The sequence below is a fragment of the Deinococcus arcticus genome, from assembly GCF_003028415.1.
Classification (GTDB): Bacteria; Deinococcota; Deinococci; order Deinococcales; family Deinococcaceae; genus Deinococcus; species Deinococcus arcticus.
Genome location: NZ_PYSV01000003.1, coordinates 1 through 55,360, shown reverse-complemented (window position 1 = coordinate 55,360; position 55,360 = coordinate 1). Strand labels below are relative to the sequence as shown.

Sequence of the window (55,360 nt, the reverse complement as noted above, 5' to 3'; positions counted from 1 at the left end):
ACTGCCACGCCATACAGGCCCAGCAGCAGGCCTGCCCCCTGGCCCCAGGTCAGGCGTTCGCGCAGCCAGAGTGCGGCGACCAGTGCCCCGAACAGCGGCGTGGTGGCATTGAAGTAACTCGCTGCCAAGCCCCCGATCAACCGAGCGGAGCGAGTGGCGAGAAAAGTGCCTCGCACCGGGAATGGAAACGTTTCTGCGCCCTTCTGAAACGTTGGAATGGGAGGTGCGAGGCACTTGGCGTGGCGGCCAGCGACGCAGGCAGATGCACGGTGGCGCTAGCGATGAGCAGGAAGGGCAGCGCCGAGTTCAGTGCCCCAATGGCCAGGAAATGCCGCCACTGGGCGCGGAATGTGGGCACCCGGCGCGTCAGCAGGGCAAAGGCGAGCAGTGCGAGCCCCGCCAGCAGCACCCGCAATTCAATCAGCAGAACAGGGCCAAGCACCGGGGCTGCCACCCGCATCAACAGAAATGAACCGCCCCACAGGGCCGACAGCAGCAGCAGGGCGCTCAGGTCACGAACAGACACAGGGACACCTCCGCACCGGGGAAGGGCGTGTAGAGAGAGTAGGGTGGCTCAGGGGTTGGCTGCCCGCTGGCCAATGAATCGGCCGCACCAGCGATTCATTCCGGGCAGGCTTGGAGGGCGGCGCAGCAGCGCTGAGGGGCAAGATTTCCGGGAGGTCCAGCGCTTTCCAGCCCCAGGCGTCTCAGGCCACGGGGCCAGCCGCTTCCCGGTCCAGCAGGGCGCGTTTGCGGTCGGTGCCCCAGCGGTAGCCGCCCAGCGCGCCGCTGCTGCGCAGAACGCGGTGGCACGGCACCACCAGCCCCACTGGGTTGGCCGCGCACGCCTGCGCCACGGCCCGCACCGCCTGGGGCTGCCCGATTATCTGGGCCACCTGGGCATACGAGCGGGTCTGACCGTAGGGAATGGTCTTCAGCGCCGCCCAGACCCGCTGCTGAAAGGCCGTGCCTGCTGGTTCCAGGGGCAACGCCAGTTCGGGCCTGGCCCCCACAAGGTGGGTCGCCAAGGCGTCTACGTAGGGGGCCAGCGCCGCCTCATCCTGCTTGAGCGTGGCCTTCGGGTATTCGGTGCGCAATTCGGCTTCTAGAGTGCTCACCTCGCCAAACCGCACCGCCACCAGGCCCCGCTGGGTGGCCGCCACCAGCAGCGGCCCCAACACGCTCTGGGTGACGGCAAACGTGATGGTCTGCCCTTCACCTCCGGCGCGGTACTGGCCCGGTGACATGCCCAGCTGGTCGGTGGCGGGGTCATACAGGGTGCGTGGTGAGGCGTGGCCGCCGTCATACAGCGCCGCCGTCACGCTGGCCCCCGCCTGCAGGTGCGCCTTGGTGCGCGCCGCGCGCTGGGCGATGGCGTACTGCTTGAGACTGACGCCGGTGGCGGCTTTAAACACCCGTTGCAGGTGAAACGGGCTGAGGCCCACGGCGGCGGCCAACCCTACCAGCGAGGGGGTGGGTTCAGCCGTGTCCAGCAGATGTTGCGCGTGGGCCACCGCCTGCTGCGCCGCGCTGATGTGCGCCGGGGTGCACCGGCGACAGGCCCGGAATCCAGCGGCGGCCGCATCCTCCAGTGAGGGGAAGATGGCGACGTTCTCGCGTTTGGGTCGTCGTGACGGGCACGATGGCCGGCAGAAAATACCTGTCGAGCGCACGCCGTAATAAAACTGGCCGTCGTGCGCGGCGCTGCGGCTCTGCACCGCCTGCCACTGCAGATCGGTTGGGGCGTTGGTATGGGTCATGGGGGCTCCTTCCTTTGGCCGCAGCGTAGCGGGAGCGGCCCAGCGCGGGCTATCCGTTTCTTGCGTTCAAAGTGGCTGCGCCCAGGGCACGCGGGCCCTATACTTGAACCGAGTTCAAAAACCCGTACTCCCCCCAGGAGGTTTTCCCATGACCCAAGCTGCCACCCTGCCCGCCTTTGCCGCTGCCGCCGTGAAAAAAGCCCTGCACGACATTCCCATGAACGCCACTGTGGGCGTGCAGATTACCGAGGTCGGCGTGGGCTGGGCCACCGGCCAGGCGCCCGACACGGCGCCCTTTCGCAACCACCTGGGCACCATTCATGCGGGCGCGCAGTTTCTGCTGGCCGAGGCGGTCAGTGGCGCGGCCTTCGCGGGCGCCTTTGCCGCGCAGCTGATGTCGGCGGTGCCCCTCATCGAGAAGCTGGAAACCCATTACGTGAACCGCGCGCAGGGCGATGTGCGTGCCCGCGCCGAGGCCGCTGACGCGGGCGCCATTGCCCAGGCCCACGCCGACTTTGCCCGTGACGGCAAGGCCCGGCTGGTGCTGAATGTCAGCGTGCAGGACGGTGAGGACAAGGAAGTCATGCGCGCCGTGGCCCACTGGTACATTCGCGCCCGGCCGCAGTAAGGGGAGTGGGCGTGGGGAAAGGGTCTGCGCCCTCTTCTGCCCGCCTCAAGCATGCTCGCCTGGGCGCCCCGCCGCCAATTCGTATTAGCCTGCGCGCATGTCTGTGCTGCTGCTGGATCATGTTGCCATTGCCACTCCCGATCTGGACACCGGCGCCGCGCCGTATGTGGCGCTGGGCATAAAGGTTGAAGGACCGGATGAAGAGGTGCCGGGCCAGGGCGTGCGCGTGCGGGCCTATGTGGTGGGGGACACCCTGATTGAGCTGCTCTCGCCCACCCGGCCCGACAGCCCTATTGCCACTTTCCTGGAGAAAAGGGGCCCGGGCCTGCATCACACCGCCTACCGCGTGGCTGACCTGGACGCCGAGATGGCGCGCCTGACTGCCGAGGGCGCACGCTTTCTGCAAGCGGCCCCGGTGCCAGGCCGCGCCGGGTCGCGCGTGGCGTTCCTGCACCCCAGATGGGGCCAGGGCACCCTGATTGAGCTGGTGGAACATCCGCAGGGCGGGAGGCACGATTGAGCCGCCCCCGGCCCCTGTGGTGGGTGCCCGCGCTGGGCCTGATGGCGGCCATCTGGTATTTCAGCGGGCAGCCGCAGACGCCGGGGCCCCGGCTGGTGCATCCCCTGGACTGGGGCGCGCATTTTCTGACCTACCTGGCGCTGGGCTTCTGCCTGACGCGGGCCACCGGGCGCCGGGGGGTCGCCCTGGTGCTGGCCGCCTGGTTTGGCGCGCTGGACGAGGTGCATCAGGCGTTTGTGCCGCCCCGGGAGGCCGGGGTCACCGACTGGCTGTTTGATGTGGCCGGGGCGTGGCTGGGGGGCCGGGTGGCGGCGCCGGCAAGTAGGGGCGAGGAAGAGAACGCGGGGGCCCCGGCGACTCCGCGTGGTTAGGAGCGGCGCTCAGGGTCTGCTGGGAAGCCGCAGCGCTTCCTGGACCCGCCTCCTGAGCTGTTCTGCATTGAACTGGGCCACGCGGGCTTGCCAGTCCTGGGGGCGCCTCAGCAACCCTCTTTCCATCTGCAGCAGATCAAGGCGCTGCTGCGCTCCACGCTGAACGTCCGCCAGGGCCTGGGCCTGGGTGTGAAGGGCAGGCAGATGGCCCGCGTCCCGCAGCTGCCGCGCGGTTTCCAGCAGTTTTTCCTGCGCCGCCGCCCACTCGTCCAGCTGGCGGCGGGTGAGGTTCAGTCCGCCGTGTTCATCGGCCATCTCGTCGTCAGAGGCGAGGAAAGGTTCAAGGAGCGGCAGGTCCAGCGGTGTGCCGGTGTGCTCCCAGACGTCGTGCAGGGCGCGCAGCTGGTTGTAGACCTCTAAGTCCTCCTCGCCTGTGATGCTGTCAAGCTGCGCCAGCGTCCACTTCAGCCGCACCACCTGCCACTCCCTGAGGGCAAAAAATTCAGGCCAGTCTTCCCGGTCGGCCAGGCGCTGTAAGGTGGCCTGCAGGTCTGCCCTGGGGGTCTGTGGGTGGCCGGAGATCAGCTCGGACACCAGCATCAACTCCTCGCCAGTCGCCAGGAGCAGGCGCTCCTGTGCAAAGGCTTGCAGCTCTGGCGTGCTCAGCCAGTGGTCGGGCCAGCCCCTGAGCAGGGCGGACCAGCTCAGGGTGTGCGGCAGCAGCTTCATCGCCCCAGCATAGGGCCCGTGGCCAGCCGCCCCGGCTCCCTACAGTCCACACCCTGCACCCCCTTTCACCTCTCCTGAAGCCTGAGCGCAGGGTTGCAGTTTTGTCAGACCCTGCCCGCTACGCTGCGGGCCTATGACCACCCTGCCTCTGGCCCCGCCCGCGCCTGCCCGCCACGCGGCGGCGCTGCAGGCCGCCCTGACCCAGCTTGAAGGCGTGATTCTGGGCAAGGGCCCCCAGATTCGCCTGGCCCTGAGCTGCCTGCTGGCGCGCGGCCACCTGCTGATCGAGGACCAGCCCGGGGTGGGCAAGACCACGCTGGCCCAGGCGCTGGCGCGCACCTGCGGCCTGCACTTTCGCCGGGTGCAGTTCACGGCTGACCTGCTGCCCGCCGACCTGACCGGCGTGTCGGTGTGGGACGCGCCCAGTGCGTCGTTCCGCTTTATCGAGGGGCCGGTGTTCAGCGAACTGCTGCTGGCCGACGAGATCAACCGCGCCACCCCCCGCACCCAGGGAGCGCTGCTGGAAGCCATGGAGGAACGTCAGGTCTCGGAAGGCGGCGTGACCCGGCCCCTGCCGCAGCCCTTTTTCGTGATTGCCACCCAGAACCCGGCCGCCTTTGTGGGCACCAGTCCGCTGCCCGAAGCACAACTGGACCGCTTTCTGATGACCGTGACCCTGGGCTACCCGGACGTGCGCGCCGAGCGGCTGCTGCTGGAAACCGGCGGGCGCAGCCTCGCCGTGCGCGATCTGCCGGCCGTGCTCAGCGCGCCCGTGCTGCTGGCCATGCAGGCCGAGGTGGACCGGGTTCACGCGGCGGGCCCGCTGCTGGATTACCTGCAGGTGCTGGCCCGCGCCACCCGCGAGCACCCGGCGCTGGCCGGCGGCCTGAGCCCGCGCGGCCTGCTGGCGCTGCTGGCGGCGGCCAGAGGGTGGGCGTATCTGGCCGGGCGCAGCATGGTGCTGCCCGAGGACGTGCAGGCAGTCTTTGTGCCGCTGGCCGCCCACCGCCTGACCCTGCGCGATCCGGCCACGCCGCTGCCCCGCGTGCTGGAGCGGCTGCTGGCCGACACGCCCATTCCTTGAAGGGCCCCGCCGTGGCTGCCCCGCCCCTGACCCTGCGGCCCACCGGCTTTGGCGTGGCCTTTTTGCTGGTCATTCTGCTCACCCTGATCGGCTGCGTGAACTATGGCCTGAGCCTGGGCTACGGCCTGACCTTTCTGCTGGGCGGCGTGTGGGTCATGAGCGCCACCCAGGCCCTGCGCGCCGCGCGTGGCGTGGCCCTCACCCTGCACCCGCCGCCCAGCGCCACCGCCGGGGGCGAGGTTGCCGTGCAGGTGACGGTCAGTGGCGGCGGCGACGGCGCCCTGGGCCTGAGCCTGCGCGGCGGGCAGCAGCGTGCGGCAGGCACCTGGGCCCTGGTGGGGGAGGCGGGGCCCCTCACGCTGGCCCTGCCCACCCCGCGCCGGGGCCCACTGACCGTGAGCGCCGCCGCGCAGGTGTATGACCGCCTGGGGCTCTGGCGCGTGCCGCTGCCGGCTCCCGCGCCCCTGACCCTGCTGGTCCACCCGGCCCCCGAGGTGGGGGCCCCGCCCGCCCCGGCGCGCACCCTGCCCGGGGCAGGCGAGGGCGGAGGCCGCACGAAGGGCGACGAGGAGTTTGCGGGGCTGCGGCCCTACGCCCCGGGCGACTCGCCCCGGCAGGTGTCGTGGCGGCACGTGGCGCGCACCGGCGCCCTGCTGACCCGTGAAACCGACGCCGCGCAGGGCCGCGCCCGCCTGCTGGACTGGGCCGACACGGCCGGCCCCCCCGAAGCCCGGCTGTCGCGCCTGAGCGCCTGGGTGGCGGAACTGGGGCGCCAGGGCGTGCCGTTTGCCCTGCAACTGCCGGGGGCCCAGCTGCCTGCGGGCCAGGGCGAGGCCCACGCCCTGGCGGCCGGGCGCACCCTGGCCCTGCACGCCCCGCTGCCCGCCGAAGAGCCGGCCAAGGCGGCCCCCACCCCCGGGGCCCCCAGCCCGGCCGCCCTGCGCGGCACCCTGCTGGCCCTGGCCCTGACCCTGGCCCCCACCGCCCTGCGCGCGCCCGTGTGGCTGAGCGCGGTGGTCGCGGCCCTGCTGCTGCACGCCGCATGGCGCACCCGCCCGGCCGCGCCCCGGCCGCCCCTGCCCACCTGGGTGCTGGGGCTGCTGGCCGTGGGCGGCGGCGCGGCCCTGAACGCCGTGTACGGCACCCTGCTGGGGCGCGACGCGGGCACCGCCTTTCTGGCCTTGTTGCTGGCCCTGAAAGTGGCCGAGAGCCGCACCCGCCGCGACGGCCAGCTGCTGGTGCTGCTGGGGCTGTTTACCACCAGCACGCACTATTTCTTCAGCCAGGGGCCGCTGACAGCCGCGCACACCGTGCTGTCGGCGGCGCTGCTGCTGGCCGCGGTGCCCGCGTGGCGCGTGCCCGGCGCGGGGCGGGGCCGCCTGGGGCTGGACCGCGCCGCCCTGGGCCGGGCCACCACCCTGCTGGGGCTGGCCGCGCCGCTGGCCCTGGCCCTGTTCGTGCTGTTTCCGCGCCCCGAAGCGCCGCTGTGGCAGTTGCCGGTGCAGGGACAGGCGGTGTCCGGCCTGTCCAGCGAGATCCGCGCCGGCGAGTTCAGCAACCTGGCCCAGAGTGACGCTGTGGCCTTTCGCGCCGACTTTGACGGGGCCCCGCCCCCGCAGCAGGCCCTGTACTGGCGCGGCCCCGTTTACGAAGCCTATGACGGCCAGACGTGGCGGCAGGTGCGCGGCGGCCGGATCAGCCCCAGCGTGGAGCCCACCGGCCCGGCGCAGCGCTACACCCTGACCCTGGAACCCAGCGGCACGCCGTGGCTGCTGGCGCTGGATGTGCCCACCCGCGTGCCGGACGGGGCCTTTTTATCCACTGCCTTTCAGGCCGTAACTTTTCGCCCGGTCACCGCCCGGCGGCGCCTGGACCTGGAAAGCCGACCGGCCCGTCTGGGCCGCCAGGAAGACGCCGAGCGGCTGAACTTCAACCTCTTTCTGCCCCAGGCCCAGAGCCCGCGCGCGGCGGCGCTGGGCCGCTCCTGGCAGGGGCTGGCCCCCGGGGCGCGGGTGCAGGCAGGCCTGAAGTACCTGCGTGAGGGGGGCTTTACCTATACCCTCTCGCCGCCCACACTGCCCGCCCAGGACCGCATAGACGCCTTTTTGTTCAGTGCCCGCACCGGCTTTTGCGAGCACTACGCCAGCGCCTTTGCCTTTCTCATGCGCGCCGCTGGCCTGAGTGCCCGCGTGGTGGGCGGCTACCAGGGCGGCGAACTGAACCCCCAGGGCGACTACCTGATCGTGCGCCAGCGCGACGCCCACGCCTGGACCGAGGTGTGGCTGCCCGCTCAGGGCTGGGTGCGCGTGGACCCCACGGCGGCCATTGCCCCGGCGCGGGTGCAGGCCGGGCTGCAGACAGCCCTGACCCGCCCGGACGCCACCACGCCGCTGGCCCCCAGCGCCCTGTCGCGGCTGCGGCTGCGCCTGGACGCCCTGCAGAACCGCTGGAACGAACTCGTGGTGGACTACGACGGCGAGCGGCAGGCTGGCCTGCTGGCCCGCGCCGGCCTGGGGGGGGTGGGCCAGCCTGCCTACCTGCTGCTGCTGCCGGTGGTGGTGGCCCTGACCCTGCTGCCGGCCCTGGCCCTGCTGCGCCGCCGCGCCGCGCCGGCGGACCCGGCCGCCCGCCTGCTGCACGACCTGACCGGCCGCGCCGGCCTGCCCCGGGCGCCGGGCGAGACGGCCGCCGCCTACGTGGCCCGCTTAAGTGCCCTGGCCCCCGAACAGGCGCCCGCCCTGCAGGCCGTGTTGCGGGCCTACCACGCCGCGCGCTACGCCCCGGGCGACCCCGCAGGCCCCCTGGCCGAGTTGCGCGCAGCCGTGCGCCGGGTGCGTCGCCTGGGCCAGGGGCGCCGGTAGGGCCTGGGCACTCTTCAGGGTGTTCACCCCTGACTTTGCGCCGGGCCTCCCGCTTGTAGGCCCACCACTGCCGAAAGGGCGCCGGGCCCTGTTGGGTGGGCCGCGCCTCCCGTAGCATGGAGCCGTGAACGTGCAGCGACTTGCCCTGACCTTCATTGCCGGGTGCTCGGCCGCCCTGATCGCCTACGGCGCCGTCTTTGTGCGCGGCGACCTGGGGGGCGTGTTCGCCTACCTGCGGGCGCGCGGGGCTCTGCGGCGCCTGCGCGAGAGCGGCACCCAGGCACAGACCGAAGAGGCCCAGCGCCAGTTGCAGGCCCTGGGGCGGCAGGTGGGTGACCCGGCCCTGGCCGAGAGCCTGATTCCCCTGGCGCTGCTCATCGGGCTGGTCGTGGGGGTCCTGGTGTGGCGCAGCTTTGGCCGCCGCCTCAGCGCCACCCCGCGCCTGGACGTGCAGGAGCGCATGGTGTACCGGCTGGCCCACCGCCGGGGCGGGCGTTTTACCCTGGACGACCTGCGCGCCGGCAGCCCCCTGAACGAGGCCCAGGCCCAGGCCGTGACCGCGCGCATGCTGGACCTGGGGCGACTGGTGCGCGACGGCGACGCCTTTCGCCTCGCCTGAGGCCCGCCCATGACCCCGGACCTGCTGGCCACCCTGCTGGACGCCGCCAACCACGCCCCCACCCACAGCGTGCGCGCGGCGCTGGTGCGGGTGGACGGCCAGCCGCATCCCCGGGTGGCTGCGCTGAGCGCCCACCTGCGCGCCGTGAAATACGACGGCTGGGCGCGTGTGGCCGCCGTGGGTGGCCCGGTCCCCCCGGAAGACGCGGGCCTCACGCGCCTGATGGCCTGGGAGGTGGCTGCCGCCCGCGCCCTGCCCCCCGAACTTCTTCTGCGCGCGCTGGTGCCCGCTGGCCCCACCGTGCAGGACGCCCTCATGGCCCTGGCCCGCCACACGGTGTGGCACGCCGGGCAGATCGCCGCCCTGGCCCGCCGCCCCCTCGTGGTCTGAGATGCCCCCAGATCGCCCCTTTCTGACCGACCCCAGTCCGGACGGCGTGGCCCCGGCCGGCGCAGCGCCGCCCGCGCTGTTCGATCTGGCAGTCAACCGCGCCTGGGCGGCGCTGCGGGGCCTGCGTCCGGCCCAGCCTGGCGCCGCGCTGGGGGCGTGGCACGCCCGCACCCGTTTTGCCCGCCGCGTGCCCCTGGCCGCCGTGGAAGCGGCGCTGGCCGCCCGCCCCCCGGGGGGCGAGTGGCACTGGACCGGCGGCGAACAGGGCGCCTGGGTGCCGGGCCGCGCGCCGTTTCCCTGAGGGGGCTCAGGTCCCCTCACCCAGGGCAAGGGCTTCGGCCGCCACCCGCACAGCCCGCACAATCTCGGCGTCGGGCAGGTAGGGCAGGGGCGGGCGGTCCTCCGGCCACGCCAGGGCCACGGCCGGGTTGGCCGGCACATGCACAAACGCGCACGGAATCCCTCCGCGCCCGCCTGTCGCCAGATGGTGCAGCGCGCGGTACAGCACAAAGTTGCACACGTACAGGCCCGCCGTGTTGGAGATGTGGCCCGGAATGCCGGCTGCGCGCCACGCGGCCAGGGTGGCGCGCAGCGGCCATGTGCTCAGATAGGCGGCGGGCGCCCCGGCGGGCCCGGCCGGCTGGTCACGGTAGGTGTGCCCGGCGTTGTCGGGAATGGCGAAATCCATGACGTTCACCGCCACCCGTTCCAGGGTCACCTGGGGCCGCCCGGCCGCCAGCCCGGTCAGCAGCACGGCCTGGGGGCGCACGCGGTCCAGCAGGCCGGCCACCTGCGCGCCGGCCGCGTGTGGCTCGACCGGCAACAGCGCCGATTCAATGCGATAGCTGCCCACCTGAAGGCCATGCAGCTCACGCGCCGCGCGGGCACTGGGGTTGTCCGGGTGGGTGTGAAAGGGCTCAAAGCCCGTCAGCAAAAGGGTGGGCACAGCCGGAGGATAGCGGGCTGTCCGGGGTGCAGGGTACGCTCGGGGCATGAACCATCTGCTGGCCCTCGCCCTGGCCGTCCTGGCGCCGTCTGCCCTGGCCGCGCCAGTCACGCAGTATGCCCTGCTCAAGGCCGCGAAGGTGCAGGGGGGCCTGATGACCATGACCCTGGACTACATCGAGGTGTTCTCCGGTGCCCCAGAGGACGCCGCCCGCGCCGTGAGGCTGGGGTACTACCCGGATACCCGCGCCTTTCAGGCCGCCCTGCCGCCCAGCGGCCTGCTGACCCGCAACGTGAACCCGCAGCTGCGCACCCTGAAGACCGATGCCCGCACCGTCTTCGAGCTGTCCTGCGCCGAGAAGCCCGGGGTGGACACCGCCAACATTGTCCCCAAGCCGGTATCGCTGACGCGCTTTGTGGCGTCGTGGAAGGGTCAGCCCGGCGCCTGCTGGCCCTTTGCCGGCGAGGTGGTGCGCCTGCGCCTGGACGGCACACGGGTGCTGAAGGTCAGCCAGGTGTACTTTCCCTGATCGTCTGCGCCCTGACCGTCTGCGGCCCCTGACCGTCCCCTGCGCCGCAGTTGTGCGCCCACCGGCAGGGCTATGCTGCCCCCATGCCGGAACTGCCGGAAGTGGAAACCACCCGCCGCAAGATCGAGCCGCTGCTGTCGGGCCGCACGATTCTGGAGGTGCTGCATGACGCCCCGCACCGCTACCGCGATACCCACCGGGCCAGCGGGCGCCGCATTGCGGGCCTCAGCCGCCGGGGCAAGTACCTGCTGCTGCATCTGGTCGAGCAGAGTGCCGCCCACGACGACGCCCACGACCTCGAACTGCTGGTGCATCTGGGGATGACCGGGGGCTTTCGCCTGGAACGGGGGCCGCACACCCGCGTGACCCTGCGCACCGACAGCGGCGAGCTGTATTTCGACGATCCGCGCCGCTTCGGCAAGATGGCGGTGGTGCCGGCCGGGCAGTACGCCGGGCACCCCACCCTGCTGGCCATGGGCCCCGAACCGCTCTCGGACGACTTCCGGGAAGAGGACTTTGCCCGGCTGGCGGCGACCTGTGGCCCGGTGAAACCCTGGCTGCTGTCCCAGAAACCCGTGAGCGGCGTGGGCAACATCTACGCCGATGAAAGCCTGTGGGCCGCGCAGCTGCATCCCGCCCAGACCCGCCTGACCCGCGAGGAAGCCGGGCGCCTGTTCCACGCCGTGCGCGAGGTGATGGGCCGCGCGGTGGCGGCCGGCGGCAGCAGCCTGGGCGACGGCGCCGGCAACTACCGCCAGCACGACGGCGAGCCGGGTGAGTTTCAGCGCCAGCACCACGCCTATGGCCGGGGGGGCCAGCCGTGCGACCGCTGTGGCGCCAGCATCGAGAAAATCGTACTGGGCGGGCGCGGCACCCACTTCTGCCCGGTCTGTCAGCCTCTGCGCCCCCGCCCGGAGAAGCTGTGACCGATCTGACCGGTCTGCGGCTGTCCTACACCCGCGCCGCGCTGCGCCGCACCGACCTGAACCCCAGTCCCCTGCCCCAGTTCCAGGCGTGGCTGCAAGAGGCCCTGGACGCCGGCCTGCGCGAGCCCTACGCCCTGAGCCTCGCCACCGCCGACGCAGCCGGGCGGCCCAGTGTGCGCACCGTGCTGCTGCGCGGCGCCGGCGAAGAGGGCCTGACCTTCTACACCAATTTCGAGTCGCACAAGGGCCGCGACCTGGGGGCCAATCCGCAGGCTGAACTCCTGTTTCACTGGGCCGAGCACGAGCGGCAGGTGCGCGCCTATGGCCCGGTCACGCGCGTGCCGGACAGCGAAGCCGACGCCTATTTTCACGCCCGCCCCCGCGAGAGCCAGCTGGCCGCCCACGCCAGCGCCCCGCAAAGTGCGCCCGTGGCCAGCCGTGAGGCGCTGGACGCCACCTTCGCGGCGCTGCACGCGCGGTATCCCGGCGCTGCGCCGGTGCCCCGCCCGGCCTTCTGGGGGGGCTTGCGGGTGCAGGTGCAGGAGTGGGAATTCTGGCAGGGCCGCGCCAACCGGCTGCACGACCGCTTTCGCTACGCCCGGCAGGCTGAGGGGGGTGGCTGGGCCATCACGCGCCTGCTGCCCTAAGTCGCTCGCTGTTGATCTTTAGATCAACCGAGCGGAGCGAGTATCGAAAAAAGGACGTTGCACTGGGAGTGGAGACTTTGCGGTGCTCTCCTGCAAAGTCGTAACGTGAGGTGCAACGTCCTTAGAAGCACGTGGGCCCCCCGGGGCCCGGCCGCAGCTGGATGCCGGGCGCCCGCCAGGACGCGGTAGCATGGGCCCATGCCGCTGCAGGTCGTGGAATCCAGCGTTCGGGCCCGGACCGGGCAGCCGGAAGACGGCGCCGATCTGCTGGTGGTCACGCCCCACCACGTCGCCGTGGTGGCGGGCCTGAGTTTTGGGGCCACCACCGGGGGTGCGCGCCCCCACGACCTGCCCCCGGCCCGGTTTGCCGCCGGGGTGGGGGCCGCTGCCCTGCGCGACCTGCCCCCCACCGCCGACCTGCGCGACGCCGCCGACCGCCTGACCCGCGCCCTGGAGCAGGCGGTCGGCCGCCTGTCTGGGGCGGGGGCACGCCTGCAGGTGGCCTGCGCCGTGGCGGCTGTCAGCAGCGCCCGGCGTGAGGTCTGGCAGCTGGGGGCGGTGGGGGTGCACTGGGACGGCGGCACCGGGGCCCAGGCGCCCCACGGCCTGCCCAGTCTGCTGCCCTCATTGGCGGCGGCGGCCCAGGCACGCGCGGTGTTTTTGCACGCGCTGCTGGCGCGCGGCGAGGCCCACCACACCCCGGCCGCCCTGCGCCGCGACGACCCGGCCCAGCCCACCCTGGCCCCGCTGCTGGCGGCGCACGCGGCGCTGGCCAACACCACCGGCCCCTTCGGTTACGGCCTGGTGAATGGCCGCCCGGTCCCCGACGAGCATCTGCGCGTCTTTGTGCTGCCCTCCGGCCCGCGCGAGGTCTGTCTGGCCAGCGGCGGCTACCCGGCAGTGCTGCCCACCCTGGCGGCCAGTGAGCGCCATCTCGACGACCTGCTGGCCGCCGACCCGCTGCTGATCACGCGCTTTCCCTATGTGCGGCCCCATCGCCCCGGGCAGGACGGGTATGCCGACCGCGCCTATGTGCGCGTGCGCGTCTGGTAGAAGCGGCCCGGGCCTTGCCCCCCACGCAGGAACACCCGCTTTGTGGGCCACCACGCCGTTGCCCCGGGCCAGGGCGGGCCATGCTGACGCACATGAGCAACCTGTACACCGCCCACGCCGCCGCCACCGGAGGCCGCGCCGGCACCGTCCGCAGCGATGACGGCCGCCTGAACCTGACCCTGAGTGTGCCCGCCGGAATGGGCGGCGACGACGGCCCCGGCACCAACCCCGAGCAGCTGTTTGCGGCGGGCTACGCGGCCTGCTTCCTGGGCGCCCTGGGCGTGATCGCCCGGCGTCAGAAACTGGACCTGGACCCTGCCAGCACCGTCAGCGCCCAGGTGGGTCTGCGCCGCGAGGGCCTGAGCTTTGCGCTGGACGTGGAACTCCAGGGCCACTTTCCCGGCCTGAGCCCAGAGCAGGCCCAGGCCCTGATGCACGCCGCCCACGAGGTCTGCCCCTACAGCGTGGCGACCAGGGGGAATGTGGATGTGCGCCTGACCGTGCGCTGAGGCAGGAAGAAAGAAGTTTCTGCCGCTGGTGGCAGATTTGGGGTGAGCACGCGGCTGAACAGTGTGGCTCACCCTTCTCTGTCACCCATGCCTGGGCTGTGTGCAAGGAGCTGTTCTGTATCTCGACTGAGCGCAGGTGGTCGAAGCCAGCCAGAAATCTTTCTGGGCCTTCGGCCGAGAGAGGCCCAGGGCTGACTGATACGGACTGCCGTCCATTTCCGTAACATCCGGGAAGAAGGGCGATGTTCCCCGCCTTCGGCGCTGTGCCAGTCCAATTCCCGGAAATCCGCATTTATTCCTGCGCCCTCCGGTCGGAACAATTTCGTCATGTGTGACGAAATTTCTCGGAACTCGTATCAGTTTCAAAAGGTGCCGTGACCGGTGACGGCGTGGTGTCGACCGAAGGGACGCGCAGAGCGGCGCAGCAGGGTAGGAAAGGCGACGGGTTGCTGCGAATGGGGCTGGAAATGCGCCGAGGGTGGGGAAGGCCAGGTCTGTTCTAGATGGTCCGGGCATGGTCGGCCACGCCAGCTTTGCCTGGGCCGTAGTCCCAGTCGGGCGAGCTGTCCTCCTGTCCTTCCTTTAGCTGCGCGGGTCCAGGCGGGTGCCGCTGAATTCCTCGCCCAGCAGGTTCTGGCGCTCTTCAGGCGTCAGGGCCACCATCACCTGCCGCAGCACCACGTCCACGGCCTGTTCGGCGCTCTCGTCCAGGGTCAGGCCGTCCAGCAGCGGCACGCCCTGCGCGCGGGCCAGGGCTTCAAGCTCGTCCTGCATGGCGCGGATTTCATCGAAATAGGCCATGTAGCGGTGCATGGGGCGGCTGGCGGCCGTTTCCAGGTCGCGGCTTTCAAAGTGGCGGCGGTGCTCGGCCGGGTCAGGCAGCGTGACCAGCATGGGCACCATCAGCGCGCCCGCAAAGGCCTCGGCGCGCAGGTAGCCCGGCACCAGATGCACGCCTTCAAGCACCAGACTGCTGCCCTCCTGCACGCTGCGCTCTACCACCGCGCCCAGGCCCACGCTCACCTGTCCCACCTGATCGCGGAAGCCCGCCAGCAGCGCCTCGCGCGTGGGCCGCTCGGGGCGCTCGGCGCCGGGGGGCAGCAGCGCCTCCCAGGCGTTGAAGGTGCTGGCGTGCAGGGTGGGCACCAGGGCCGGCGAGACCATCGCCCGCATGACCTCACGGATGGAATCGGTGCTCACCACCCGCGCAATGCCCAGGCGGTAGGCAATCTCGGCGGCCAGGAAACTCTTGCCGGTGCCCGACACGCCGCCCAGCAGCACAATAACCGGGCGGGGCGGGCGGCGAATCACCCGCAGCAGGCGGTAGCGCGCGCTCACGTCCGGGCCCACCTCGTCGCGCAGCAGGGCTTCCACCTTGGCCTGAATGGCCTGCCGGGTCACCACCCGGTCCTCGCGCCCGCGCAGGTCGCGCTGGGTCACGCGCGCCACCTTGCGGGCCACATCCGGCGTGACCCCGGCGGCCAGCATGGACTGCACCAGAATGCCCTTGGAAAAGGGGCCGGGCACCGTGCTGCCCTCGCCAATCACGCCCAGTTTGCCCCGGTTGTGGCGCAGGTAGCGGTAGGTCAGGCGCAGGTGTTCGCCGTAGCGCTCGGCCAGGGCCTGTTCGGTGAGGTTGTCAATCTCCTCGGCGCTGAGGCGGCGCACGCCGCGCTGGCGCAGGCCGATGTCCACCACGCTGGCCGTGGCGTAGGCGTCTTTGCTGGACAGCCCCGTGTCTTCCAGGGTACGGGCCAGCACGCCCCGGCTAAAGGGCAGCTCGCCCTTCTTGGCCGCCACCAGAATGTCGGTAAAGGCGGGCGTCTGCGCCTGGGCGGCCTGGGCCACCTCTGGGCCCAGCACGTCGCGGGCCACCTCCACCATCAGGGCCTGCAACTCGGCCGGGCTGACCACCGTGCGCCGCGCCAGGCGCAACTGCTGCTCGATGCGCCGGGCGGCGGCGGCGGCCTGCGCGCCGTCGGCCCCGGCGTTGACCAGCGACTCCACCAGCAGGCCCCGGCTGAACGGAAAGGCGTGGCGCGCGGTGCCAATCCGCAGTTCGGGCTGGGTCACGGCGAAGGAATGGGGGAGAGGGACGCAGAGCGATTCACCCGGGCAGTGTACTCCCCCGGTCCGGCGCGGCCGAAGGCCCAGGGTATGGTGTGGCCGGGGGCCGTCCAGAACGGCGCGGCTGGGGGCACAGTGACCCCCAGCCGCGCCAGAGAAAAGCAGTACCCGGGCCTAGCCCGCTTGGGCTCAGCTTCGCCCCTCGCGCTTGATCGCGCCTTCGAGCAGCAGCCCCAGGGCCAGACGCATCTCCTCACGCAGGGGGCGCTCGGTGCCGTAGGCACTCCAGCGCAGCGCCACCATCAGGTAGGTGTCGGCAATCAGATTGCTGATGCGCTGCAGGCTCAGGTCGGTGCGCATCTGCCCGGCGTGGTGCAGGGGGCGCAGAATCAGTTCAATGACCTTGCTCAGCGGCAGGGCTTGGTACGCGGTGCGGGCCCGCTCGGGGTTGGGGTTCATCACCTCATAGGCCAGCGGCGGAAACAGGTCGCGCTCGCGGGTGTTTTCCTCGGCCAGCCGGTCCCAGATCTCGTACAGCACCGTCAGGGGCGGCGCGCCCTCGTGCAGGCGGGACTCGGCGTGGTCACGCAGGCGGTTCATGACCTCGCTGCCGTAGTCCAGCAGCACCGCTTCTTTGTAGGGGTAATAGTTGAAAAAAGTGCCGCGCGACACGTTGCTGGCCCGGGCAATATCCGTGGCGGTGGTGGTCTGGAACCCGCCGCGCTTGAACAGGTCAATGGCAACCGAATAGATGCGGGCGCGGCGGCGCTCCTTCTGGCGTTCGCGCAGCGAGGTGGAATCCATGATTCCCCAAGGTATAGCGTGCCAGGTTCAAAATTGCACCCTGTTCAAACAGGGGGGGCCAAAGGGCGCTGCAGGCGGCTCTGGTACGCTGTGGCCCATATGACCGTCATCCTGGGCATAGACATTGGTGGCAGTGGCATCAAGGGCGCGCCCGTGGATACGGCCACGGGTCAGCTGGTGGCCGAGCGCCGCCGCATTCCCACCCCGGAAGGCGCCGCGCCGGAAGCGGTGAAGGCCGTGGTGGCGGAACTGGTGGCCCATTTTGGGTTGCCGGGGCCTGTGGGCGTCACCTTCCCCGGCATCGTGCAGCGCGGGCACACGCTGTCGGCGGCCAACGTTCACGCCGACTGGATTGGCCTGAATGCCGACGACCTGCTGACCCAGGCCACTGACCACGACGTGTTTCTGATCAACGACGCCGACGCCGCTGGGCTGGCCGAGGCCCGCTTTGGAGCGGGCGCCGGGCAGACAGGCACCGTGCTCGTGCTGACCTTCGGCACCGGCATTGGCAGCGCCCTGATTCATGGTGGCGTGCTGGTGCCCAACACCGAACTGGGGCACCTGTGGCTGCGCGACAAGCACGCCGAGACGTGGGCTTCTGACCGCGCCCGCGAGCGCGACGACCTGAACTGGAAACAGTGGAGCAAGCGCGCCTGCACCTACCTGCAACACCTGGAACTGCTGTTCAGCCCGGAACTGTTCATTATCGGCGGCGGCATCAGCAAAAAGGCGGACAAGTGGGGCCCACACCTGACCCTGGAGCGCAGCCGCGTCGTGCCCGCGCAGCTGCTGAATGAGGCCGGGATCGTGGGCGCCGCCATGACCGCTGCCGGGCAGGTGCTCCCGGCCAAGCCCAGCCGCAGTGCTAAAAAGGTTTAAGCTGAGGCGCAATCGTTACCTTGGGAACTTTTCAAACGCCGCAGGCGTACAGGGGGTCGTATGGGATTCTTGAAACGAATGATGGCAGCCGTCGGTGTGGGTGGAGCGAAAGTGGACGCCCAGGTGCACAACGCCACTGTGCGTATTGGCGAGAGCGTCAATGGTGTCGTGGTGGTGCAGGGCGGCGGTGTGGACCAGCGCATTGAGCGCGTCAACCTGGGGCTGGCCACCATGTACAAGGCCGACGACACTTACGTGCAGCACCAGCTGAGCAAGGTGCCGGTGATTCCCGGCTTCGAGCTGCGTGCCGGCGAGCGCCGCGAATTCCCTTTCAGCATTCCGGTGCCGGCAGGCACGCCCCTGACCCTCAGCGGCACCCGCGTCTGGCTGGCCACCGACGCCGACATTGCCGGCGCGGCTGATCCCGGCGATCAGGACCAGCTGCAGGTGATGCCCAGCAAGGAAATGGAAGTGCTGTTTAATGCTGCGCAGAAGCTGGGCTTTCAGATTTCGGGCAGCGAGGTGGAATACCACCACGGCCGCATTGCCCAGGAAATCAGCTTCCGCCCACCGCACGGCCAGTACAAGATTGCGGAAATCGAGATGATGATCTTCCCGCAGATGGGCGGCCTGGACGTGATTCTGGAGGTGGACCGCCGCGCCACCGGCATGGCCAGCATGTTCGCCAGCGAGATTGAGCGCAAGGGCAACTGGCACCTGAGCAGCCAGACCCTGAACGCCGGTGTGGGCGCCGTGGCCAAGGAACTGGAGAAGAAAATCCGCAGCCTGATGTAAACCGGGAGCAGCAGGAACGCAGGCCGCAGCAGAGGGACGGTGCCTTTACCGCGCACCGTCCCTCTGCTGCGGCCTGGCGCGAACTGGCCGGTGCCGCACTGTGCCCTTGCGGCTGCAGTGGGCACGCTGTCGTACCCTGGCTCCATGCGCCCCGACGCCCTGACCCTGGTGGAAATCGCCGACCTGCTGGACGCGGCCTACCACGCCGACCGGAACCGCAGCACCCAGGGCCCTATCCCCGAAACGCGCGCCGCCCTGGCCGATTATCTGGGCTGCCACCCCGAGACCCGAGCCGGGGTCTGGTCCATCTGGCACCCGCAACTGCTGGCCGCTGGCGAGGACCCGGGCGCCGCCGAAGACTGGCTGGACGCGGAGTTTATCGAGCCCTGCCATGAAGAGCGGTGGGATGAAGGGGGCTCGTAGGGCCGCTGCTCTGACACCTAAGGACGTTGCACCGGGAGTGGAGACTTTGCGGTGCTCTCCTGCAAAGTCGTAACGTGAGGTGCAACGTCCTTTTTTCGATACTCGCTCTGCTCGGTTGATCTAAAGATCAACAGCGAGCTACTTATCACCCCCAAGGACGCGCTGCGGGGAGCTGCGTGCGCGGTTTTCAGCTCTCTTGCCTTCGGGTAGGCAAGGGCATTTTTTATTGGGTGCTATACGGCTGGTGGTACTGCACGGGCGTGCCGGAGCTGATCCAGGCGCTGATTCCTCATGTGTTCTGTGCTAGAGGGACCCGGAGAGCTGCGGAGCCGAGCAGGAACAGATGCGGAGTTCCGGGTAATGGGCTGCTCCCAGCTGAAGGCGAGGAACATCCCCCTTCTTCCCGGAGGTTCCGGAAATGGATGGCCGTCCGTCTCAGGTGAGCCGCAGGCGAGGGGGGAGTGGACCGCAGAGCGCCGTCGCAGGGCGAACAAGAGAAAAGCCGGGACGCCGGCAATAGAACAGCACCCCTGCGCGCTTCCCAGGATGCTTCAGCATCAGAGGCGTCCCGCAGAAGAGACCCCCGCCCTGGCCTGTGCCGGAGCGGGGGTCTTTTACTGTCTGCAATTTTTAGTTGCCGACTTTCACAACGATATTGATGATCCGGCCCGGGACGTAAATCTCCTTGACCACCGTCTTGCCCTCGATAAAGCGGGCCACATCGGCATTGGCCCTGGCAGCGCCCAGGGCTTCCTCGGCGGTGGCGGTCTTGGAGATGGTCACCTCGCCGCGCACCTTGCCGCTCACCTGCACGCCCAGGGTGACGGTGTCGCGGGTGGCGGCCGCCTCGTCCACAGCGGGCCAGTTCTGGGTGTGCACGCTCGTTGCGCCCCCGCGCTCGGTCCAGATCTCCTCGGCAATGTGGGGCACGACCGGAGCCAGCATCAGATTGAAGATCTGCAGGGCCTCGTCCCAGGCGGGGGTGCCGAACACCGGCGAACGCTTGGCCTTCACCAGCGTGTTGGTCAGCTCCATCAGCGCGGCCACAATCGTGTTGAAACTCAGGCGGTCAAAGTCCGCCCCCACCTTCTTCAGGGTGCTGTGCACCGCGTAGCGCAGCTCGGCGTCCGTGACCTTTTCGGCGGGGCCCACGGGGCTGTCCTCGAAATACAGGTTCCACACGCGCCCCAGCCACTTGGCCGGGCCGTTGATGCCCTGCGGGTCCCAGGGGCCGCCCAGTTCCCACGGAGCAATAAACAGCAGATAGGTGCGCACCGTATCGGCGCCGTATTCGCGCACCAGATCGTCAGGGTCCACCACGTTGCCCCGGCTCTTGCTCATCTTCTCGCCGTCCTCGCCCAGAATCATGCCCTGGTTGCGCAGGCGGGCAAAGGGTTCGCTGTGCTTGGTCAGGCCCATGTCGCGCATGACCTTCACCCAGAACCGCGAGTACAGCAGGTGCAGGATGGCGTGCTCAATACCGCCCGTGTACAGGTCCACAGGCATCATGGGGTCTTTCGCGGGGTTAAAGGGGCCCTCGTGGTAGTCGGGGCTCAGGTAGCGGTACATGTACCAGCTGGAGTCCACGAAGGTGTCCATGGTGTCGGTGTCGCGCTCGGCCGGGCCGCCGCAGACGGGACAGGTGGTCTTCAGCCACTCTGTGTCCAGTTTCAGGGGGCTCTGGCCGGTCGGGGTGAACTCCACGTTCTCGGGCAGGCGGACAGGCAGCTGGTCCTCGGGGACAGGTTGCGCGCCGTGCTCTGGGCAGTGAACGAAGGGAATCGGGGTGCCCCAGTAGCGCTGGCGGGCAAACAGCCAGTCGCGCAGGCGGTAGGTGGTCCTGGCTCTGGCAATCCCGCGCGCCTCCAGCTGCTCAATGATCGCCGCAATACTGGCCTTGCCGCCGGGCATGCCGTCAAACTCGCCCGAGTTCACGATCAGCCCGTCGCCCGCGTAGGGTTCCGTCGCGTCCCTGGGCATCGGCTCATGGCCTTCCGGGCGAATGACCTCCACGATGTCCAGGCCAAATTTCCGGGCAAAGGCAAAGTCGCGCTCATCGTGCGCGGGCACCGCCATGATGGAGCCGGTGCCGTACGTGACCAGCACGTAGTCCGCCACCCAGATCGGCAACTGGTGCCCGGTGATGGGGTGCGTGGCGTAGGCGCCCGTGAACACGCCGGTCTTCTCGCCCTCCTGCTGGCGCTCCACGTCGGTTTTGCGGCCGGCCGCCGCCACGTACGCCTCCACGGCCTCACGCTGCTCGTCGGTGGTCAGCGCCCCCACCTTGGCGTGCTCGGGGGCCAGCACCATGAACGTTGCGCCCATCAGGGTGTCGGGGCGGGTGGTGAATACCGTTTCGGGGCCAGCGGGCGTCTGAAAGGTCACCTCGGCGCCCACCGACTTCCCGATCCAGTTCGTCTGCATCAGGCGCACCTTCTCCGGCATGTCCGCGCCGCTGAAGTCCAGCAGTTCGTCGGCGTAGTCGGTGATTTTCATGTACCACTGGCTCAGGTTGCGTTTTTCCACGGCCGCGCCGCAGCGCTCGCAGTGGCCGTTCACGACCTGCTCGTTGGCCAGCACCGTCTGATCTTTCGGGCACCAGTTCACCAGCCCGCCCTTCTTGTACGCCAGGCCGCGCTTGTAGAACTCGATGAAGAACCACTGGTTCCAGCGGTAGTACTCCGGGTCGCAGGTGGCGAACTGACGGCTCCAGTCGATCATGGTGCCCATCGCCTGGAACTGCCCGGTCATCCGCTCAATGTTCGCGTAGGTCCAGGTGGCAGGGTTGGTCCTGTGCTTGATGGCGGCGTTCTCGGCGGGCAGACCGAACGCGTCGAAGCCCATGGGAAACAGCACGTTATAGCCGCGCATCCGCAGCCAGCGCGCGCGGGCGTCCGGCGCCACGTTCGCGTACCAGTGCCCAATGTGCAGATTGCCGCTGGGGTACGGAAACATCGTCAGCGCGTAGAACTTCTCGCCTGGCGCGTCCTCGTTGAACCGGTACAGGCCGCTGCTCTCCCAGGAGGCCTGCCACTTGCCCTCAATGGCGTGGGGGTTGTAGCGCTCCATGCGCGGCTCCTGAATGTTAATGCTGCCGGCTTTGTTGGTCTGGGTCATGGCATGGCTCCTTCAAGGGGTGGATGGTTGACGGTTGATCGTTGATGGAGGCGGGCGCGGGCCCAAGGTGTTTTCCATCACCCTCAGGCCATCACCCATCAACAAAAAAGCGCCCCGGCACGCAGCCGGGGACGCTCGAACAAGGCTTAGCGCCTGTCGAGTCGTCCCCGGGTGGTAAGCGCAGAGCGGATCATGACAGGCAGTGTAGCGCACGGGGCCCGGCCTGGGCATCGGCCATCTGGTCAGTTGAGGCTGGGATTACCGAACGGGCGTGCCCCCCACATGCACCAGCGTGCCCGCGCCCCGGTGCTCGGCGATGTACAGCACGCGTTCACGGCCCCGCGTGAGCACGGCCTCGAACTGAATGCCGTCGTCGGGGCGGGTGGTCAGGCGGGCAAAACCGCCCCGCTCCAGCCGTTTCAGCACGGTTTCGGGCTGCCAGTCGGCAAAGAGGTACTGCTCAATGCGCGTCTGGCCCGCGCGCACCTCGGCCCGCACGGTGCGGGATTCGGGGCAGGCAGGTGTGGCTCCGGCGGGCAGGGGCGCCAGTCCCCACACCTGCCCGGGTTCCTCGAAGCAGTACAGCGCGCTCCGCCAGCGCGCGCCCCCCTGCCACCACGCGGCGGCCCCGGCCAGAACAAGCAGCACGGCGGCAGCGAACACAACCAGGGGACGCTTCATGCTCCGCAGGGTAGCCCAGGCCAACCGGGCGAGCGCCCCCGGGCGCGGCAGCCGGCTCCATTCCGTGCGGCCTCTTCGCTACACTGCCCTTCAACATGCGACTTCATTCTCGCCGGGCGCGGTGGTGGCCGCGCGCGCTTCTGGGCCTGCTGCTGCTGGCGGGGGCGCTGGCCGCGCTGGTGTACGCCCTGACCGACCACCCAAAGCCTGTGCAGGCCGCCGCGCTGACCTGCCCCGCTGCCACGCCCACTCTGAACGCCGGCCAGCCGCTCAAGGTGCTGAGCTGGAACGTGCAGTACCTCGCCGGGCGCGGGTACGTGTTCTTCTACGACACCCTGGCGGGCGACGGCCCCCACACCCGTCCCACGCCCGAGAGTCTGGCCCGCACGCTGGACGAGGTGGTGGCGGTGATCCGCCAGGAAAACCCCGACCTGCTGCTGCTGCAGGAGGTGGACCAGGACAGCAAGCGCACCGATTATGCTGACCAGCTGGCCCAGCTTCAGGCGCGGCTGGGGGGCGCCTACCCGTGTGCGGCCAGCGCCTATTACCACCGCGCGGCGTTCGTGCCTCACCCGAAGATCATGGGCAAGGTGGGCCTGAGCCTGGTCACCCTCAGCCGCTACCGGCTGGAGCGCGCGACCCGCCACGCCCTGCCGCGCATCTGCGGCGATCCGCTGACCGTGGCCTTCAACTTCAGGCGCGCGGTGCTGGGCGTGACGTTGCCGGTGCGGGGCGGCGCGCCCCTGACCGCCTACCAGACCCACATGGACGCCTTTGCCCAGGGTTGCGACACCATGCAAAAGCAGGTGGCGGCCATTGGCGAGTTGCTGCGCGCCACCCCCGGCCCCTGGCTGATGGGCGGCGACTTCAACCTGCTGGGCACGGCCGGGGCGTATACCCGCCTGCGGGAGCGCGAACGCGCCTACTTCAACCCTGAAACCGAACTCAAGCCGCTGATGGACGCCTACGATGCCTTTCCCAACGAGGCGCAGATCGACACAGGCGAGGCGCGCTATTTCACCCACTTTCCCAACGACCCGGCGGTGGGCCGCCCTGACCGCACCATCGACTACTTCTTCTACTCGCCGGGGCTGGCCCACACGGCTGAGCGCATCCGCCAGGACCGCCCCAAGATCAGCGACCACTTTGCGATGCTGACGACGGTGCGGGTGCCCTGAGGGGGGTTGATGGGAGATGGGAGAAGCTTGATGGTCAAAGGGCAGAAGCAACCGCGCCTCTGCCCATGTTTTCTCCATCAACCATCACCTTTCAACCATCAACGCCCTTACTCCTGGCTGGTAATGAACGGCAGATTCCGGTCAAACTGCGCGCGGTCCAGGCCGTAGCCATACACAAAGGCGTCGGGGATGGTAAAGCCCAGGTACTCCACCGGAATCTCCACCTTGCGGCGGCTGGGTTTGCTCAGCAGGGCGGCAATCTTGAGGCTCCTGGGCCCGCGCCCTTCCAGGTAGTGCAGCAGGTAGTTCATGGTAATGCCGGTGTCCACGATGTCTTCGACCAGCACCACATGGCGGTCACTGATGGGAAACTGCAGGTCCTTGACGATGCGCACTTCGCCGCTGCTCTGCTTGGCGTTTCCGTACGAGCTGGCCTGCAGGAAATCGATGGTGCAGGGCATATTCAGGGCGCGCACCAGGTCGGTGTGGAACATGAATGCACCGTTGAGCACACAGATCAGGTGCGGTTCCAGGCCACGGTAGTCCTCGCGGATTCGGGCCGCGATTTCCTGAATGCGCGCCTGAAGCTGCTCCTGCGTGATCTGAACGGGGCCGTTGCCGGGGGCAAGAGTCATACCTGCTCAGGCTAACACGGGGCCGCGCCGCGCTATCCTCGCCCGCATGACAGCGGGGAACGTGGGGGCAGGGCGGGACTTTTCCCGGGTGCCAGGGGTGCTGGGGCGCATCGTGGCTGAGCGGGTGGCCGATTACCGCGCGGCCGACCCGGCCCTGGGCGCGGCCCGGCCGGCGGTGCGCCGCTTCGAGGCGGCCCTGCGCGGCCCCGGCCTCGCCCTGATTGCCGAGGTCAAGCGCGCCAGCCCCAGCCAGGGCGCTATTGCGCCGCTGGACCCTGGGCAGGCCGCCCGGGCGTATCAGGCCGGGGGCGCGGCGGCCATCAGTGTGCTCACCGAGCCCCGGCACTTCGGCGGCGATGCCCAGGCCCTGCGCGACGTGGTGGCGGGCGTGACCCTGCCCGCGCTGCGTAAGGATTTTGTGGTCCATCCCGCCATGCTGCGCGAGGCCGCCGAGTGGGGGGCGGGCGCCGCGCTGCTGATGGTCAGCGTGCTGCAGGAAGCCACCGGCGAGTTCCTGGCCATGGCGCACCATCTGGGCCTGGACGCCCTGGTGGAGGTCCACGACGAGCGCGAACTGGACCTCGCGCTGGCCACCGGCGCGCGCATCATCGGGGTGAACAACCGCGACCTGAAGACCCTGCACATTGACCTGGGGGTGAGCCCGCGCCTGATTCGCCGCGCCCGTGAAGCGGGCTTTGACGGCGTGCTGGTGGCCGAAAGCGGCTACCGCACCCCGGCCGATCTGGCGGGCGTGCGCGGCCTGGCCGACGCGGTGCTGGTGGGCACCAGCCTCGCAGGCAGCGGTGATCTGCAGCGCGCCGCGCGCGATCTGATGGCCCAGCCCTGAGGCGGCCATGACACGGGCGGCCTCGCTGACCCTGCTGGGCACCGGCGATAGCAAGGGGGTGCCGCGCTTCTGGTGTGGCTGCGCGGTCTGCACCGAGGCGCGCGCGACGGGTGCCAATCGCCGCCGCCGCACCGCCAGTCTGCTGAGGGTGGGCGCCCAGACTGCCCTGCTGGACGCCGGCCCCGACACCCACGGCGCCCTGGCCGGATTGCCGGGGCCGCTCGTGCCCAGCATGGTGCTGCTGTCCCACGCCCACAACGACCATGTGCTGGGGCTGGGCGACCTGCTGGACTACGTGCAGGATGCGGGCGGGGCCCTGCCGGTCTATGCCCCGGCCAGCGTCATTCCCGCGCTGCGCGAGCGCTTTGGCTACGCCTTCCGGCTGCGCTCGCCCGTGCAGGTGTGGCCGAAAGAAGGCGTCTGGCTGGGTGGGGTACAGGTGCGGGCCTTTGCCGTGCCGCATGGGGCCAACGGCCAGAGCCACGCCTTCCGGCTGGACGGCCCTGGCTGGGCCGCTGCCGTGATGACCGACGCCATAGACGTGCCGCAGGAGACGGCTGCGCTCTGGCTGAGCGGGCTGGACCTGCTGGTGCTGGGCACCTCGTTTGCCGACGAATCGGCCGCGCCGCACGCAAGCCGCAGCGTGTACGACGTGCGCGAGGCCCTGACCCTGCCCTGGGCCCACGCGGCGCGGCGGGTGGTGCTCAGTCACCTCTCGCATGGGGTGGACGTGCGCGGCGCCGGCGAGTTACCGCCCGGCTGGCGCTACGCCGGCGACGGCCTGAGTCTGCCGCTGCCCTGAGCCGGCTTCACTTTTTGAGGACGAAATTCACCCGGGCGCGCTCTACACTGGGCCTTCGATGACCGCCGCCGCCCACCCCCCCCGCTACCTGCGCTGGTTGATTCTGGGGGGCGCCGCGCTGCTGCTGGCCGGACTGGCCCTGCACCCCGAGGTCCGCGCATTTGTGGTGCGCGCCTTTGCCGCCCTGACCAGCAGCGATCCGCAGGTCACGCAGGCGTTCGTCTCTGGGCTGGGCTGGGCCGGGCCCCTGGCCCTGCTGGGGGGGTTCGTGTTGCAGGCGGTGCTGCCGGTGCTGCCGGCCCTGGTCATGACAGCGGTGACGGCGCGTGCCTACGGCCCGGTCGAGGGCTTCGCCATCGTGTACCTGGGCACGCTGCTGGGGGCCGCTGCCGGTTACGGCCTGGGCCGCCTGCTGGGCGACGCCCTGGTGCGCACCCTGGCGGGCGAACGGGCGCGCAAGGCCGCCCACGATTTCGCGCAGCGCCACGGCGTGCAGGGCGTGCTGATGGTGCGCCTGATGCCGGTGCTGTCGGCCGATGTGATGAATCTGGTGGCGGGGGCGGCCAAGATGGGGTTCCGGCCCTTCATGCTGGCCACCGCTGCTGGCGCCCTGCCCGTGACCGCCCTGGTGGTGTGGCTCAGCGGCAGCGGCCAGCGCCTGATGTGGGGGCTGGGGCTGCTCTCGGCGGTTGTGGGCGGCGTGGCGCTGGTGCGCTGGTGGGTGGGGCGCCGCCGGGTGGGTCGCGCCAGCGGCAGCACGCCGGACGGGGCGGAGCCGGACACCGCTGGAAAGGTTGCCCAGCGCGACGCCAGCCGCATCGAGTGAGGGCAAGCAGAGGTTCCGTTTCACTCGGGTGGCATGGCTGATTGGCGGGCCCGTGGGATGAGCAGGGCGTCTACCCGGCTCCGCCCAGCAGGGCGCTGTCATACGGGTTCCGAAAAAATTCCGTAACTCGTTACGGAATTTTTTCGACCGGAGGGAGCAGGAAAAGATGCGGAGTTCCGGGAATTGGGCTGGAACAGCGCCGAAGGCGGGGAACATCCCCCTTCTTCCCGGATGCTCCGGAAATGGACGGCAGTCCGTATCAGGTTTCTGCACGCGGCACTGCTGGGTCAAAGTGCAGCGCCGGTCACCCTTGGTAGACTGGGCGGCGGAACGTGTGACCGCCGACTTTGGTCCACGGCAGGAGGCTCATGACAGGGAACACGACAGGCGCTCCGGCGTCGGCTTACGAGCGCTCAGGGGTCAGTATTGACGCCGGGCACCGCGCGGTGGCGCTGATGAAGGGGGCCGTGGCCCGCACCCACACAGCGAACGTGCTGGGCGGCCTGGGGGGCTTTGGCGGCCTGTTCCGCGCCGCCTTTGGCACCATGGAAGACCCCGTGCTGGTGGCCAGCACCGATGGCGTGGGTACCAAGACCAAGGTGGCGGTGCGCGCCGGGCAGTTTGCCGGACTGGGCGCCGATATCGTGAACCACTGCGTGAACGACATTCTGGTGCAGGGGGCCCGCCCCCTGTTTTTCCTGGATTACGTCGCCATGGGCCGGCTGCTGCCCGAGCGCGTGGCGGAAATCGTGACGGGCGCGGCCGGGGCCTGCGAGGCGCTGGGCGTGGCCCTGCTGGGCGGCGAAACCGCCGAGATGCCTGGGGTCTACGTGGACGGCGAACTGGACATCGTGGGCACTATCGTGGGGGTGGTGGACCGCCCGGCGCTGATCAGCGGCGCGCGCATTCAGGCCGGGGACCGCGTGCTGGCCCTGCCCAGCAGCGGCCTGCACACGAACGGCTTTTCCCTGGCCCGCATGGCGCTGGACGAGCTGGACTGGACCGAGGCCCGCGCCGACCTGGGCGGCCAGACGCTGGCCCAGGTGCTGCCCGTGCCGCACCGCGCGTATCTGCACGCCTTCGCGGCGCTGCAGGCGGCCGGGGTGGATGTGCGCGGCATGGCACACATCACCGGGGGCGGACTGGTGGACAACCCGCCGCGCGTCTTTCCACAGGGCCTTGGCATGCAGATTGACCTGGGGTCGTGGACCGTGCCGGCCGTCTTCGAGCTGATTGTGGCGCGCGCGCAGGTGGGCCGCGAGGAAGCGTTCCGGGCCCTGAACATGGGCGTGGGCTTTCTGTTCATTGTGCCGGCCGCCCAGGAGGCCAGTGCGCTGGCGGCCCTGCAGGCGGCGGGCGAGCAGCCCTGGACCATCGGCGAGATGGTGCCGGGCCAGGGCGTGGCGTTCCGGGGCACCCCTTGACCCAGCGTCCGGCCCAGCGGGCGCCCACAGGCTTTGCCGCGCCTGACCGCGCCACGGCCACCGAGTTCTGGGTGGTGCGCCACGGCGAGAGCACCTGGAACGCCGACGGCCGCTATCAGGGGCAGGCGGATGTGCCGCTCAGCCCTGTCGGCGTGCTGCAGGCCGCCAGCCTCGCGGAGCGCCTGACCGGGCAGGCGTTCGACGCGGTGTACACCAGTGACCTGCAGCGGGCCTCGCGCACCGCGCAGATTGTGGCCGAGCGCCTGCACGGGGCCCCGGCGCCGCAGACCCACCCGGGCCTGCGCGAGATTGACGTGGGCGAGCTTTCGGGGCTGGTGATTGCCGAGATCCGCGCGCGTTACCCCGACTACCTGCAGGCCCTGGGCACCGAGCCCTGGAGCACCCGCCGCCCTGGCGGCGAGAGCATGGAAGACCTGTATGCCCGCAGCGGCGCGGCGTTCGGGGCGCTGCGGGCCCAGCACCCGGGGGGACGCGTGCTGGTCTTTACCCACGGCGGCGTGGTGCGCGTGGCGGTGGGGCTGGCTCTGGGCGGGGTGCCCGCCAACGCCTGGGCCCGCCTGAGCGTGTCCAACACGTCCATTACCCGGGTGCTGCTGGGCGAGGGCAGCGGCATGCTGCTGGGCTTCAACGACGACGCCCACCTGGAAACTCTGCTGGAAGCCACCGAGGCCGACGACGTGCTGGGCCAGGCGCCCTGAGATTGGCCCACCTGAAGCTGGCGCAGTCGCTGTCCAGATCGCCGTGGCCTGGTGCTGTCAGGAAGAGGCCACGGCTTTTTGTGGCCTGCTCCTGGGCGCCCGTGGCTGAGCGCTTGGGATGCAGTTCAATCCTGCATGGCGTCCCAGAGTCGGGGGGGCGGCCCTGGGCGGCGCGCACGCTGAAGTCCTGCGCTGCGGCGTGGGGCGCCGCGGACTGGCCGCGCGCCCCCTCACGGCCGGCAGCCAGAGGGAAGAGTGCCATGACCAGCCTGCCTGCCCCCCACCGTGTTCCTGCGCCCCTGCCCCGCATCATTCAGGGCGGCATGGGCATCGCCGTGTCCGACTGGCAGCTGGCCCGCACCGTGTCGCAGCACGGCGGACTGGGGGTGGTGTCCGGCACCGGTATTGACACGGTGCTGCTGCGCCGCTTGCAGGACGGCGACCCGGGCGGGCACCTGCGCCGCGTGCTGGCCACCTTTCCCCAGGCGTCGCTGGTCCAGGCGTGCCTGCAGCGATTTTTCCGCTCCGGAGGCCGGGCGCCCGGTGAGCCCTACGCCCGGTTGCCGCTGCCATCCGCCACCCGTTTCCGCGACGCCTGGACCATGACCCTGCTGGGCGCCTACGCCGAGGTGGCGCTGGCCCGCGGGGGGCACGCGCACCCGGTGGGGCTGAACCTGCTCACCAAGTTGCAGCTGCACACCCTGCCCGCCCTGTACGGGGCGATGCTGGCCGGGGTGGACACCGTGATCATGGGCGCGGGTATTCCCCGGGATATTCCGGGGGTGCTGGACGCCCTGGCGGCGGGGCAGCCGGCCACGCTGCGGCTGGACGTCAGGGGCGGCGAAGCCCTGCCCCTCACCTTTGATCCTGCCGACTTCGGGCTGCCCCGCGTGCCGCTGGCGCGGCCCAACTTCTACCCGGTGGTGTCCTCGCACGTGCTGGCCGGGGTGCTGGCGAGAAAGGCCAGCGGCGCGGTGCAGGGCTTCATCGTGGAGGGGCCCACGGCGGGCGGGCACAACGCGCCGCCGCGCGGGCCCCTCACGCTGGACATCCAGGGCCAGCCGGTGTACGGCGAGCGCGACGCGGCCGACCTGTCTGCCATTCGCGCGCTGGGCCTGCCCTTCTGGCTGGCGGGCGGCTTCGGCGCCGCTGGGGGGCTGCAGGCCGCGCTGGCGGCGGGGGCCACCGGCATTCAGGTGGGCACCCTCTTTGCCTTTGCCCAGGAATCGGGCCTGCGCGCCGACCTGAAAGCGGCGGTCCTGGCCCACGCGGCCAGCGAGCCGCTGGAGGTTCTCACCGACCTGCACGCCTCGCCCACCGGCTTTCCCTTCAAGGTGGTGGCGCTGCCGGGCACCCTGGCCCAGCCCGGGGTGTACGCCGCCCGGACGCGGGTGTGCGATCTGGGGTACCTGCGCGAGGCCTACCACACCGAGCAGGGCGGCGTGGGCTGGCGCTGCCCCGCCGAGCCGGTGGCGGCCTACGTGGCCAAAGGCGGCGCCCTGGAGAACACTCAGGGCCGCAAGTGCCTGTGCAACGCCCTGCTGGCCGATGCCGGGTACGCGCAGGTGGGGCGGGGCGCTGTGGAAGAGGCGGCCCTGCTGACCAGCGGCGACGACCTGGGCCGCCTGCGCGACTGGGCCCCGGGCTACGGCGCGGCTGACGTGCTGCGCGTGCTGGGCGGCTGAGGCGCGGCGGGCCTGCGCGATGACCCGGGGCCCGCGCCTGCCCGGCGGGGCCGGTGCGCTAGGGTGAGGCCCGACATGCACCCTCACCCTTCGTGCCCTGACCGGAGAAGTCTGTGAGCGTTCCCTCGGCCCCGCCTGCGGGCGCCCTGCTGGAGCGCTACCTTGCCGGCGACCTGCGCGCCCTGGCCCGCGCCGTCACCCTGGCCGAGGCAGGGCTGGACAGTGCCCGGCCCCTGCTGCGCGCCGCCCGGCAGCGGGCCGCCCAGGGCCAGCGCGCCGCCGTGCTGGGCGTCACCGGCAGCCCCGGCAGCGGCAAAAGCACACTGGTGGACGCCCTGATAGCCACGCTGCGTGCGCGCGCTCAGCGCGTGGCGGTGCTGGCGGTGGACCCCAGCAGCCCCTACAGCGGCGGGGCCATTCTGGGCGACCGCATCCGCATGCTGCGCCATCACGCCGACCCCGGCGTGTTTGTGCGCTCGCTGGCCAGCCGGGGGGCGCTGGGCGGCCTCTCGGAGCGCACCCCGGGCGTGCTGGCGCTGCTGGAAGGCGCGGGCTTTGACTGGGTGATTCTGGAAACGGTGGGCGTGGGCCAGAGCGAGGTGGACGTGGCCGCTGCCTGTGACCACACCCTGCTGGTGCTGACCCCGGCCGGCGGCGACGGCGTGCAGGCCTTCAAGGCCGGCATCATGGAAATTGCCGATGTGATTGCCGTGAACAAGGCCGACCTGCCCGGCGCCGACCGCACCATGCGTGAACTGATGGCCGCGCAGGGCCTGGGCGCCCACGACGCCCACACGTGGTTTGCGCCCATTCGCAAGACCATCGCGGCCAAAGGCGAGGGGATAGACACTGTGATCGCGGCGGTGGAAGCCCACCGGGAGCACCTGGGCGAGGCTGGACTGCTGGCCCGCCGCGCGGCCCGCGCCGAGTACGAGGTGCGCACGCTGGTGCAGGAGCGGTTGCTGCGCCGCGCCCGTGCCCAGGGCGGCGAGCTGTACCGGCGTGTGGCGCACGGCGACCTGGACGCCGAGCAGGCCGCCGATGAACTGCTGGGGGCCCGGTGAAGGCCCGGCACGCCGCGCCGCTGCTGGTGGGCGCCCTCATTGTGCAGCGCCTGCTGGAACTGCGTGTGGCCCGCGCCAACGAACGCTGGGCGCGCGAGCGGGGCGCGGTGGAATACGGCCAGGCGCACTACCCGCTGTTTTTCGTGCTGCACCCGGCCTGGCTGCTGGCCACCCTGCTGGAAGGGCGGCGTGGCGGCCGGGTGAACTGGCCCGCCCTGGCGCTGCTGCTGTTGGCCCAGCCGCTGCGCTACTGGGTGATTCGCACGCTGGGCCGCTACTGGAACACCCGCATTCTGATTGTGCCCGGCGGGGAGCGGGTCACGGGTGGTCCCTTCCGGTACCTGAAGCACCCCAATTACGCGGTGGTGGCGCTGGAACTGGCCGCCGCGCCGCTGGCTGTGGGGGCCTGGCGCACGGCCCTGGCCTTCACACTGCTGAACGCGGCCCTGCTGCTGGGGGTGCGTATTCCGGCAGAGGAAGAGGCGCTGCGGGCGTACGCCCGGGACCACCAGAGTCCGGAAGGTGCAACCGGGGCAGAGTGAGCCGGACGCCAACCTTGCCCGGTGCAAAAGCGGTTTGGCAAGAGTGCGGGTAGTTTGCAAGGGAAGAGGGGCAAAAACGCCGTGTCCATCGCCGCTGCTGGCAGGAGATCTGAAACGGCCCGCACCATTGATAAGCACACCGAAGCCGCGCCCCCGCGCCTGACCAAAACCAGCAGAGGCCACTCGCTGGCCTCTGTTTCGCATTCTCCGTGTCTCTCGCTTTGGCCTTCTCTGGGCGCCAGTTACTCCGGCTGTGGGATGCGGCGCTCGAACACCAGGCCGCCGGGGGTGTCGGCCAGCAGGACCGGCACCAGCAGGGGCACGCCCTGGAACTCCAGGCGGGCGCGGCCCGGGCCCGTGGTGCGCTCCACCGCGGCGGCCACTGCCCGCACCTCCCAGCCCAGGTGCTCGGCGTGCAGCAGGGCCTGCAATTCCAGATGCCCGTCAATCAATTCCGGGGTCAGCAGGGCCGCCACCGGCTGGCCGCGCACGCCGCGCATCTCGGGCCGGGTGTGCAGGCCACGCACCGGATCAAACGGCGCCAGAGAGGTGCCGCGCAGCGAGGCGGTGGCCGCCGCCAGGGCCTCGGCGCCGGGCAGGGCGACCAGCACATCCACTTCGGGGAGGTGGGCGCTGAAATATTCCGCCAGCGCCTGCACCGCCACGCCGGGCAGGTCCAGCAGCCGGGCCCGCACTCCGTCTGCGCTGGGCAGGGCACTGGCAATGGCAGCTCGGAACACGGCGGGCATGGCCCGAGCTTAAGGCGGGTGGTCTTGCACAACTGTCACATTGTTGTGACAGTTCATCTGACGGCCAGATGAAGGCGGCGGCCGGCCCCCCACTGGCCCGGCTGACCGGACGGCCCACGGGGCTGCGGGAGTACCCTGGCCGCCATGCAGGCCCGTGTCACCGCTACCCGCCACGCCACGGCCATTGCGCTGGCCGTGACTGCCGGGCATTTCATCAACGACGCTTACGGCGCCATGCTGACTCCGCTGACCCCGGCGCTGCAGGCCAAATACGGCGTGAGCATCGCGGCTGTCACCTTGCTGTCCAGCGTGTACTCGCTGACGAGTTCGGTGCTGCAACCCCTGCTGGGCATTCTGGGCGAGCGCCTGGACCGCCGCTACGCCGCCGCCCTGGGCCCGCTGCTGACCGGCCTGGGCCTGACCCTGATGGGCTTTATGCCCTGGTTTGGCGCCCTGGTGCTGCTGGTGGCGGTGGCGGGTTTTGGCAGCGGCTTTTTTCACCCGGCCGGGGCCGCCTACGTGGCCCAGCACAGCCCGCCCGACAAGCGGGGGTTGTGGGCCAGCCTCTTCAGTGCCGGGGGCACGGCTGGCATGGCGTTGGGCCCCGTCTTTGCGGGCGTGGGCCTCACGCAGCTGCCCTGGTTCGCCCTGATCGGCGCGGGGGTGGCCGCCGTGACCTTTGCGGTCACGCCTGCCGGGGTCCAGAAGGCCCGGCGCGTATCGCTGGTGGAATACGCGGGCATCTTCCGGGGCCCGCTGGCGTGGCTGTGGGGCATGGCGGTGCTGCGCTCGCTGGCCAGCATGGGCTACAACGCCATGTTGCCCTTCATGCTGCTGGGCCGGGGGTTCGGCCCGCGCGAGGTGGGGCTGACCCTGGGGGTCTACTCGGTGGCCAGCGCCGTGGGCGGCATCATCGGCGGGCGCCTGAGTGACCGCCATGGCCGGGTGCCCGTGCTGCGCGGCGCCATTCTGACCACCATTCCGCTGTTCGCCGGGCTGATTCTGTCTCACCCGGGCCAGTGGTGGTTTTACCCCCTGACCTTCGTGGTGGGGGCGGCCGTGAACGCCAGCATTCCGGTGGGCGTGGTGGCCGCACAGGAATACGCGCCGGGCCATGTGGCGGTGGCCAGCTCGATCATGATGGGCTTTTCCTGGGGCTTTGCGGGCCTGCTGCTGTTTCTGGTGGGCGCCCTGGCCGACGCCACCACACCCACCACGGCGGCCCTGGCCAGTCTGGCCCTGCTGTTGCCCAGCGCCCTGATTGCCGCCCGTCTGCCCGAACCGCCGCGAAGTGAACTGAAGTAAAAAAGCGTCTGCCCCAGGGGCCGGGAACCAGGGCGCCTCTGCGGCGCGGGGAGGGGAGCCGCCGAAGTAGGGTGGAGGGAATGCTGGTGGCGCCCCAGGCCCCACCGAAAGGACCCCATGTCTGATCCCCATCTGCTGCTGCTGACCCTACACGACCCCACCGAGTTCGCGTTTCCGGCGTGGCTGCCCGGGCTGGCTCCCGGCGCCCTGAGTCTGGTGCTGGACCAGGATAGTGTGCCGGACGGGGCCCTGGCCGTGCTGAGGGCCGATCCGGCGTATGGCTTCGTGCGCGCCTACCCCAACTACCTGAACAACGGCAACGTGTACGCCGATCTGGACGCCCTGCACCGCACGCGGCCCGTGACGCATATCCTGGCCTTTGGGGAGGATGACGTCATTCGCGCGGCCCGGTTGCGCCAGCGTTGGGGCCTGCCGGGGCAGAGCGTGGCGAACGCCACCCGCTTCCGCGACAAGGTGCAGGCCCGCGCCCGGGTGCAGGCGGCGGGGCTACCGGCCCACGCGGGCGCGGCGCTGCACAATCCACTGGACCTGCTGGACTTCGTGGCGGCGCACGGCCTGCCCGTGTTCGTGAAACCCCGGACCAGTTCGGGGTCGGTCTTCGGGCGCAAACTTGCAGACTCGGCGGCCCTGACGGCGTTTCTGGACACTGGCTTTGCCCCGCGCGTGCCCTACGCCGAATACGTGTCGGACCTGTGCGTGGAAACCTTTCACCCGGGGCGGCTTTACCACGTGGACGGCCTCGCGGCGGGGTCAGAGGTCGTCTGGAGCTGGCCCAGCCAGTACCTCACCCCGGGGCTGGAGATCGGCGCCTTTGCCCACACACAGGTGGTCGGCAGCGTCATGCTGGACCGCCTGGACCCGCTGTTCGGGCCGCTGCAGGCGTATGCGCGGGCGGCGTGCGCGGCGCTGGAACTGCCCAGCGGCCACACCTTCCATGCCGAGATCTTTGTCCACGAGGACGGCTCGCTGTCCCTGTGCGAGATCGCCTGCCGCACCGGGGGCGGGCGCATCAACGAGACGCTGCACCGGGCCGGCGGTCCCCACCTGAACGAGTGGCAGTGCCGTCTGCAGGCCGGGCTAGTGGATGAGGCTGCCGCGCAGGCCCAGCTCCGGGGTCTGGAGCCGGCGCAGCTGTGCGGCTGGATGCTCTTTCCGCCGCAGGAGGGCGTGTGCCTGCAGGTGCCGGACTTCACGGGGTTGCCGGGGGTGGAGTCGGCTCAGCTGAACATTGCCCCCGGCGAGGTGGGCTGGGCGCGGGGTTTCAGCGGCGACGCCGCCGGGCATGTGGTGGTGGCCGGGCCCGATGGTCCGGCGCTGGCCCAGGCCATGCGCGCCGCCCTGCAGCGGCTTCAGATGGGCCTGGTGTTCGGGGCAACAGAGGGCGTGCCTGTGTCCTGAGCAGCGCTGGGACCTGCGGGACGGGAGAGAGGGCAGGAGAGTCGCCCTCCCCGAATCGTGCTGGCCCATCTCACCTAGCCGCCCCGGCCCCGCCTGCGGCCGGCCCGCCTATCCTGGGGCGCATGACGGGGGCCGCGTGAACAACGAGATCCGGGAGGCGGTGCCTGGAGGGCAGGGTGAGGTGATGGCCCACGCCGTGGACGCCTGCGTGCACTGCGGCTTCTGCCTGCCTGCCTGCCCCACCTACACGCTGCTGGGTGACGAGATGGACAGCCCGCGTGGCCGCATCGTGCTGATGAAAGAGGTGCTGGAGGGCGGACTGTCCCTGGCGGACGCCGCGCCGCATCTGGACCGCTGCCTGGGTTGCCAGGGCTGCGTGACCGCCTGCCCCAGCGGCGTGCCCTACGGTGAGCTGATCACGGCGTTTCGCGGCTGGAGCGAGCCCCAGCGGGCGCGCTCGTCGCTGAACCGGGCCAAGAGGTCGGCCATCCTGAAGATTCTGCCGGCCCCGAGGCTGTTCAGCGTGGCCGCGCGGGTGGGGCAGTTCGCCAAACCGCTGGCGCCGGCGCTGCCCGCCGCCCTGCGCGCGCCGCTGGACCTGCTGCCCGAAACCGTGCCGCCCCTGCAGCCCAGTCCTCCGTTCACCCCCGCCCGGGGTGCGCGGCGGGGCCGGGTGGCCCTGCTGGTGGGCTGCGCGCAGCAGGCGCTGGCCCCCAACTTCAACGCCGCTACCCTGCGTGTGCTGGCCCGCAACGGCATTGAGGTGGTGGTGCCAGAGGGCCAGGGCTGCTGCGGCGCCGCCGCCCTGCACACCGGCGCGCGGGCCGAGGCCCTGCGGCTGGTGCGCGCCAACCTCGCGGCCTTCAATCCGGGCGACTATGACGCCATTCTGTCCAACGCGGCGGGCTGCGGCGCGGGCCTGAAGGAATACCCGGCAGTGCTGCGCGGCGAGCAAGATGAAGCGCAGGCCCACGCCTTTGCCGCCCGGGTCATGGACCTCAGCGAGTACCTGCACGGGTTGCTGCAGGCCGGCGAGCTGATGCCGCCCCTGCCGGCCTCGCGCCCGCTGAAAGTGGCCTACCACGACGCCTGCCACCTCGCCCACGCCCAGGGGGTGCGCGCCGCGCCCCGGGCCCTGCTGCGCTTCATTCCGGGGGTCACGGTGCTGGAGGTGCCCGAAGGTGACCTGTGCTGCGGCTCGGCGGGTACCTACAACCTGGAGCAGCCCGAACTGGCCACGGCCCTGGGCCAGCGCAAGGCGGCCAACATACTGTCTACGGCCCCGGACCTGATTGCCAGCGGCAACATCGGTTGCCACACCCAGATTCAGAGCCATGTGCGCCGCGCCCACAGCCCGGTACCGGTGCTGCACACCCTGGAAGTGCTGGACCGGGCGTACCGGGGGGAACTGTGAGGGGCAGTGGGCAGTGGGGCGTGGGCCGTGGGAAGAGACAGGCCCCCGCTTCCACCGACCACGCCCCACTGAGCTCTGACCTCCTGCGCCGCCTCGCTCCCCGTCAGGTGCTCACCTCTCTGGCCGAGCGGCGCAACTACCGCTACGACGCCATTCAGTTTGGGGAAACGCCGCTGGCGGTGGTGCTGCCGGAAACCACGGCCGATGTGGTTGCGGCTGTGCAGGTTGCCCGCGCGGCCGGGGTGCCCATCGTGGGGCGCGGCGCGGCCAGTGGCCTCTCGGGCGGCGCCGCGCCGGCCGTCCCGGGGCTGGTGATCTCCTTTACCCGCATGACCGCGCTGCGCGTGGACCCTTCCCGGCGCGAAGCCCGGGCGCAGGCGGGCGTGGTCACGCTGGCCGTCAGCGACGCCGCGCGCCCCCACGGCCTGATCTACCCCCCGGATCCGGCCTCCCTGCGCACGAGCACCATCGGCGGGAATCTGGCCGAGAACGCGGGCGGGCCCATGTGCTTCAAGTACGGCGTCACCGGCGATTACGTGCGGGCGCTGCAGGTGGTGGACGCAGCGGGCGAGGTGCACGAGCTGACCCGCGACGCCTACGATCTGGCCGGCCTGCTGATCGGTTCCGAGGGCACCCTGGGCCTGATGACCGAGGCCACGCTGCGCCTGGTGCCGCCCCCACGCTTCACCCGCACCCTGATGGCCCACTTCCCCGAGGTGGGCGCCTGCGCCGAGGCAGTCAGTCAGGCGATTGCGGCGGGCGCGGTGCCCAGCAAGCTGGAATTCATGGACCGCGCGTGTACCAACGCCGTGGAGGACTACCTGGGTCTGGGCCTGCCCCGGGCCGCCGAGGCGGTGCTGCTGATCGACACGGACGGCGACGACCTGCCCACCGTGGAAGAGGAACGCGCCCTGGTGGAAGCGGCCTGCGCGGCGGCGGGCGGCACCGTGCGCCGCGCCGGGTCCGACGCCGAGGCAGCGGCACTGTGGCAGGCGCGGCGCAGCGTCAGCCCCGCCCTGGGCCGCATTCGCCCCCAGCGCATGAACGAGGACATCGCCGTGCCCCGCTCGGCCCTGCCGGACGTGGTGCGCGAAATTCGCGCCCTGGGCGACGCCAGCCCCTTCACGGTCGTGCAGTTCGGCCACATTGGCGACGGCAACCTGCACCCCAACATCCTTTTTGACCCCCGCCAGGATGACTCGCACGCGGTGCATGACCTCGCCCACCGCATTGCCCTGGTGGCCCTGCGCCACGGCGGCGTGCTGAGCGGCGAGCACGGCATCGGCTCCATGAAACGCGACTTCATGCGCGACGCCGTGGACCCCGTCACCCTGGGCGCCCTGTGGACGGTCAAGCGGGCGCTGGACCCGGCTGGGGGGCTGAATCCGGGCAAGGTGCTGCCTGAGGAGGTGAATGGGTGATGGTTGATGGTCGAAGGAGGATGGGGGTGAAGCGTCGAGACGTTGAGGGGTTGAGGCGTCGAGGGGGGGGCAGTGCTTCCGGTCAGTCCTGGAGGTCTGAACAACGAAGCCTGAGCGCTGGCCTGGGCGCCCTTTCCATCCTCCATCCCCCATCACCCATCCCCCCCTCAGAGGCGCTCCGTGCCCATCCTTGACCTCTCGCCGGGGGACCAGACAGTCACAGTCAGCGGGGACACCTCGTTGCCAGAGGTCTACGCCGCGCTGCCGCCGGGACTCTTTCCGCCGTTTCCGCCGGTGGGTCTGCCGGGGGGCGTGGGCGGGCTGGTGCAGCGGGGCGGCTTTGGGCAGAGCTTCTTCTTCGCGGCGGACGTGCTCGGCGTGACCTTTCAGGCGCCGGGTGGCCGCGTGGTCCGGGCCGGGGGGCGCACGGTGAAAAACGTGCAGGGCTACGACCTGACCCGGCTGTTCGTGGGCTCGTTCGGTTTGCTGGGCGAGCCGCTGGAGGTGACCCTGCGCCTGCGCCCCGGCGTGCGCTGGGGGCATGTGGTGTACGGAGGACCCCTGGTGCCCGCCGCCCGCTTTTCCTGGCAGGCGCCGGACGGCACCCACGCCCTGCACTTCGGGCACCGGGCCGAGGTGGACGCCGCGCTGGCCCTGCCCGGGGCGGTGCCGGTCACTGCACCCCCCGATTACACCATGCTGTTTCCGGGTGGCCTGGGCGTGGGGGAGGGGGGCCCGCTGCGCGACGCCCGCTTTGGCTGGGTGAACGGGGGAGAGGCCCCCACCCCGCCGGCCCTGTTCCGCACCCTGGCCGCGCAGCTCTCAGCCGCATTTCAAAAAACCTCCTAAGGACGTCGCCCCTCATGGTGCGACTGTTCAGGAGAGCACCGAACAGTCTCCACGCCCGGTGCAACGTCCTTTGTTCGAGACTCGCTCTGCTGCGCCGCTGTTCCAGCCCGCTCGGTTGATCGGGGGCTTGGCAGCGAGTGATACCGGTTCCGAAAAATTCCTTAACACGTTACGGAATTTTTCCGACCAGCGGAAGAAGGAAAAAATACGGATTTCCGGGAATTGGAGGAACATCCGGCTCTTTCCCGGATGGTACGGAAATGGACGGAATCCGTATGACTGAACACATAATGAGATTTTCTGACCGGAGGGGCAGGGATAGGGGACGACCGGGAATGAACGGTCGTCACTCTCACTGGTACAGAGGCCACGTTAAAGTGCCCTGGCTCCGGTATTCTATAGGGCGTGCGTAAACACATTTCCCTGATAACGGCCCTGCTGCTGGGTGCAGCCGGCGCGCAGACTGTTGAACTTCGGATTCTGGAAACCACCGACCTGCACACGGCTGCCAAGGGCTACGACTACTACCAGGACAAGCCCACGGGTGAATTCGGCCTGGAGTACACCGCCACCCTGATCAAGAACGCCCGCGCCGAGAAGCGCAATACCCTGCTGTTCGATAACGGCGACCTGATTCAGGGCAACCCCCTGGGCGACTACGCCGCGCGCGTTTCGCCCATCAAGGACGGCGAACTGCACCCCATGCACCAGGCCATGCGCGGCCTGCGCTTCGACGCCGCCACGCTGGGCAATCACGAGTTCAACTATGGCCTGGACTACCTGGACCGTGTTCTGAGCAGTGCGCCCATGCCCTACGTGAACGCCAACGTCCTGAACATGGACGGCACCAACAAGTACACCCCCTACGTCATTCAGCGCAAGCTGGTCTACGACACCCAGAACCGGCCCTATTACATCAACGTGGGCGTGATCGGCTTTACCCCGCCCCAGATCGTGAACTGGGACAAGGCCCACCTGGACGGCAAGGTGCAGGTCATGGACATCGTGGAGAGTGCGCGCAAGTTCGTCCCCCAGATGAAGGCCCAGGGCGCCGACATTATCGTGGCGCTGGCGCACACCGGCATCAACACCGGCCCCTACACCCCCGGCCAGGAGCAGGCCGGCGCCGAGCTGACCAAGGTGCCCGGCCTGGACGTGGTGCTGACCGGCCACAGCCACCTGGAATTCCCCGGCCCGGCCTACAAGGACGTCCCCGGCGTGAACCTCGCCAAGGGCACCATCAACGGCAAGGTCGTGCTGATGCCCGGCTTTTGGGGCAACCATCTGGGCGTGGCCGACCTGAAGCTGACTTTTGACCGCAAGACCCAGAAGTGGACCATTGCCGACGCCCAGGGTGCTATTCGCCCCATCTGGGACAAGGTGGCCAAGAAGAACCTCGTGACCGCCGATACCACGGTCGGTGCAGCAGTGGACGGCGCGCACCAGGGCACCCTCGGCTACGTGCGCGGCAAGGTGGCGGACCTGACGGCCCCCATCAACTCCTACTGGGCCCTGATGCAGGACGACCCCAGCGTGCAGCTGGTCAGCAACGCCCAGACTGCCTACGTGAAGGCGGCCCTGAGCAGCACCCAGTACAGGGACCTGCCAGTGCTGTCGGCTGCCGCGCCCTTCAAGGCCGGGGGGCGCGCGGGGGCCAGCTACTTCACCGACATTCCGGCCGGCACCCTGGCCATCAAGAACGTGGCCGACCTGTACGTGTACCCCAACACCGTGCAGGCTGTGGTGGTCACCGGCGCGGGGCTGAAGGAGTGGCTGGAGCGCTCTGCGGGGCAGTTCAAGCAGATTGACCCCAGCAAGGCCGAGCCCCAGGCGCTGGTGGATGAAACCTTCCCCACCTATAACTTCGATGTGATTGACGGCGTGACCTACGAGATTGACGTGACCCAGCCCAGCCGGTACAACAGCCAGGGCCAGGTGGTCAACGCCAATGCCAACCGCATCAAGAACCTGCAGTTCCAGGGCAAGCCGGTTGACCCGGCCGCGCAGTTCGTGGTGGCCACCAACAACTACCGCGCCTCGGGCGGCGGCTCCTTCCCGGGCCTGAACGGCAAGAACATCGTGCTGCAGGCGCCCGACGAGACCCGCGAGGCACTGGTGAAGTACTTCAACGAGCAGAAGACGGTGAACCCCGCCGCCGACGGCAACTGGAAACTGACCCCCATTCCCGGCGCGACCCTGCTGTACGTCAGCAGCCCCAACGCCCAGAAGTATCTGCCGGCCGGTGCCCAGCTCCTGCGCACCCGCGAGGACGGCTTCGCGGAATACACGATCAAGTTCTAAGCGGGCTTGGAAGAGAGGCACCGGGCGGCGACGCTGCGGTGCCTCCTTTTTGGCCAGGGGCTCTGGGCCATGAGCCATGGGGGAAAGCAGGTCTGGGACGCCCAGGCCGCAGGGGGCCGTGTCCTCATAGCCCAGAGCTCATGGCCCATGGCCCCTAATACGGGTTCCGAAAAATGCCGTAACTCGTTACGGAATTTTTCCGACCAAAGGGAGCAGGAAAAGATGCGGATTTCCGGGAATTGGGCTGGAACAGCGCCGAAGGCGGGGAACATCCGGCTCTTTCCCGGATGTTCCGGAAATGGACGGCAGTCCGTATAAGAAAAAGACACCCCCGCAGAGGTGCCTCCATCCCGCTGTGCCTCAGTCCCGGTCCACGTTCCGCAGGAAGGCGGGGATGTCGTAGTCCTTGGGGTCGTAGGCGGTACCGCCGCGCACGGGCTTGACCATGGTGTCAATCACGCTGGAGCGCAGGCCGCCCGCCACCGTCACTGGCATGTCGTTGAAGCCAGTGGCGATCACGGTCACGCGGACCTCGTCGCCCGCCGCCTCGTCGGGGGTAATGCCGAACAGGATGTCAGGTTCCTCGAAGCCGGTGGCCTCGCGGATCTTCTCGACAATCTCGTTGGCGTCGGTCATGGACAGGTCGTAACTGCCGGTCACGTTCACCAGGATGCGCCGGGCGCCCTCGATGCCGCGTTCCAGCAGCGGCGAGTGAATGGCGCTCATGGCAGCCTCCTCGGCCACCTTCTCGCCGCGCCCCGCACCAATGCCCATCAGGACAGTGCCGGAGTTGGCCAGCAGGTTACGCACATCGGCGAAGTCGAGGTTAATCATGCCCTCGACGTTAATCACGTCGCTGATGCCCTTGACGCCGTAGTACAGCACGCGGTCGGCAATCAGAAAGGCTTCGCGGAAGGACACCTTCTTGTCCACGGCGGTGAGCAACTTTTCGTTGTTCACCACAATCATGCCGTCCACGCGGTCGGCCAGCTTGCCAATGCCCTCTTCGGCCACGCGCAGGCGTTTGGGGCCTTCAAACTTGAAAGGGCGCGTGACGATGGCCACCGTCAGAATGCCCATCTCGCGGGCAATCTCGGCCACGACGGGGGCGCTGCCGGTGCCGGTCCCGCCGCCCATCCCAGCCGTGATGAACAGCATGTCGGTGCCGTCCAAGTATTCCTTGATGCGCTCGCGGTCTTCCAGGGCGGCCTTCTCGCCCACCTCGGGGTCGGCGCCGGCGCCCAGGCCACGGGTCAGGCGGTCACCCAGCTGAATGCGGATCTCGGCGTGGCTCTTGGCCAGCACCTGCGCGTCCGTGTTGCCGGCGATAAACTCCACGCCCTCAAGTCCCGATTCAATCATGCGGTTGACGGCGTTGTTGCCCGCCCCGCCCAAGCCAATCACGCGAATTCTGGCCGCTTGCATCATGTCTCCTTCCGTTCTGGCCACCGCGCGGGGCGCGCCAGATTCACTGCCGGGTAGTGTACCGCACGCCTCTGCGCTGGGGCGCAGGGCCCGGCACGCACAGCAAAAGAGCCAGAGCGGTGTGCGCCTCCGGCCCTCTTCGTCTTCACATCCAGTCCTTGAACCAGCCGCGCACCCGGTCAGCCAGGCTGGGCCCGGTCTTTTTCTCCTGGGTGATTGGTGTGGCCGGGGTGGGCGTGGGGGGCACCACCACCGGCACCTCGGGCGCGCTGGGAGCGGCCGGGGGGTGCTGGGCCATGTCGCCGTACACCAGATGCGGCACCTTGCCGTCCTCGCCAATGCCGTACAGCACCAGCCCCACGCTGCCCGCGTGCCCAGGCCCGCTCACGATGTCGGTGAGGCCGCCAATACCACGCGGGCGCCCCACACGCACCGGCAGGCGGAAGCGGTCGCGGGCCAGTTCGGGGGTGCCGCGCAGCAGCGCCGCGCCGCCGGTCAGGACCACGCCCTGCGCCACCAGTTCCACCGGGCCCAGGGTGTGGTCGATCTCGTCGCGGATCAGGCCGAAAATCTCTGCGAGGCGCGGCTTAATGATGCGCGAGAGTTCAAAGGCCGTGATGGCGTGGGTGCTGCCTGAAGACGTGGTGATTTCCAGCGTCAGGTCCGGGTCGGCCAGTTCGGGCAGAGCCGCGCCGTAGCGCCGCTTGACGTTCTCGGCCTCCTCCATGGGGATCTTCAGAATCTGCGCGAGGTCGGCCGTGACATGCTCGCCGCCCAGGGGAATACAGGCGGAGTGCGCCAGATTGCCGCGCTTGAAGACCGCCACGTCGGTGGTGCCGCCGCCCATATCTACGACCACGACCGTCTGGGCCTGTTCGGCGGCTTCCAGGGTCGCCAGGCCACTGGCCAGGGCGTGCAGCGCGAAGCCTTCCACCCGCAGCCCCGTTTCCTGCACGCAGCGGCGCAGGTTCAGCAGCGGCCCGGCCGTACCCGCCACGATATGCACGTCCACTTCCAGGCGAACGCCGTGCATACCCACCGGATTCTTGATGCCTTCCTGGCCGTCCACCACGTATTCCTGCGGCAGGGTATGGATGATTTCGAGGTTGGGGTCCAGCGGCACGGCGCGCGCGTTTTCAATGGCGCGGTCCACATCCGGCTGGGCAATTTCCTGGTGGCGGCGGATGGCGGCCAGACCGTGGCTGGTGATCGCCTTGGCGTGGTTGCCGGCCACCGATACGTACACGCTTTCCACCTTCACGCCGCTCACGCGCTCGGCGGCCTGCACGGACTGCTTGATGGCGTGGGTGGCCCGCTCCAGATTGACCACCGAGCCGCGCTTCATGCCCTCGCTGGGCACCGTGCCTTCACCGATGATGTCCACACTGCCGCCACCGGCCACCTCGCCAATGACGGTCGTGATTTTTGTGGTGCCAATGTCCAGGCCCACTATGATGGTGTTGTCTTTCATTCCTGGACGCTCACCCCCCAGGGGTAGATCGAAATCTCGCTGTTCGGATACATGCTGATGCTCCCAGCATACTTCAGTAATGCCTGCACGTCGCCGGTCCACACGCGTCTGTTCGCTACTTTCAGGCTCAGACCCGTGGGTGTATAGGCAACCGACTGCACATTGTAGCGGGCCAGGGCGTCCAGCAGCCCCAGCACCTCGTTCACGCGGCTGGGCCCCCAGCCTTCAATCAGGGGCAGCGCGCCGGTGCCCTGTGCGCCGGGCAGCACGGTGGCGTCTGCAGCCAGGGCCACCACCGTGCCGTCCGGGCGGCGCAGGCGGGCGCGGGGGGTGCGCTCGGTCAGCTGCACATGCACCCGGTCGGGAAAGGTGCGGGTAATTACGGCCGAGCCCACCCAGGGGTTCGCCAGCAGGCCGCGTGCGCGCCACGCGCCGTAATACAGCCAGCCGAAGTTGGGGCTCAGGCCCGCCAGGGTTCTGACCTGCCCGGCCGGGAGGTGCTTGTTGCCGGCCACCGTGATCTGCCGCACCGGCAGGCCATACCACGCGCCGGCGGCCCCGCCGACCAGCAAGAGGGGCAGCGCCAGGAGCAGCACGCGGCGGCGCAGGCGACGGGGTGCGCGCTGGGGCGCGTCAGAGGGTGAGGGGCTCGCTGCTTCGGCGGCTGGGGGGTCCAGCGTGGGGGAGGGGGCTTCCGGCACGGTCAGGCGGCGGTTGCCCCGGCTGGGCCCCGCGCTCAAGGTTCGCCCTGCCCCGGCCAGAGTTCGTATTCAAGTTCCAGCGGCACGCCCACCCGCGCCCGGATGATGTCCAGCAGTGCGTGGACATCGGCCGCCGTGGCGCCGCCCAGGTTCACGATGAAGTTGGCGTGCTCCGGGGCAATCAGGGCGCCGCCCACCCGGGTGCCCTTCAGGCCCGCGTCGTCAATCAGCTTGCCAGCGCTCACGCCGCCCGGGTTCTTGAACGCGCAGCCCGGCGTTTTCATCTTGGGCTGGCCCTTGCGGGCCTGATCGGCAAGGTCCATCCTGGCCAGCACGGCGCCAGGGGTGCTGACGGTCAGGCTCAGGCGCACGCGCGTGACCACATGGTTGCGGGGAATGCCGCTCTGGCGGTAGCCCCAGGGCAGCTCGTCGGGCGTGACCTGCCGCGTGCCTTCTGGTGTCACGATTTCAACCGTGTGCAGGCCGTCAAACATCTCGCCGTAGCGGGTGCCGGCGTTCATCCACACCGCGCCGCCCACCTGCGCCGGAATGCCCACGGTGCCCTCCAGACCGCTCAGGCCCAGTTTCTGCAGCTGCCGCACCAGGCCGGGCAGGGGCACGCCGCCGCCCACCCAGCCGGTCACCACGCACTCTGGGGTGCTCAGAGCCGGGTCCGGGGTCAGGTCGCGCTCGGCCAGGGGGCCAGAGAGGCGAATGACCCGCTCCGGTACCCCGGCGTCCGACACCACGAGGTTGCTGCCGCCGCCCAGCACGCGGTAGGGGCGCTCCATCGCCTCGGCCAGCCCCTCGGGGGACTCCACGAACCACACCTCGGCCTCGCCGCCCACGCCCAGGGTGGTAAAGCGCGAGAGGGGCAGCCGCTCCACCCGCGTGCCGGTGCGGCTGACCGCCGCCGTCACGCCGCGCCCCCCACCAGTTCGCGCGAGAGCTTCCACACGTCGCCCGCGCCCATGGTCACGATCACGTCGCCGCTGCTGGCAGTGTCGCGCAGTACGCGTAGCACCTCATTGCGGTCGGGCAGGTAGCGCACCCCCGCGTGACCTTGCCCGGTCATGCGTTCGGAAATCAGGGTGGCGTGAATGCCGGGAATGGGCGCCTCGCTGGCCGCTGCAATGTCCAGCAGCAGCACCTCGTCGGCGCCCATCAGGGCGTCGGCCAGCCGGGGCCAGGACTGCTGGGTGCGCAGGTAGCGGTGCGGCTGAAACACCACCCGCACCCGGCGACCGGTCTGGCGCGCGGCCTGCACGGCAGCCGCCACCTTGGTGGCGTTGTGGGCGTAATCGTCAATGACCAGGGCGCCGTTCAGTTCGCCCATGCGCTGCCAGCGGCGCCCGGGGCCCTGAAACTCGGCCAGGGCGGCGGCGGCCTGCGCCATATCGCCGCCGTGCAGGTCCACCACCGCCAGCGCCGCCAGCGCGTTCAGGACGTTGTGGGTGCCGGGCAGGGCCACGCGGGCCCCGGTCAGCACCTGCCCCCGGCGGGTCACGGTGAAGGACGTGCCCTCGGCGTCCGGGCGCAGGGCGACAGCGCGGTAGTCGGCGCCCTCGGCCTGTCCGTAACTCAGGCGTTCGTGGGCGCCCGCACACAGCTCGTCCAGCCCCGGCCAGTCGGCGCACAGCAGCACCCGGTCCGACTGCGCCACGAAGCGCGCAAAGGCGGCGTGCTGCTCCTCCACGGTTTCCCAGTACGTGGCCTGAGAGCCGCCCACATGGTCGTCCTCGGCGTTGGTGAATACGGCGGTGCCTGCCCCCAGGGCCGCAAAGCCCTTGTCGGATTCGTCCACCTCGGCCACGAAGGGCCCGCGCCCCAGCCGGGCGTTGCTGCCAAATTCCGGCACAATGCCGCCCACAAAGGCCGACGGGTCCAGCCCGGCGCCGGCCAGCGCCACGGCGATCATGGAGGTGGTGGTGGTCTTGCCGTGGGTGCCGATCACGCCCACGCTGGGTCCGGCGCGCAGCAGATTGTCCAGCAGCGCCATACGCGGGCGCACCTCAATACCGGCCGCCTCGGCGGCGACCCGCTCGGGGTGGTCTTTTGGAACCGCTTCCGAGGCCACCAGGATGTCAATGGGGCCGTATGGCGCGGCCGTGACGTGCTCGGCGCTGTGGCCGGCCGCTACCGGAATGCCCTCGGCGCCCAGGCAGGCGGTGAGGTCGGTGGCGGCCTCGTCGCAGCCACTGACGCGGTGGCCCTGGGCCGAGAGCAGCCGGGCAAAGGCACTCATGCCGATGCCGCCAATGCCCATCAGGTGGTAGTGCAGCGGTGCAGGCAGGGGAGAGGTCGGGGAGGCGCTGGATTGAGACGCCGCAGCCGGGCTGGGCGGGGGAGCAGCAGAAGCAGGGTCAGTCATGGGAGGAGGGGGGCCCTTCACGCAGGTGCCGTTCGATCAGGGCCGCGAATGCCGCCGCCGCGCCTGGCTGGGCCCGTCGGCGGGCCGCCCCGCTCATCGAGGCGCGCGTCCCCGCTGAGGCACACTCTAACACCGCCTGCCCCAGCGTTTCCGGCACGCTCTTTTGCTCGACCACGCGCCCGGCGCCCGCTGTCTGCACCGCCACGGCGTTGTGGTACTGGTGGTTTTCCGAGGATTCGGGCAGCGGCACCATGAGCAGCGGCACCCCGTGGAAGGCGGCTTCGGCCAGGGTGCTGGTGCCCGCGCGCGTGATGGCCAGGTCCGCCACCGACCACGCGGCCACCGCGTCCACGTAGCCTGCGGCCTTGTACCAGTCCAGCCCCCTGACGCGCGGCCCCACCTCTGAGAGCCAGCGCGGTCCGGTGGCGTGCAGCACCTGCACTGCCCGCCCGCGCCCATCGGTCGGCACCGGGCCCGTGAAGTCCAGGTTGACCAGGCCGGCGCCCTCCTGGGGCAGCAGCCCTTCTGGTCCCAGGATGTTCTGCAGGGTGTCCGGCACGCTGTTGTTCAGAAAGAGCGAGCCCTGCGAGCCGCCCATGACGAACAGGGTCAGCGGGCCGTCTTGCAGGCCCAGGCGCGAAAGGGCCTCGGCGCGGGGCAGGCGCTGCTCGCGCACCGGCATGCCCACCAGGGTGGCGCGGGCCGGGTTTAGGCCCAGCACGCGGTCATACACGGTGCCCACGGCGCGCGCGCGGCCCACCGCCAGGCGCTGGGTCAGGCCCAGGCGCGCGTTCTGTTCGTGCAGCACGGTGGGCAGCCCCAGGCTCTGCGCGGCCAGCACCCCGGGCAGGCTGGCAAAGCCGCCAAAGCCCACGACGGCGCTGGGGCGCCGCCGGGTCAGCAATGTCCGGGCCTGCAGCACGCCCTGGGCGGCCCGCAGCAGTTCGCGCGGGTCGGGGCGGCCCTGGCCGCTGCGGGCCAGTTTGCCCGCGTCCACTCCCTCAAAGCTCAGGCCCTGCTCGGCCGCCACCCGCTCTTCCATGCCGCCGCGCTGGCCCAGCAGCAGCGTCTCGTGCCCCCGCGCCGCCAGCTCACGCGCGGTGGCCACCGCCGGATAGATGTGTCCCCCGGTGCCTCCTGTTGCCAGTACGACCAAGCTCATTGGGGGGGAGTGTAGCGTCAGGGGGTTGTGGGATGTCGGGTGTGGGGTGTGGGAACAGCAAGAAGGGCAAGCCGAGATGGCCGCCCCTCTGTGGTTCTGCTGCCCTACACCCTACAACCCACGCCCCACACCCTCTTCAGTCAAACAGGTCCCCCAGCGCTTTGCCCACGCCGCCGCCGCTGTGGCTGTCGCCGCCGATGCCGTGGTCAAATTCCTCGTAGGGCTGCACGACCACAAAGCCGTCGCCCTGAAAGACCATCTGGTAGGTTTCGCCGCCGCCCCGGCCGAACATGCTCTTCAGGCTGGCGTCCATGCGCAGCTGGGGCTGCAGGTTGCCGCTCCAGGCAATCGTGGCATTGGGGTCGGTGAAGATGGGCTCCTGGGGGGTCACGCGCAGGGTCAGGGGCTTGCCGTGCGACAGAATGGCCACCAGCCCGTGGCCCTGCACCCGCACGCTGAACAGGCCCCCGGCGGCCATGCCCGCCACGCGGCGCTGCATGGTGATGTCGTACTGCACGCTGTCTTCAAAGGCCAGCAGGTCGTTGCCGTTCACGTTCAGGCTGTCGCCCGCCAGACGCAGAATCTGCACCTCTTTGCCCTGGTCGGCCAGGTAGGCCACGCCCCGGCCCTCAATCTTGGCCAGCGGGCTCATTTCCTGCGACACGGCGCGCTTGAGGGCTTTCATCAGGCCGCCTTCCAGGGTGCCTTCGCGCTTGAAGCTCAGGTTGCCCTTGTAGGCCACCATGGCGCCCAGCTTGCTCCACACGCGGCCATTGACCTTGACCTCCAGCATCTTGCTGGATTCGAGTTCAAAGACCTCGCCGGGGTTGTCGCGCTCGGCGGTCTGGGCAATAAAGTCACGGAGGCTGTAGGTGCCGTCGCTGCCGGGCTGCATGTTGGTCATATGGCTCAGGGTACGACGGGACTGGGTTCAGGGTTCCAGCAGGGCCCGCCGGGCAGACGTGCAGGCGCGGTCGGGGTCGTCTGTAAAACCATTCTCGCGCAGGGTGCGGCAGCTCAGAAAGCGGCCTGAGGGCCAGGCCCACACGTATTCGTTGGTGAAATCGGCCGTCTCCATGGTCATCACGCGGATGTTTGAGGTGGCCTTTACCGTCAGGCGGTTGCCAGTGAGTCTCGCCTGCCAGCCGATGGGCAGGCCGGAACCGTCCAGATTACCCGGTGCTGTCACCGGGGGTGATAGCACCCGCGTCTGCCCGCCCACCTGAACTCGCACCCGCAGGTCATCTCCAATAGCTACAGTCGCTCCAGCAGTGCGGAGTGTGGCCAGTGCAGGCGCGGTGCTGGGTAAAGGCGCCCCGCTGGGCAGGTTCCAGCGGCGCGTGCTGTGCTGGTCACTGAGCGCCAGCGTCGTGCCGGTCACCTGCCACTGCGTGATCTCTGAGGCAAGCGGGGCCAGTCGGGCCAGCCGCCTCACGCCCGGTTGCAGCAGGGTGCCCGAGGTCACGCCCAGCGCCAGCAGGCGGCCATGTGGCAGGGTGTGCAGCGAGGTCACGCCGCCGGGCAGGGAAAGGCAGCGGACCGGGGCCGCCCCGGCCAGCGACCAGACCACCAGCCGCCCATCGTTGGCTGCGCTGACCAGGGTGCCGGCGCCGGCAAACACCAGACCCCGGACCGGCCCCCGGTGCGCCGTCTGGCGGCCCGCGCAGCTCCCCGTCAGTTGCCGTTCCTGCCCGCTGCCCAGCGCGCGCACCCGCACTCCGCCGCCCCGCGAGCCGATGGCCAGGCTGCGGCCATCTGGCGCGAAGGCCAGCGCAGTGGGCGCGGCAAAAAAGTCGCCGTAACCGTTTTGCTGGTCGGTGTAGAACGGATGGTGCAGGGTCTGGGTTGTCTGCCCGCTCTGGGTGCTCAGCAGCCGCACGGCTCCGTTTCGGGCAGCCACTGCCAGAAAGCGGCCGTCCGGCGACAGGGCCAGCGGTTCGGTCTCCCGGGACGGCCCGGACAGTGCCACAGACCAGCGCGCCTTCAGGGTGGCGCTGTCCAGGGCCACCAGCGTGAAGCCGCCCAGATACAGCGTGCGCCCGTTGGGGTGGCGCAGCACCGGGCCGAAGGTCCGGCTTTCGGGCACCTGCTGGCGCCGCTCTCCCTGACCAGAGGCGTTCAACTGCACGAAGACTGGGACGCGGCAGTGAGGACCATCTTCGGGCGTCAGGCACTGCCAGCCGGCCCAGCCGCCCCCCGGCAGCGCGGCGCCCGACCGTAGCCCTGAGGCCGCGCTGGTCAGCCCCAGGAAAGCGCAGAAAGCCGCCAGTGTCAGTGCATGCATAAGGGGAGCTTTAGGCTTGGGGCGAGCCGGGTCATCCGCCCAAAGTTGGCCTCTGGGCCCGCCTCTTGACACTCTTCGCCGGGCCAGATCGTCTCACCCGGGACGCCTCTGATTCCACAGCATCTTGGGAAGGGCATAAGGGTGCTGTTCCTTTGCCAGGGTGCCCTCTGTTCTCGCGTTCGCTCGGCAACGCAGCTCTGCGAGTCCGCTTGCCCCCCGCCTTCGGCTCGCCAGAATTCCCTATCCGCCCAGCAGCGTGCCCAGACGCCGCAGCACCTCTTCGATGGTGGCCAGATCGGTCGCGTAGCTCAGGCGCACCTGCCCCGGCGCGGCAAAATCGGTGCCGGGCACCACGGCCACCTGGGCGACATCCAGAATGCGGCGGGCCGCCTCCAACTCGTCGGGGTGAATGGCTGTGGTGTCGGCCAGGACATAGAAGGCGCCCTGCGGGGTGGGTGTGGGCAGGCCCAGCGCATTCAGGCCCGCCACGAGGCGGTCGCGGCGTTCCTGGTAGGCGCTCCGGGCCTCCTCAATGAAGCGCGCCGTGGCCTCATGCTCCTCCAGCGCGGCCAGGGCCGCGTACTGGCTGACACTGCTGGCGTTGCTGGTGCTCTGGGACTGCAGGGCGTTCATGGCGGCAATCACTGCCTTTGGCCCGCCCGCGTAGCCCAGGCGCCAGCCAGTCATGGCGTACGCCTTGCTGGCCCCGTTGACCGTCAGGGTGTGCTCTGGGGCGTAGGTGCCGATGCTGACGTGCTGGGCGCCGTACACCAGATGCTCGTACATCTCGTCGCTCACGATGACGAGGTTGTGGCGCTGGGCCAGTTCGGCTATGGCCCTCAGTCTCTGCGGCGCAAATACTGCCCCCGTGGGATTGCCGGGGCTATTCAGCACGATCATGCGGGTGCGCGGCGTGATGCGGGCAGCCAGTTCATCGGGGTCAAGCTGAAACCCACCCTCCGGCGTGGTGGGCACGGCCACCGGCACGCCCCCGGCCAGCGCCACCATCTCGGGGTAGCTGACCCAGTAGGGCGCGGGAATCAGCACCTCGTCGCCCGGGTTGAGCAGGGCGAAAAAGGCGTTGAAGAGCGCCTGCTTGCCGCCGCTGGTCACAGTCACGGCGTCCGGGGCATAGCTCAGGCCGTTGTCCCGCGCGAACTTGGCGCTGATGGCCCCGCGCAGTTCGGGAATGCCGCTGACGGGCGTGTATTTCGTCCTGCCATTCTCGATGGCCCGGATGGCGGCGGCCTTGATATGCGGCGGCGTGTCGAAATCCGGTTCGCCCACGCTCATGGAAATCACGTCCAGGCCCTGGCGCCTGAGTTCCAGGGCGCGGCTGGTCACTGCCACCGTGGCCGAGGGCTTGAGGCTCTGGGCCCGGGCCGAGAGCGTGAAGGGAGAAACAGAAAAGGGGCCGCTCATACCCCGCAAGGTACAGGCGGCCCCCGGCCGGCGCGGCCAGAGGTTTAGAAGCGGTAGGTGACGCCGAAGGTGCCGCCCACCAGCGGAAACGGAAACAGGCCCGCGCTGTCAAAGGCGGCGCGCAGGTGGGCCTCGCTGAACCAGCCCAGGTTGCCGCCATCAAACTGCCCCCGCAGCCCGCCTGTGGCGCCGACCGTCCACAGCCCCCCCAGGACCGTGCCCACGCTGGGCCCGCCGTAGAGGTTGAAGTTGCTGTTGCGTCCTGAGAACAGCAGTTCGGCATTGAACGCGGTGAAGGGGCCGTTCACGTCGGGCACGGGCAACAGGTACGCGGAAGCGCTGCCGCGCAGATCCACATTCATGCGCGGCAGCTGTGCCACCGTGGCGCTGAGGCCCAGCGTGGCGCCGGGAATGACAAAAACCTCGGTACCCAGGCCGCCCCAGAGGGTGAGGCCCGTGGGCGCGGTGCTCTGTGCGGCGGCGGTGCCGGCGAGAAGGAAGGAAAGGGCCAGAGCGAGTCGGGTCTTCATGTGGTCTTCATCCTAGCGGGCTCCGGGCGCCGCGGCTGCCTCAGGTGAGGCACCGGCCCTCAGTCCGACACGTGGCCTCAAAACGGTGAAAGCCCACCGCTTTAAGCAGGTGGGCCAGAAGGTGCCGCTGAATTAAATAGCTCGCTGTTGATCTTTAGATCAACCGAGCGGGCTGGAACAGCGGCGCCGCAGAGCGAGTATCGAAAAAAGGACGTTGCACCGGGAGTGGAGACTTTGCGGTGCTCTCCTGCAAAGTCGTAACGTGAGGTGCAACGTCCTTAAGTCCCTCGCCCCTCCCCCACGCCAACGGTTCAGGACAGCGCAGCAACGGTTGCATTCCCGGTGCGAGGCACTTTGCTTCGCCACTCGCGCTGCGGCGCCGCTGTCCCCGCCCGCTCGGTTGATCGGGGGCCTGGCAGCAAGTGACTTAATGCAGCAGGCCAATGCTGCGGGCGCGGCTGACGGCCTCGGTGCGGTCACCAGCATCCAGTTTGGCGTACAGGCGGGCCAAGTGGTCCTTGACGGTATCCGGCGACACACCCAGGTTCTTGGCAATTTCCTTGTTGCTGTAGCCCTGGGCCAGCAGGGGCAGCACCTCGGATTCGCGGGGGGTCAATCGGGGAACGTCCACATGCGGCAGGCGGTCCACATCGGGGTTGGCCACGATGTCGCGCAGCTGCCGCGCCAGACTCTCGGGGTCGGTCTCCTTGCTCACGTAGCCGCGTGCCCCGGCGGCGCGGGCCGCCTGCACGATAGCCGGCTCGGCAAAGGTGGTGATCAGGACGCTCACCAGCCGGGGGTTGGTCTGGCGCAGGCGCTCGCAGACCTCAATGCCGGTCATGCCGGGCATCTTCACGTCCAGCAGTGCGGCGTCGGGTTGTAGGGCGCGGCAGGCTTCCAGCGCGGCCAGCCCGTCACTGGCCTCGGCCACCACGTCAAAGCCCTGGTGAATCAGGGCGTATTTCAGGCCCATACGGAAGAGGGGATGGTCATCGGCAATCACAAGTCTCATGGGGAAACCTCCGGCAGAAAGAGCGTGAAGCAGGTCTGGGCGGGCAGGGACAGCGGAGCACCGGCAGGGGCTTCGGGAAGGGGGTGGCCGGAGGCAGAAAAGGGCGGGGTGGCAGCGGGCACAGTGGAAGCAGATGCAGGGAGCAGGCGGCTGTAGCGCAGTTCGCCGCCATGGGCCTCGGCAATGCGCCGGGCGATAAACAGGCCCAGGCCCGCCGTGCCGGCCGCATATTCCTGCCCGGCGATGGTGGTGGGCTGAACGTTGAAAGGCTGGGCCAGCTGTTCCAGGGGCGCGGCCAGTCCGGGGCCGTCATCAGTCACGTGCAGGCCCTCGCCCGACACGCCAAGGGTCAGCTCACACCCGGCGTAGCGCAGGGCATTGACGGTCAGGTTCATCACGGCGCGCTCCAGCACCGCCGGGTCCACCTGGGCGTGGCCGCTGCCCTCCACGCGCACGGTCAGGCCGCGTTCCCGGGCCTGCGGGGCCACGCGCTGCGCCACATCGTCCAGCAGCGCCCGAAGATCGGTCCAGCGGGTCTGCACCTGCACGTCTTCCTGTTCAAAGCGGTGGGCATCGGCCATCTGCTGCACCAGCGCCAGCAGGCGCTCGGTTTCGGCCTGCATCTGCTCACCCATCACGCGCCGCTCGTGGTCAGGCAGGGGCAGGGTGGTCAGGATCTTGGTCAGGTGCCCGGTGGCAATCAGCGGCGTTTTCAGGTCATGGACCAGGGTGGCAATAAAGGCGTTGCGCCGGGCCTGTTCGGTGCCCAGGCGGGCAAGCAGCCCCGCAAAGGCCGCGCGCAGGGTCTGCACCTCGGCCGGGTCGTCGGTGGGGGCGGCTTCAAAGTCGCCGCGCTCCACCTGCGCCTGCAGGCGGCTGACCGGGCGCAGCAGCGTGCCGCTGAGCAGGTAGCCTATGGCGCCCGACAGCGCGCCCACCACGATCATCCAGGCCAGCAGCGGCAGTGGGGGCACCTCGGGGCGGGCCATCAGGGTCAGCACCACGTTGGGCAAAAAGGCCAGCAGGAAAATCACGAAGGTGAACTGCGAGCGCAGCGTCCGCACGCGCGCCACGGCAGGGCCGGTGCGCAGGGGGACCGCAGCGGAGGTGGGCATGGCGCTCAGCGTAGAGCGCTGGCTCTGACAGAACCCTCACGGGTCTGTCAACCCCCACCCCCGGCGAATGCCCCCGCTTGCGGCGGATAGCCAGCGGGGGGCACCTTCTGCAGAAGCTGGCTCTGTACCGGAAACCGCTGACGGCGGCCTCTTCCGGCCCGGCCTGGAGCAAGAAAAACTGCTCCTCAATGTCCCCGCGCTGCCGCGCATTGAACAAATAGAGCCGTTCTGTCTATCACGTTGTGTCTGCTGTCCCCTGTTTCTACGGTGACGATCAGAGCAGCGCGGCGATGGCCACCTTCACCCGGACGTGGGGAAAACGCCCCCCGAAGCCCCCGCGCGCCCGTGT

The 55,360-nt window shown here is 69.9% G+C and carries 54 protein-coding genes (1 of these 54 cut by a window edge); 31 read left to right on the top strand and 23 right to left on the bottom strand.

Translation table 11 applies throughout. From position 1 onward, the window contains the following. The 3 genes from C8263_RS19795 to ada all read right to left on the bottom strand — a co-directional run. A protein-coding gene (locus C8263_RS19795) for a DMT family transporter (RefSeq protein ID WP_269845089.1) crosses the window boundary here: on the bottom strand, positions 1 to 128 show its 5' end (the start). The gene continues 490 nt to the left of window position 1, outside the view; only the first 128 of its 618 coding nucleotides appear in the window; the start codon lies at positions 126 to 128; its stop codon lies beyond the left edge, outside the window. Between the two features lie 8 nt (positions 129 to 136). After that, entirely contained in the window at positions 137 to 526 is a 390-nt protein-coding gene (locus C8263_RS03925) for an EamA family transporter (RefSeq protein WP_107136815.1), read from the bottom strand. 181 nt (positions 527 to 707) lie between these two features. After that, the gene (ada, locus tag C8263_RS03920) at positions 708 to 1,760 is read right to left on the bottom strand and encodes a bifunctional DNA-binding transcriptional regulator/O6-methylguanine-DNA methyltransferase Ada (RefSeq protein ID WP_107136814.1); all 1,053 of its coding nucleotides are present in this window, start codon (positions 1,758 to 1,760) and stop codon (positions 708 to 710) included. 148 nt (positions 1,761 to 1,908) lie between these two features. On the opposite strand from ada, the gene C8263_RS03915 reads away from it, so the two are divergent. The 3 genes from C8263_RS03915 (at position 1,909) to C8263_RS03905 (ending at position 3,279) form a co-directional block, all read left to right on the top strand. Further along, positions 1,909 to 2,388, top strand: coding sequence for a DUF4442 domain-containing protein (locus C8263_RS03915; RefSeq protein ID WP_107136813.1), 480 nt, complete (start codon positions 1,909 to 1,911; stop codon positions 2,386 to 2,388). A gap of 97 nt (positions 2,389 to 2,485) precedes the next feature. After that, complete coding sequence (locus C8263_RS03910; protein ID WP_199188302.1) at positions 2,486 to 2,908, top strand: VOC family protein; 423 nt, start codon at positions 2,486 to 2,488, stop codon at positions 2,906 to 2,908. Continuing rightward, on the top strand, positions 2,905 to 3,279 hold the full coding sequence (locus C8263_RS03905; RefSeq protein WP_107136812.1) for a VanZ family protein: 375 nt from the start codon (positions 2,905 to 2,907) through the stop codon (positions 3,277 to 3,279). The genes C8263_RS03910 and C8263_RS03905 overlap by 4 nt, the downstream gene beginning before the upstream one ends. Before the next feature lie 9 nt (positions 3,280 to 3,288). On the opposite strand, the gene C8263_RS03900 is transcribed toward C8263_RS03905, so the two are convergent. Beyond that, positions 3,289 to 4,008 (bottom strand): DUF2247 family protein, encoded by a 720-nt coding sequence (locus C8263_RS03900; RefSeq protein WP_107136811.1) that lies wholly within the window; start codon positions 4,006 to 4,008, stop codon positions 3,289 to 3,291. Positions 4,009 to 4,141: 133 nt separating this feature from the next. Here C8263_RS03900 and C8263_RS03895 point away from each other — a divergent pair, with 133 nt between their 5' ends. The 5 genes from C8263_RS03895 (at position 4,142) to C8263_RS03875 (ending at position 9,263) form a co-directional block, all read left to right on the top strand. Continuing rightward, entirely contained in the window at positions 4,142 to 5,092 is a 951-nt protein-coding gene (locus C8263_RS03895; protein WP_107136810.1) for an AAA family ATPase, read from the top strand. 11 nt (positions 5,093 to 5,103) lie between these two features. Further along, positions 5,104 to 7,953, top strand: coding sequence for a transglutaminaseTgpA domain-containing protein (locus C8263_RS03890; RefSeq protein ID WP_233218632.1), 2,850 nt, complete (start codon positions 5,104 to 5,106; stop codon positions 7,951 to 7,953). Between the two features lie 130 nt (positions 7,954 to 8,083). Beyond that, positions 8,084 to 8,572, top strand: a complete 489-nt coding sequence (locus tag C8263_RS03885) for a hypothetical protein (protein ID WP_332888919.1) — start codon at positions 8,084 to 8,086, stop codon at positions 8,570 to 8,572. Positions 8,573 to 8,581: 9 nt separating this feature from the next. Beyond that, positions 8,582 to 8,962: a hypothetical protein gene (locus C8263_RS03880; RefSeq protein WP_107136808.1), complete on the top strand. Its 381-nt coding sequence runs from the start codon at positions 8,582 to 8,584 to the stop codon at positions 8,960 to 8,962. A 1-nt stretch (position 8,963) separates the two neighbouring features. Continuing rightward, positions 8,964 to 9,263: a hypothetical protein gene (locus tag C8263_RS03875; protein ID WP_107136807.1), complete on the top strand. Its 300-nt coding sequence runs from the start codon at positions 8,964 to 8,966 to the stop codon at positions 9,261 to 9,263. A gap of 6 nt (positions 9,264 to 9,269) precedes the next feature. Here C8263_RS03875 and C8263_RS03870 read toward each other — a convergent pair whose 3' ends face one another. Then, on the bottom strand, positions 9,270 to 9,908 hold the full coding sequence (locus C8263_RS03870) for a pyroglutamyl-peptidase I (RefSeq protein WP_107136806.1): 639 nt from the start codon (positions 9,906 to 9,908) through the stop codon (positions 9,270 to 9,272). A gap of 46 nt (positions 9,909 to 9,954) precedes the next feature. Between C8263_RS03870 and C8263_RS03865 the strand changes: the two genes are divergently transcribed. The 5 genes from C8263_RS03865 (at position 9,955) to C8263_RS03845 (ending at position 13,572) form a co-directional block, all read left to right on the top strand. After that, positions 9,955 to 10,437: a hypothetical protein gene (locus C8263_RS03865; RefSeq protein WP_107136805.1), complete on the top strand. Its 483-nt coding sequence runs from the start codon at positions 9,955 to 9,957 to the stop codon at positions 10,435 to 10,437. 83 nt (positions 10,438 to 10,520) lie between these two features. Further along, positions 10,521 to 11,363, top strand: a complete 843-nt coding sequence (locus tag C8263_RS03860; RefSeq protein WP_107136804.1) for a DNA-formamidopyrimidine glycosylase — start codon at positions 10,521 to 10,523, stop codon at positions 11,361 to 11,363. Next, complete coding sequence (pdxH, locus tag C8263_RS03855; RefSeq protein ID WP_107136803.1) at positions 11,360 to 12,010, top strand: pyridoxamine 5'-phosphate oxidase; 651 nt, start codon at positions 11,360 to 11,362, stop codon at positions 12,008 to 12,010. The genes C8263_RS03860 and pdxH overlap by 4 nt, the downstream gene beginning before the upstream one ends. Positions 12,011 to 12,208: 198 nt before the next feature. Beyond that, positions 12,209 to 13,063: a hypothetical protein gene (locus tag C8263_RS03850; protein ID WP_107136802.1), complete on the top strand. Its 855-nt coding sequence runs from the start codon at positions 12,209 to 12,211 to the stop codon at positions 13,061 to 13,063. Between the two features lie 92 nt (positions 13,064 to 13,155). Then, on the top strand, positions 13,156 to 13,572 hold the full coding sequence (locus tag C8263_RS03845; RefSeq protein WP_107137017.1) for an organic hydroperoxide resistance protein: 417 nt from the start codon (positions 13,156 to 13,158) through the stop codon (positions 13,570 to 13,572). A gap of 582 nt (positions 13,573 to 14,154) precedes the next feature. Here the strand turns inward: C8263_RS03845 and C8263_RS03840 are convergent. Together C8263_RS03840 and C8263_RS03835 are read right to left on the bottom strand one after the other, a co-directional pair. Beyond that, positions 14,155 to 15,645: an ATP cone domain-containing protein gene (locus tag C8263_RS03840; RefSeq protein ID WP_107136801.1), complete on the bottom strand. Its 1,491-nt coding sequence runs from the start codon at positions 15,643 to 15,645 to the stop codon at positions 14,155 to 14,157. A gap of 183 nt (positions 15,646 to 15,828) precedes the next feature. Beyond that, positions 15,829 to 16,443: a TetR/AcrR family transcriptional regulator gene (locus C8263_RS03835; protein ID WP_107136800.1), complete on the bottom strand. Its 615-nt coding sequence runs from the start codon at positions 16,441 to 16,443 to the stop codon at positions 15,829 to 15,831. Between the two features lie 99 nt (positions 16,444 to 16,542). On the opposite strand from C8263_RS03835, the gene ppgK reads away from it, so the two are divergent. From ppgK to C8263_RS03820, 3 genes are all read left to right on the top strand, one after another. After that, positions 16,543 to 17,322: a polyphosphate--glucose phosphotransferase gene (gene ppgK / locus C8263_RS03830; RefSeq protein ID WP_107136799.1), complete on the top strand. Its 780-nt coding sequence runs from the start codon at positions 16,543 to 16,545 to the stop codon at positions 17,320 to 17,322. A gap of 60 nt (positions 17,323 to 17,382) precedes the next feature. After that, positions 17,383 to 18,117 carry a sporulation protein gene (locus C8263_RS03825; RefSeq protein WP_107136798.1) on the top strand — a complete coding sequence of 245 codons (735 nt, stop codon included), beginning with the start codon at positions 17,383 to 17,385 and terminating at the stop codon, positions 18,115 to 18,117. Positions 18,118 to 18,261: 144 nt separating this feature from the next. Next, positions 18,262 to 18,540 (top strand): hypothetical protein, encoded by a 279-nt coding sequence (locus tag C8263_RS03820; RefSeq protein WP_107136797.1) that lies wholly within the window; start codon positions 18,262 to 18,264, stop codon positions 18,538 to 18,540. 630 nt (positions 18,541 to 19,170) lie between these two features. Here the strand turns inward: C8263_RS03820 and leuS are convergent. Together leuS and C8263_RS03810 are read right to left on the bottom strand one after the other, a co-directional pair. Then, positions 19,171 to 21,657 (bottom strand): leucine--tRNA ligase, encoded by a 2,487-nt coding sequence (gene leuS / locus C8263_RS03815; RefSeq protein ID WP_107136796.1) that lies wholly within the window; start codon positions 21,655 to 21,657, stop codon positions 19,171 to 19,173. 258 nt (positions 21,658 to 21,915) lie between these two features. After that, on the bottom strand, positions 21,916 to 22,338 hold the full coding sequence (locus C8263_RS03810) for a hypothetical protein (protein WP_107136795.1): 423 nt from the start codon (positions 22,336 to 22,338) through the stop codon (positions 21,916 to 21,918). 95 nt (positions 22,339 to 22,433) lie between these two features. On the opposite strand from C8263_RS03810, the gene C8263_RS03805 reads away from it, so the two are divergent. Beyond that, on the top strand, positions 22,434 to 23,516 hold the full coding sequence (locus C8263_RS03805) for an endonuclease/exonuclease/phosphatase family protein (protein ID WP_107136794.1): 1,083 nt from the start codon (positions 22,434 to 22,436) through the stop codon (positions 23,514 to 23,516). A 107-nt stretch (positions 23,517 to 23,623) separates the two neighbouring features. Here the strand turns inward: C8263_RS03805 and hpt are convergent, their stop codons facing one another. Then, positions 23,624 to 24,151: a hypoxanthine phosphoribosyltransferase gene (hpt, locus tag C8263_RS03800; RefSeq protein ID WP_107136793.1), complete on the bottom strand. Its 528-nt coding sequence runs from the start codon at positions 24,149 to 24,151 to the stop codon at positions 23,624 to 23,626. A 46-nt stretch (positions 24,152 to 24,197) separates the two neighbouring features. Here hpt and trpC point away from each other — a divergent pair, with 46 nt between their 5' ends. The 8 genes from trpC (at position 24,198) to C8263_RS03760 (ending at position 32,060) form a co-directional block, all read left to right on the top strand. Further along, positions 24,198 to 24,998: an indole-3-glycerol phosphate synthase TrpC gene (gene trpC, locus C8263_RS03795; RefSeq protein WP_107136792.1), complete on the top strand. Its 801-nt coding sequence runs from the start codon at positions 24,198 to 24,200 to the stop codon at positions 24,996 to 24,998. Between the two features lie 7 nt (positions 24,999 to 25,005). Beyond that, entirely contained in the window at positions 25,006 to 25,800 is a 795-nt protein-coding gene (locus C8263_RS03790; RefSeq protein WP_107136791.1) for an MBL fold metallo-hydrolase, read from the top strand. A 58-nt stretch (positions 25,801 to 25,858) separates the two neighbouring features. Further along, complete coding sequence (locus C8263_RS03785; RefSeq protein WP_107136790.1) at positions 25,859 to 26,626, top strand: TVP38/TMEM64 family protein; 768 nt, start codon at positions 25,859 to 25,861, stop codon at positions 26,624 to 26,626. Between the two features lie 368 nt (positions 26,627 to 26,994). Continuing rightward, the gene (gene purM / locus C8263_RS03780) at positions 26,995 to 28,050 is read left to right on the top strand and encodes a phosphoribosylformylglycinamidine cyclo-ligase (protein WP_107136789.1); all 1,056 of its coding nucleotides are present in this window, start codon (positions 26,995 to 26,997) and stop codon (positions 28,048 to 28,050) included. Then, on the top strand, positions 28,047 to 28,769 hold the full coding sequence (locus C8263_RS03775; RefSeq protein WP_107136788.1) for a histidine phosphatase family protein: 723 nt from the start codon (positions 28,047 to 28,049) through the stop codon (positions 28,767 to 28,769). Before purM ends, C8263_RS03775 begins: the two co-directional genes overlap by 4 nt. Before the next feature lie 260 nt (positions 28,770 to 29,029). Further along, the gene (locus C8263_RS03770) at positions 29,030 to 30,454 is read left to right on the top strand and encodes a nitronate monooxygenase (protein ID WP_233218631.1); all 1,425 of its coding nucleotides are present in this window, start codon (positions 29,030 to 29,032) and stop codon (positions 30,452 to 30,454) included. Between the two features lie 113 nt (positions 30,455 to 30,567). Next, the gene (meaB, locus tag C8263_RS03765) at positions 30,568 to 31,518 is read left to right on the top strand and encodes a methylmalonyl Co-A mutase-associated GTPase MeaB (RefSeq protein WP_233218630.1); all 951 of its coding nucleotides are present in this window, start codon (positions 30,568 to 30,570) and stop codon (positions 31,516 to 31,518) included. Continuing rightward, entirely contained in the window at positions 31,515 to 32,060 is a 546-nt protein-coding gene (locus C8263_RS03760) for an isoprenylcysteine carboxyl methyltransferase family protein (RefSeq protein ID WP_107136787.1), read from the top strand. Before meaB ends, C8263_RS03760 begins: the two co-directional genes overlap by 4 nt. 242 nt (positions 32,061 to 32,302) lie before the next feature. On the opposite strand, the gene C8263_RS03755 is transcribed toward C8263_RS03760, so the two are convergent. Beyond that, a complete protein-coding gene (locus C8263_RS03755; protein ID WP_107136786.1) occupies positions 32,303 to 32,809 on the bottom strand; it encodes a hypothetical protein in 507 nt (168 codons plus the stop codon). Positions 32,810 to 32,953: 144 nt separating this feature from the next. Here C8263_RS03755 and C8263_RS03750 point away from each other — a divergent pair, with 144 nt between their 5' ends. The 6 genes from C8263_RS03750 to cpdB all read left to right on the top strand — a co-directional run bounded on the left by C8263_RS03750 (position 32,954) and on the right by cpdB (position 41,518). Then, positions 32,954 to 34,114 (top strand): MFS transporter, encoded by a 1,161-nt coding sequence (locus C8263_RS03750; RefSeq protein WP_107136785.1) that lies wholly within the window; start codon positions 32,954 to 32,956, stop codon positions 34,112 to 34,114. Between the two features lie 117 nt (positions 34,115 to 34,231). Then, positions 34,232 to 35,533 (top strand): ATP-grasp domain-containing protein, encoded by a 1,302-nt coding sequence (locus C8263_RS03745; RefSeq protein WP_107136784.1) that lies wholly within the window; start codon positions 34,232 to 34,234, stop codon positions 35,531 to 35,533. Positions 35,534 to 35,669: 136 nt separating this feature from the next. Further along, positions 35,670 to 36,947 carry a glycolate oxidase subunit GlcF gene (gene glcF / locus C8263_RS03740; protein ID WP_107136783.1) on the top strand — a complete coding sequence of 426 codons (1,278 nt, stop codon included), beginning with the start codon at positions 35,670 to 35,672 and terminating at the stop codon, positions 36,945 to 36,947. Between the two features lie 68 nt (positions 36,948 to 37,015). Next, entirely contained in the window at positions 37,016 to 38,368 is a 1,353-nt protein-coding gene (locus C8263_RS03735; protein ID WP_408608036.1) for an FAD-binding oxidoreductase, read from the top strand. Positions 38,369 to 38,548: 180 nt separating this feature from the next. Further along, complete coding sequence (locus C8263_RS03730) at positions 38,549 to 39,217, top strand: DUF5639 domain-containing protein (RefSeq protein ID WP_107136781.1); 669 nt, start codon at positions 38,549 to 38,551, stop codon at positions 39,215 to 39,217. A 405-nt stretch (positions 39,218 to 39,622) separates the two neighbouring features. Continuing rightward, a complete protein-coding gene (cpdB, locus tag C8263_RS03725) occupies positions 39,623 to 41,518 on the top strand; it encodes a 2',3'-cyclic-nucleotide 2'-phosphodiesterase (protein WP_107136780.1) in 1,896 nt (631 codons plus the stop codon). Positions 41,519 to 41,878: 360 nt separating this feature from the next. On the opposite strand, the gene ftsZ is transcribed toward cpdB, so the two are convergent. From ftsZ to C8263_RS03665, 12 genes are all read right to left on the bottom strand, one after another. Next, on the bottom strand, positions 41,879 to 42,943 hold the full coding sequence (gene ftsZ / locus C8263_RS03720) for a cell division protein FtsZ (protein ID WP_107137014.1): 1,065 nt from the start codon (positions 42,941 to 42,943) through the stop codon (positions 41,879 to 41,881). A 145-nt stretch (positions 42,944 to 43,088) separates the two neighbouring features. Beyond that, entirely contained in the window at positions 43,089 to 44,414 is a 1,326-nt protein-coding gene (gene ftsA, locus C8263_RS03715) for a cell division protein FtsA (RefSeq protein WP_107136779.1), read from the bottom strand. Next, positions 44,411 to 45,154 (bottom strand): cell division protein FtsQ/DivIB, encoded by a 744-nt coding sequence (locus C8263_RS03710; protein WP_233218628.1) that lies wholly within the window; start codon positions 45,152 to 45,154, stop codon positions 44,411 to 44,413. The genes ftsA and C8263_RS03710 overlap by 4 nt, the downstream gene beginning before the upstream one ends. Then, entirely contained in the window at positions 45,151 to 46,035 is an 885-nt protein-coding gene (locus tag C8263_RS03705; RefSeq protein ID WP_107136778.1) for a UDP-N-acetylmuramate dehydrogenase, read from the bottom strand. Before C8263_RS03705 ends, C8263_RS03710 begins: the two co-directional genes overlap by 4 nt. Further along, entirely contained in the window at positions 46,032 to 47,381 is a 1,350-nt protein-coding gene (murC, locus tag C8263_RS03700) for a UDP-N-acetylmuramate--L-alanine ligase (RefSeq protein ID WP_408608035.1), read from the bottom strand. Before murC ends, C8263_RS03705 begins: the two co-directional genes overlap by 4 nt. Positions 47,382 to 47,478: 97 nt before the next feature. After that, positions 47,479 to 48,648 (bottom strand): undecaprenyldiphospho-muramoylpentapeptide beta-N-acetylglucosaminyltransferase, encoded by a 1,170-nt coding sequence (gene murG / locus C8263_RS03695; RefSeq protein ID WP_107136776.1) that lies wholly within the window; start codon positions 48,646 to 48,648, stop codon positions 47,479 to 47,481. A 136-nt stretch (positions 48,649 to 48,784) separates the two neighbouring features. Further along, on the bottom strand, positions 48,785 to 49,552 hold the full coding sequence (locus C8263_RS03690) for an AIM24 family protein (RefSeq protein WP_107136775.1): 768 nt from the start codon (positions 49,550 to 49,552) through the stop codon (positions 48,785 to 48,787). 27 nt (positions 49,553 to 49,579) lie between these two features. Further along, positions 49,580 to 50,932 (bottom strand): WD40 repeat domain-containing protein, encoded by a 1,353-nt coding sequence (locus C8263_RS03685; protein WP_107136774.1) that lies wholly within the window; start codon positions 50,930 to 50,932, stop codon positions 49,580 to 49,582. Between the two features lie 240 nt (positions 50,933 to 51,172). Then, positions 51,173 to 52,354 carry a pyridoxal phosphate-dependent aminotransferase gene (locus C8263_RS03680; protein ID WP_107136773.1) on the bottom strand — a complete coding sequence of 394 codons (1,182 nt, stop codon included), beginning with the start codon at positions 52,352 to 52,354 and terminating at the stop codon, positions 51,173 to 51,175. Positions 52,355 to 52,398: 44 nt separating this feature from the next. Beyond that, a complete protein-coding gene (locus C8263_RS03675; RefSeq protein ID WP_107136772.1) occupies positions 52,399 to 52,884 on the bottom strand; it encodes a hypothetical protein in 486 nt (161 codons plus the stop codon). A gap of 427 nt (positions 52,885 to 53,311) precedes the next feature. Then, a complete protein-coding gene (locus C8263_RS03670) occupies positions 53,312 to 53,896 on the bottom strand; it encodes a response regulator transcription factor (protein ID WP_107136771.1) in 585 nt (194 codons plus the stop codon). After that, a complete protein-coding gene (locus tag C8263_RS03665; RefSeq protein ID WP_107136770.1) occupies positions 53,893 to 55,011 on the bottom strand; it encodes a sensor histidine kinase in 1,119 nt (372 codons plus the stop codon). Before C8263_RS03665 ends, C8263_RS03670 begins: the two co-directional genes overlap by 4 nt. Between the last annotated feature and the right edge of the window lie 349 nt (positions 55,012 to 55,360).

Bases quoted from the DNA above. Each gene is read 5' to 3' on its own strand.
- ada (WP_107136814.1), bottom strand. From the start codon at position 1,760: ATGACCCATACCAACGCCCCAACCGATCTGCAGTGGCAGGCGGTGCAG.
- C8263_RS03915 (WP_107136813.1), top strand. From the start codon at position 1,909: ATGACCCAAGCTGCCACCCTGCCCGCCTTTGCCGCTGCCGCCGTGAAA.
- C8263_RS03910 (WP_199188302.1), top strand. From the start codon at position 2,486: ATGTCTGTGCTGCTGCTGGATCATGTTGCCATTGCCACTCCCGATCTG.
- C8263_RS03900 (WP_107136811.1), bottom strand. From the start codon at position 4,008: ATGAAGCTGCTGCCGCACACCCTGAGCTGGTCCGCCCTGCTCAGGGGC.
- C8263_RS03895 (WP_107136810.1), top strand. From the start codon at position 4,142: ATGACCACCCTGCCTCTGGCCCCGCCCGCGCCTGCCCGCCACGCGGCG.
- C8263_RS03880 (WP_107136808.1), top strand. From the start codon at position 8,582: ATGACCCCGGACCTGCTGGCCACCCTGCTGGACGCCGCCAACCACGCC.
- C8263_RS03875 (WP_107136807.1), top strand. From the start codon at position 8,964: ATGCCCCCAGATCGCCCCTTTCTGACCGACCCCAGTCCGGACGGCGTG.
- C8263_RS03865 (WP_107136805.1), top strand. From the start codon at position 9,955: ATGAACCATCTGCTGGCCCTCGCCCTGGCCGTCCTGGCGCCGTCTGCC.
- C8263_RS03860 (WP_107136804.1), top strand. From the start codon at position 10,521: ATGCCGGAACTGCCGGAAGTGGAAACCACCCGCCGCAAGATCGAGCCG.
- C8263_RS03850 (WP_107136802.1), top strand. From the start codon at position 12,209: ATGCCGCTGCAGGTCGTGGAATCCAGCGTTCGGGCCCGGACCGGGCAG.
- C8263_RS03845 (WP_107137017.1), top strand. From the start codon at position 13,156: ATGAGCAACCTGTACACCGCCCACGCCGCCGCCACCGGAGGCCGCGCC.
- C8263_RS03835 (WP_107136800.1), bottom strand. From the start codon at position 16,443: ATGGATTCCACCTCGCTGCGCGAACGCCAGAAGGAGCGCCGCCGCGCC.
- ppgK (WP_107136799.1), top strand. From the start codon at position 16,543: ATGACCGTCATCCTGGGCATAGACATTGGTGGCAGTGGCATCAAGGGC.
- C8263_RS03825 (WP_107136798.1), top strand. From the start codon at position 17,383: ATGGGATTCTTGAAACGAATGATGGCAGCCGTCGGTGTGGGTGGAGCG.
- C8263_RS03820 (WP_107136797.1), top strand. From the start codon at position 18,262: ATGCGCCCCGACGCCCTGACCCTGGTGGAAATCGCCGACCTGCTGGAC.
- leuS (WP_107136796.1), bottom strand. From the start codon at position 21,657: ATGACCCAGACCAACAAAGCCGGCAGCATTAACATTCAGGAGCCGCGC.
- C8263_RS03810 (WP_107136795.1), bottom strand. From the start codon at position 22,338: ATGAAGCGTCCCCTGGTTGTGTTCGCTGCCGCCGTGCTGCTTGTTCTG.
- C8263_RS03805 (WP_107136794.1), top strand. From the start codon at position 22,434: ATGCGACTTCATTCTCGCCGGGCGCGGTGGTGGCCGCGCGCGCTTCTG.
- hpt (WP_107136793.1), bottom strand. From the start codon at position 24,151: ATGACTCTTGCCCCCGGCAACGGCCCCGTTCAGATCACGCAGGAGCAG.
- trpC (WP_107136792.1), top strand. From the start codon at position 24,198: ATGACAGCGGGGAACGTGGGGGCAGGGCGGGACTTTTCCCGGGTGCCA.
- C8263_RS03790 (WP_107136791.1), top strand. From the start codon at position 25,006: ATGACACGGGCGGCCTCGCTGACCCTGCTGGGCACCGGCGATAGCAAG.
- C8263_RS03785 (WP_107136790.1), top strand. From the start codon at position 25,859: ATGACCGCCGCCGCCCACCCCCCCCGCTACCTGCGCTGGTTGATTCTG.
- purM (WP_107136789.1), top strand. From the start codon at position 26,995: ATGACAGGGAACACGACAGGCGCTCCGGCGTCGGCTTACGAGCGCTCA.
- C8263_RS03770 (WP_233218631.1), top strand. From the start codon at position 29,030: ATGACCAGCCTGCCTGCCCCCCACCGTGTTCCTGCGCCCCTGCCCCGC.
- C8263_RS03755 (WP_107136786.1), bottom strand. From the start codon at position 32,809: ATGCCCGCCGTGTTCCGAGCTGCCATTGCCAGTGCCCTGCCCAGCGCA.
- C8263_RS03750 (WP_107136785.1), top strand. From the start codon at position 32,954: ATGCAGGCCCGTGTCACCGCTACCCGCCACGCCACGGCCATTGCGCTG.
- C8263_RS03745 (WP_107136784.1), top strand. From the start codon at position 34,232: ATGTCTGATCCCCATCTGCTGCTGCTGACCCTACACGACCCCACCGAG.
- ftsZ (WP_107137014.1), bottom strand. From the start codon at position 42,943: ATGCAAGCGGCCAGAATTCGCGTGATTGGCTTGGGCGGGGCGGGCAAC.
- ftsA (WP_107136779.1), bottom strand. From the start codon at position 44,414: ATGAAAGACAACACCATCATAGTGGGCCTGGACATTGGCACCACAAAA.
- murC (WP_408608035.1), bottom strand. From the start codon at position 47,381: ATGGGCATTGGCGGCATCGGCATGAGTGCCTTTGCCCGGCTGCTCTCG.
- murG (WP_107136776.1), bottom strand. From the start codon at position 48,648: ATGAGCTTGGTCGTACTGGCAACAGGAGGCACCGGGGGACACATCTAT.
- C8263_RS03690 (WP_107136775.1), bottom strand. From the start codon at position 49,552: ATGACCAACATGCAGCCCGGCAGCGACGGCACCTACAGCCTCCGTGAC.
- C8263_RS03685 (WP_107136774.1), bottom strand. From the start codon at position 50,932: ATGCATGCACTGACACTGGCGGCTTTCTGCGCTTTCCTGGGGCTGACC.
- C8263_RS03680 (WP_107136773.1), bottom strand. From the start codon at position 52,354: ATGAGCGGCCCCTTTTCTGTTTCTCCCTTCACGCTCTCGGCCCGGGCC.
- C8263_RS03675 (WP_107136772.1), bottom strand. From the start codon at position 52,884: ATGAAGACCCGACTCGCTCTGGCCCTTTCCTTCCTTCTCGCCGGCACC.
- C8263_RS03670 (WP_107136771.1), bottom strand. From the start codon at position 53,896: ATGAGACTTGTGATTGCCGATGACCATCCCCTCTTCCGTATGGGCCTG.
- C8263_RS03665 (WP_107136770.1), bottom strand. From the start codon at position 55,011: ATGCCCACCTCCGCTGCGGTCCCCCTGCGCACCGGCCCTGCCGTGGCG.